General features: G+C 71.5%; 64 protein-coding genes and 1 tRNA gene (2 of these 65 only partly in view). 29 read left to right on the forward strand and 36 right to left on the reverse strand.

The features are described from left to right. Positions 1–479, reverse strand: partial view of a magnesium transporter MgtE N-terminal domain-containing protein gene (locus tag ACQPXD_RS03440; RefSeq protein WP_432834694.1) — the 5' portion only. 814 nt of this gene lie to the left of the window's left edge; 479 of the gene's 1,293 nt are visible here — the first part of the coding sequence; its start codon is at positions 477–479; its stop codon lies off the left edge, out of view. Between the two features lie 81 nt (positions 480–560). Between ACQPXD_RS03440 and ACQPXD_RS03445 the strand changes: the two genes are divergently transcribed. After that, positions 561–1,418, forward strand: coding sequence for a PhzF family phenazine biosynthesis protein (locus tag ACQPXD_RS03445; protein ID WP_432834696.1), 858 nt, complete (start codon positions 561–563; stop codon positions 1,416–1,418). Here ACQPXD_RS03445 and ACQPXD_RS03450 read toward each other — a convergent pair. After that, on the reverse strand, positions 1,364–2,302 hold the full coding sequence (locus ACQPXD_RS03450) for a DMT family transporter (RefSeq protein WP_432834698.1): 939 nt from the start codon (positions 2,300–2,302) through the stop codon (positions 1,364–1,366). The genes ACQPXD_RS03445 and ACQPXD_RS03450 overlap by 55 nt on opposite strands. 80 nt (positions 2,303–2,382) lie before the next feature. Here ACQPXD_RS03450 and ACQPXD_RS03455 point away from each other — a divergent pair, with 80 nt between their 5' ends. From ACQPXD_RS03455 to ACQPXD_RS03465, 3 genes are read left to right on the forward strand one after another with little or no spacing between them, the layout of a single operon-like run. Next, positions 2,383–3,093 carry an HAD family hydrolase gene (locus tag ACQPXD_RS03455; RefSeq protein WP_432834700.1) on the forward strand — a complete coding sequence of 237 codons (711 nt, stop codon included), beginning with the start codon at positions 2,383–2,385 and terminating at the stop codon, positions 3,091–3,093. Continuing rightward, the gene (amrA, locus tag ACQPXD_RS03460) at positions 3,090–3,686 is read left to right on the forward strand and encodes an AmmeMemoRadiSam system protein A (protein WP_432834702.1); all 597 of its coding nucleotides are present in this window, start codon (positions 3,090–3,092) and stop codon (positions 3,684–3,686) included. The genes ACQPXD_RS03455 and amrA overlap by 4 nt, the downstream gene beginning before the upstream one ends. A gap of 43 nt (positions 3,687–3,729) precedes the next feature. Then, positions 3,730–4,224 (forward strand): hypothetical protein, encoded by a 495-nt coding sequence (locus ACQPXD_RS03465; RefSeq protein WP_432834704.1) that lies wholly within the window; start codon positions 3,730–3,732, stop codon positions 4,222–4,224. On the opposite strand, the gene ACQPXD_RS03470 is transcribed toward ACQPXD_RS03465, so the two are convergent. Next, on the reverse strand, positions 4,202–5,023 hold the full coding sequence (locus ACQPXD_RS03470; protein WP_432843618.1) for an SDR family NAD(P)-dependent oxidoreductase: 822 nt from the start codon (positions 5,021–5,023) through the stop codon (positions 4,202–4,204). The genes ACQPXD_RS03465 and ACQPXD_RS03470 overlap by 23 nt on opposite strands. A gap of 74 nt (positions 5,024–5,097) precedes the next feature. Between ACQPXD_RS03470 and ACQPXD_RS03475 the strand changes: the two genes are divergently transcribed. From ACQPXD_RS03475 to ACQPXD_RS03500, 6 genes are all read left to right on the forward strand, one after another. Continuing rightward, a complete protein-coding gene (locus ACQPXD_RS03475; RefSeq protein WP_432834706.1) occupies positions 5,098–6,051 on the forward strand; it encodes an HpcH/HpaI aldolase/citrate lyase family protein in 954 nt (317 codons plus the stop codon). A gap of 52 nt (positions 6,052–6,103) precedes the next feature. Then, positions 6,104–7,015: an SDR family NAD(P)-dependent oxidoreductase gene (locus ACQPXD_RS03480; RefSeq protein ID WP_432834708.1), complete on the forward strand. Its 912-nt coding sequence runs from the start codon at positions 6,104–6,106 to the stop codon at positions 7,013–7,015. 57 nt (positions 7,016–7,072) lie between these two features. Beyond that, a complete protein-coding gene (locus ACQPXD_RS03485; protein ID WP_432834710.1) occupies positions 7,073–7,783 on the forward strand; it encodes a hypothetical protein in 711 nt (236 codons plus the stop codon). A gap of 9 nt (positions 7,784–7,792) precedes the next feature. Next, complete coding sequence (locus ACQPXD_RS03490; RefSeq protein WP_432834712.1) at positions 7,793–8,206, forward strand: CoA-binding protein; 414 nt, start codon at positions 7,793–7,795, stop codon at positions 8,204–8,206. An 810-nt stretch (positions 8,207–9,016) separates the two neighbouring features. Next, positions 9,017–9,448, forward strand: coding sequence for an SRPBCC family protein (locus ACQPXD_RS03495; protein ID WP_432834714.1), 432 nt, complete (start codon positions 9,017–9,019; stop codon positions 9,446–9,448). Beyond that, on the forward strand, positions 9,441–9,818 hold the full coding sequence (locus ACQPXD_RS03500; protein WP_432834716.1) for an ArsR/SmtB family transcription factor: 378 nt from the start codon (positions 9,441–9,443) through the stop codon (positions 9,816–9,818). The genes ACQPXD_RS03495 and ACQPXD_RS03500 overlap by 8 nt, the downstream gene beginning before the upstream one ends. Before the next feature lie 12 nt (positions 9,819–9,830). Here the strand turns inward: ACQPXD_RS03500 and ACQPXD_RS03505 are convergent, their stop codons facing one another. Both ACQPXD_RS03505 and ACQPXD_RS03510 read right to left on the reverse strand, forming a co-directional pair. After that, a complete protein-coding gene (locus ACQPXD_RS03505) occupies positions 9,831–10,694 on the reverse strand; it encodes a RecB family exonuclease (protein WP_432834718.1) in 864 nt (287 codons plus the stop codon). A 26-nt stretch (positions 10,695–10,720) separates the two neighbouring features. Continuing rightward, positions 10,721–11,338, reverse strand: coding sequence for a MarC family protein (locus ACQPXD_RS03510; protein ID WP_432834720.1), 618 nt, complete (start codon positions 11,336–11,338; stop codon positions 10,721–10,723). A 114-nt stretch (positions 11,339–11,452) separates the two neighbouring features. Between ACQPXD_RS03510 and ACQPXD_RS03515 the strand changes: the two genes are divergently transcribed. Further along, positions 11,453–12,697 carry a glycoside hydrolase family 18 protein gene (locus ACQPXD_RS03515; RefSeq protein ID WP_432834722.1) on the forward strand — a complete coding sequence of 415 codons (1,245 nt, stop codon included), beginning with the start codon at positions 11,453–11,455 and terminating at the stop codon, positions 12,695–12,697. Positions 12,698–12,741: 44 nt separating this feature from the next. Here ACQPXD_RS03515 and ACQPXD_RS03520 read toward each other — a convergent pair whose 3' ends face one another. From ACQPXD_RS03520 to ACQPXD_RS03560, 9 genes are all read right to left on the reverse strand, one after another. Further along, complete coding sequence (locus ACQPXD_RS03520; RefSeq protein ID WP_432834724.1) at positions 12,742–13,590, reverse strand: PHP domain-containing protein; 849 nt, start codon at positions 13,588–13,590, stop codon at positions 12,742–12,744. A 20-nt stretch (positions 13,591–13,610) separates the two neighbouring features. Beyond that, entirely contained in the window at positions 13,611–14,855 is a 1,245-nt protein-coding gene (locus ACQPXD_RS03525; RefSeq protein WP_432834726.1) for a hypothetical protein, read from the reverse strand. Positions 14,856–14,871: 16 nt separating this feature from the next. Beyond that, on the reverse strand, positions 14,872–15,522 hold the full coding sequence (locus ACQPXD_RS03530) for a SigE family RNA polymerase sigma factor (RefSeq protein ID WP_432834728.1): 651 nt from the start codon (positions 15,520–15,522) through the stop codon (positions 14,872–14,874). A gap of 87 nt (positions 15,523–15,609) precedes the next feature. Next, on the reverse strand, positions 15,610–16,479 hold the full coding sequence (locus ACQPXD_RS03535) for a PH domain-containing protein (RefSeq protein WP_432834730.1): 870 nt from the start codon (positions 16,477–16,479) through the stop codon (positions 15,610–15,612). A gap of 16 nt (positions 16,480–16,495) precedes the next feature. After that, positions 16,496–16,702 carry a hypothetical protein gene (locus ACQPXD_RS03540; protein WP_432844384.1) on the reverse strand — a complete coding sequence of 69 codons (207 nt, stop codon included), beginning with the start codon at positions 16,700–16,702 and terminating at the stop codon, positions 16,496–16,498. An 83-nt stretch (positions 16,703–16,785) separates the two neighbouring features. After that, positions 16,786–17,427 (reverse strand): DUF6758 family protein, encoded by a 642-nt coding sequence (locus ACQPXD_RS03545; protein WP_432834732.1) that lies wholly within the window; start codon positions 17,425–17,427, stop codon positions 16,786–16,788. A 58-nt stretch (positions 17,428–17,485) separates the two neighbouring features. Next, the gene (locus tag ACQPXD_RS03550) at positions 17,486–18,109 is read right to left on the reverse strand and encodes a TrmH family RNA methyltransferase (RefSeq protein WP_432834734.1); all 624 of its coding nucleotides are present in this window, start codon (positions 18,107–18,109) and stop codon (positions 17,486–17,488) included. A gap of 426 nt (positions 18,110–18,535) precedes the next feature. Then, the gene (locus tag ACQPXD_RS03555; RefSeq protein WP_432834736.1) at positions 18,536–19,033 is read right to left on the reverse strand and encodes a hypothetical protein; all 498 of its coding nucleotides are present in this window, start codon (positions 19,031–19,033) and stop codon (positions 18,536–18,538) included. A gap of 701 nt (positions 19,034–19,734) precedes the next feature. Next, positions 19,735–20,121, reverse strand: a complete 387-nt coding sequence (locus ACQPXD_RS03560; RefSeq protein ID WP_432834738.1) for a thiol-disulfide oxidoreductase DCC family protein — start codon at positions 20,119–20,121, stop codon at positions 19,735–19,737. Positions 20,122–20,253: 132 nt separating this feature from the next. Between ACQPXD_RS03560 and trxA the strand changes: the two genes are divergently transcribed. Further along, complete coding sequence (gene trxA, locus ACQPXD_RS03565; RefSeq protein WP_432834740.1) at positions 20,254–20,658, forward strand: thioredoxin; 405 nt, start codon at positions 20,254–20,256, stop codon at positions 20,656–20,658. 125 nt (positions 20,659–20,783) lie between these two features. Further along, positions 20,784–22,715 carry an intein-containing Rv2578c family radical SAM protein gene (locus ACQPXD_RS03570; protein ID WP_432843620.1) on the forward strand — a complete coding sequence of 644 codons (1,932 nt, stop codon included), beginning with the start codon at positions 20,784–20,786 and terminating at the stop codon, positions 22,713–22,715. Between the two features lie 720 nt (positions 22,716–23,435). On the opposite strand, the gene ACQPXD_RS03575 is transcribed toward ACQPXD_RS03570, so the two are convergent. From ACQPXD_RS03575 to ACQPXD_RS03585, 3 genes are all read right to left on the reverse strand, one after another. Further along, a complete protein-coding gene (locus ACQPXD_RS03575; protein WP_432834742.1) occupies positions 23,436–23,561 on the reverse strand; it encodes a hypothetical protein in 126 nt (41 codons plus the stop codon). 467 nt (positions 23,562–24,028) lie between these two features. After that, entirely contained in the window at positions 24,029–24,913 is an 885-nt protein-coding gene (locus ACQPXD_RS03580; RefSeq protein WP_432834744.1) for an MFS transporter permease, read from the reverse strand. Continuing rightward, entirely contained in the window at positions 24,910–25,344 is a 435-nt protein-coding gene (locus ACQPXD_RS03585; protein WP_432834746.1) for a hypothetical protein, read from the reverse strand. Before ACQPXD_RS03585 ends, ACQPXD_RS03580 begins: the two co-directional genes overlap by 4 nt. A gap of 289 nt (positions 25,345–25,633) precedes the next feature. On the opposite strand from ACQPXD_RS03585, the gene ACQPXD_RS03590 reads away from it, so the two are divergent. From ACQPXD_RS03590 to ACQPXD_RS03600, 3 genes are all read left to right on the forward strand, one after another. Further along, entirely contained in the window at positions 25,634–26,392 is a 759-nt protein-coding gene (locus tag ACQPXD_RS03590; RefSeq protein WP_432834747.1) for a DUF695 domain-containing protein, read from the forward strand. A 134-nt stretch (positions 26,393–26,526) separates the two neighbouring features. Then, positions 26,527–27,015 carry a cellulose binding domain-containing protein gene (locus ACQPXD_RS03595; RefSeq protein ID WP_432834749.1) on the forward strand — a complete coding sequence of 163 codons (489 nt, stop codon included), beginning with the start codon at positions 26,527–26,529 and terminating at the stop codon, positions 27,013–27,015. Continuing rightward, on the forward strand, positions 26,910–27,452 hold the full coding sequence (locus ACQPXD_RS03600; RefSeq protein WP_432834751.1) for a cellulose binding domain-containing protein: 543 nt from the start codon (positions 26,910–26,912) through the stop codon (positions 27,450–27,452). The genes ACQPXD_RS03595 and ACQPXD_RS03600 overlap by 106 nt, the downstream gene beginning before the upstream one ends. Here the strand turns inward: ACQPXD_RS03600 and ACQPXD_RS03605 are convergent. The 3 genes from ACQPXD_RS03605 to ACQPXD_RS03615 are packed head-to-tail and all read right to left on the reverse strand — an operon-like array spanning position 27,401 to position 30,831. Next, entirely contained in the window at positions 27,401–29,509 is a 2,109-nt protein-coding gene (locus ACQPXD_RS03605; RefSeq protein WP_432834753.1) for a hypothetical protein, read from the reverse strand. The two genes, ACQPXD_RS03600 and ACQPXD_RS03605, sit on opposite strands and share 52 nt — an antisense overlap. Before the next feature lie 27 nt (positions 29,510–29,536). After that, on the reverse strand, positions 29,537–30,364 hold the full coding sequence (locus ACQPXD_RS03610; protein ID WP_432834755.1) for an oxygenase MpaB family protein: 828 nt from the start codon (positions 30,362–30,364) through the stop codon (positions 29,537–29,539). Then, the gene (locus ACQPXD_RS03615) at positions 30,361–30,831 is read right to left on the reverse strand and encodes a Fur family transcriptional regulator (protein ID WP_432834757.1); all 471 of its coding nucleotides are present in this window, start codon (positions 30,829–30,831) and stop codon (positions 30,361–30,363) included. The genes ACQPXD_RS03610 and ACQPXD_RS03615 overlap by 4 nt, the downstream gene beginning before the upstream one ends. Positions 30,832–30,955: 124 nt before the next feature. Here ACQPXD_RS03615 and ACQPXD_RS03620 point away from each other — a divergent pair, with 124 nt between their 5' ends. Next, positions 30,956–31,438, forward strand: a complete 483-nt coding sequence (locus tag ACQPXD_RS03620; protein WP_432834759.1) for a DUF2231 domain-containing protein — start codon at positions 30,956–30,958, stop codon at positions 31,436–31,438. A 28-nt stretch (positions 31,439–31,466) separates the two neighbouring features. Here the strand turns inward: ACQPXD_RS03620 and ACQPXD_RS03625 are convergent, their stop codons facing one another. Further along, positions 31,467–31,766: a translation initiation factor 2 gene (locus ACQPXD_RS03625; RefSeq protein WP_432834761.1), complete on the reverse strand. Its 300-nt coding sequence runs from the start codon at positions 31,764–31,766 to the stop codon at positions 31,467–31,469. Positions 31,767–31,830: 64 nt separating this feature from the next. Continuing rightward, positions 31,831–31,980 carry a hypothetical protein gene (locus ACQPXD_RS03630; protein WP_432834762.1) on the reverse strand — a complete coding sequence of 50 codons (150 nt, stop codon included), beginning with the start codon at positions 31,978–31,980 and terminating at the stop codon, positions 31,831–31,833. Positions 31,981–32,065: 85 nt separating this feature from the next. Here ACQPXD_RS03630 and ACQPXD_RS03635 point away from each other — a divergent pair, with 85 nt between their 5' ends. After that, positions 32,066–32,248, forward strand: coding sequence for a hypothetical protein (locus ACQPXD_RS03635; protein WP_432834764.1), 183 nt, complete (start codon positions 32,066–32,068; stop codon positions 32,246–32,248). A gap of 68 nt (positions 32,249–32,316) precedes the next feature. On the opposite strand, the gene ACQPXD_RS03640 is transcribed toward ACQPXD_RS03635, so the two are convergent. Together ACQPXD_RS03640 and ACQPXD_RS03645 are read right to left on the reverse strand one after the other, a co-directional pair. Next, entirely contained in the window at positions 32,317–32,646 is a 330-nt protein-coding gene (locus ACQPXD_RS03640) for an FmdB family zinc ribbon protein (protein WP_432834766.1), read from the reverse strand. A gap of 3 nt (positions 32,647–32,649) precedes the next feature. Then, positions 32,650–33,243: a 5-formyltetrahydrofolate cyclo-ligase gene (locus ACQPXD_RS03645; RefSeq protein ID WP_432834768.1), complete on the reverse strand. Its 594-nt coding sequence runs from the start codon at positions 33,241–33,243 to the stop codon at positions 32,650–32,652. A 102-nt stretch (positions 33,244–33,345) separates the two neighbouring features. Between ACQPXD_RS03645 and ACQPXD_RS03650 the strand changes: the two genes are divergently transcribed. From ACQPXD_RS03650 to ACQPXD_RS03675, 6 genes are all read left to right on the forward strand, one after another. Further along, positions 33,346–35,403, forward strand: coding sequence for a diguanylate cyclase (locus tag ACQPXD_RS03650; protein WP_432834770.1), 2,058 nt, complete (start codon positions 33,346–33,348; stop codon positions 35,401–35,403). 9 nt (positions 35,404–35,412) lie between these two features. Next, entirely contained in the window at positions 35,413–36,345 is a 933-nt protein-coding gene (locus ACQPXD_RS03655) for a UTP--glucose-1-phosphate uridylyltransferase (protein ID WP_432834772.1), read from the forward strand. Beyond that, a complete protein-coding gene (locus ACQPXD_RS03660) occupies positions 36,342–37,628 on the forward strand; it encodes a molybdopterin molybdotransferase MoeA (RefSeq protein ID WP_432834774.1) in 1,287 nt (428 codons plus the stop codon). The genes ACQPXD_RS03655 and ACQPXD_RS03660 overlap by 4 nt, the downstream gene beginning before the upstream one ends. Next, a complete protein-coding gene (locus tag ACQPXD_RS03665; RefSeq protein WP_432834776.1) occupies positions 37,625–38,239 on the forward strand; it encodes a GNAT family N-acetyltransferase in 615 nt (204 codons plus the stop codon). Before ACQPXD_RS03660 ends, ACQPXD_RS03665 begins: the two co-directional genes overlap by 4 nt. A gap of 187 nt (positions 38,240–38,426) precedes the next feature. Then, positions 38,427–39,098: a divisome protein SepX/GlpR gene (sepX, locus tag ACQPXD_RS03670; protein ID WP_432834778.1), complete on the forward strand. Its 672-nt coding sequence runs from the start codon at positions 38,427–38,429 to the stop codon at positions 39,096–39,098. A gap of 62 nt (positions 39,099–39,160) precedes the next feature. After that, positions 39,161–39,234, forward strand: a tRNA-Ala gene (locus ACQPXD_RS03675). 333 nt (positions 39,235–39,567) lie between these two features. On the opposite strand, the gene ACQPXD_RS03680 is transcribed toward ACQPXD_RS03675, so the two are convergent. The 4 genes from ACQPXD_RS03680 to ACQPXD_RS03695 form a co-directional block, all read right to left on the reverse strand. Continuing rightward, the gene (locus tag ACQPXD_RS03680) at positions 39,568–40,452 is read right to left on the reverse strand and encodes a hypothetical protein (protein ID WP_432834780.1); all 885 of its coding nucleotides are present in this window, start codon (positions 40,450–40,452) and stop codon (positions 39,568–39,570) included. A 136-nt stretch (positions 40,453–40,588) separates the two neighbouring features. Continuing rightward, positions 40,589–41,143: a WD40 repeat domain-containing protein gene (locus ACQPXD_RS03685; RefSeq protein ID WP_432834782.1), complete on the reverse strand. Its 555-nt coding sequence runs from the start codon at positions 41,141–41,143 to the stop codon at positions 40,589–40,591. Continuing rightward, the gene (locus ACQPXD_RS03690; protein WP_432834791.1) at positions 41,050–41,310 is read right to left on the reverse strand and encodes a Txe/YoeB family addiction module toxin; all 261 of its coding nucleotides are present in this window, start codon (positions 41,308–41,310) and stop codon (positions 41,050–41,052) included. The genes ACQPXD_RS03685 and ACQPXD_RS03690 overlap by 94 nt, the downstream gene beginning before the upstream one ends. Continuing rightward, on the reverse strand, positions 41,307–41,567 hold the full coding sequence (locus ACQPXD_RS03695; RefSeq protein WP_432834799.1) for a type II toxin-antitoxin system Phd/YefM family antitoxin: 261 nt from the start codon (positions 41,565–41,567) through the stop codon (positions 41,307–41,309). The genes ACQPXD_RS03690 and ACQPXD_RS03695 overlap by 4 nt, the downstream gene beginning before the upstream one ends. 162 nt (positions 41,568–41,729) lie before the next feature. Here ACQPXD_RS03695 and ACQPXD_RS03700 point away from each other — a divergent pair, with 162 nt between their 5' ends. Further along, a complete protein-coding gene (locus ACQPXD_RS03700) occupies positions 41,730–41,876 on the forward strand; it encodes a hypothetical protein (protein WP_432834801.1) in 147 nt (48 codons plus the stop codon). A gap of 882 nt (positions 41,877–42,758) precedes the next feature. Here ACQPXD_RS03700 and ACQPXD_RS03705 read toward each other — a convergent pair. Then, a complete protein-coding gene (locus tag ACQPXD_RS03705) occupies positions 42,759–44,009 on the reverse strand; it encodes a M24 family metallopeptidase (RefSeq protein ID WP_432834803.1) in 1,251 nt (416 codons plus the stop codon). Between the two features lie 170 nt (positions 44,010–44,179). Between ACQPXD_RS03705 and ACQPXD_RS03710 the strand changes: the two genes are divergently transcribed. Further along, the gene (locus tag ACQPXD_RS03710) at positions 44,180–44,497 is read left to right on the forward strand and encodes a hypothetical protein (RefSeq protein WP_432834805.1); all 318 of its coding nucleotides are present in this window, start codon (positions 44,180–44,182) and stop codon (positions 44,495–44,497) included. 49 nt (positions 44,498–44,546) lie between these two features. On the opposite strand, the gene ACQPXD_RS03715 is transcribed toward ACQPXD_RS03710, so the two are convergent. Next, positions 44,547–45,734 (reverse strand): PKD domain-containing protein, encoded by a 1,188-nt coding sequence (locus ACQPXD_RS03715; RefSeq protein ID WP_432834807.1) that lies wholly within the window; start codon positions 45,732–45,734, stop codon positions 44,547–44,549. Between the two features lie 160 nt (positions 45,735–45,894). Here ACQPXD_RS03715 and ACQPXD_RS03720 point away from each other — a divergent pair, with 160 nt between their 5' ends. Beyond that, positions 45,895–46,218, forward strand: a complete 324-nt coding sequence (locus ACQPXD_RS03720; RefSeq protein ID WP_432834809.1) for a YciI family protein — start codon at positions 45,895–45,897, stop codon at positions 46,216–46,218. Further along, positions 46,215–47,477, forward strand: coding sequence for an RNA polymerase sigma factor (locus ACQPXD_RS03725; RefSeq protein WP_432834810.1), 1,263 nt, complete (start codon positions 46,215–46,217; stop codon positions 47,475–47,477). The genes ACQPXD_RS03720 and ACQPXD_RS03725 overlap by 4 nt, the downstream gene beginning before the upstream one ends. An 87-nt stretch (positions 47,478–47,564) precedes the next feature. Here the strand turns inward: ACQPXD_RS03725 and ACQPXD_RS03730 are convergent, their stop codons facing one another. The 3 genes from ACQPXD_RS03730 to ACQPXD_RS03740 form a co-directional block, all read right to left on the reverse strand. Then, complete coding sequence (locus ACQPXD_RS03730) at positions 47,565–48,092, reverse strand: hypothetical protein (RefSeq protein WP_432834812.1); 528 nt, start codon at positions 48,090–48,092, stop codon at positions 47,565–47,567. Then, positions 48,089–48,271, reverse strand: a complete 183-nt coding sequence (locus ACQPXD_RS03735; RefSeq protein ID WP_432834814.1) for a hypothetical protein — start codon at positions 48,269–48,271, stop codon at positions 48,089–48,091. The genes ACQPXD_RS03730 and ACQPXD_RS03735 overlap by 4 nt, the downstream gene beginning before the upstream one ends. 92 nt (positions 48,272–48,363) lie before the next feature. After that, positions 48,364–48,771: a nuclear transport factor 2 family protein gene (locus ACQPXD_RS03740; RefSeq protein ID WP_432834816.1), complete on the reverse strand. Its 408-nt coding sequence runs from the start codon at positions 48,769–48,771 to the stop codon at positions 48,364–48,366. Positions 48,772–48,840: 69 nt separating this feature from the next. Here ACQPXD_RS03740 and ACQPXD_RS03745 point away from each other — a divergent pair, with 69 nt between their 5' ends. Further along, entirely contained in the window at positions 48,841–49,482 is a 642-nt protein-coding gene (locus ACQPXD_RS03745; RefSeq protein WP_432834818.1) for a TetR/AcrR family transcriptional regulator, read from the forward strand. Between the two features lie 58 nt (positions 49,483–49,540). Here ACQPXD_RS03745 and ACQPXD_RS03750 read toward each other — a convergent pair whose 3' ends face one another. The 3 genes from ACQPXD_RS03750 to ACQPXD_RS03760 all read right to left on the reverse strand — a co-directional run. Further along, a complete protein-coding gene (locus ACQPXD_RS03750) occupies positions 49,541–51,568 on the reverse strand; it encodes a glycoside hydrolase family 6 protein (RefSeq protein WP_432834820.1) in 2,028 nt (675 codons plus the stop codon). Between the two features lie 396 nt (positions 51,569–51,964). Next, complete coding sequence (locus ACQPXD_RS03755) at positions 51,965–53,227, reverse strand: acyltransferase family protein (protein WP_432834822.1); 1,263 nt, start codon at positions 53,225–53,227, stop codon at positions 51,965–51,967. A gap of 81 nt (positions 53,228–53,308) precedes the next feature. Further along, positions 53,309–54,708 carry the 3' portion of a hypothetical protein gene (locus tag ACQPXD_RS03760; RefSeq protein WP_432834824.1) on the reverse strand. Its footprint extends 409 nt past the window's final position, so 1,400 of the gene's 1,809 nt are visible here — the last part of the coding sequence; its start codon lies off the right edge, out of view; it ends in the stop codon at positions 53,309–53,311.

Raw genomic sequence — 54,708 nt, forward strand, 5'->3', positions numbered from 1 at the left:
GCGCCGGTCAGCCCGGTGACCTCGCCCCACTCGAGCTGGTTGAGGTGGCCCCGCCGGGTGAGCCGGCCGGTGAACTCGCGCACCGCGACCCGCGACAGCGACCACTCGCCGGTGCGGTCGGCATCCATGGCCACGTCGACCACCGCCCCGGTGCGGCCGGTCGCGGCCACGGTGACGTGCCGGTCCATGAAGTCCTCCAGTACCAGCAGCTCGCCCGGGCGCTTCTCGAAGCGGCGCAGGTTGAGCGTGCCGGTGTTGAGCACCACGGCGTCGGGCTCGATCGCGGTGATCCGGCCGATCGGCAGGAAGATGCGCCGGCGCATGGGCATCTCGGCCACCAGCCCGACCACGCGGGGCGGCTGGTTGCCCGGGCGGGCGCGCGCGACGGCGTCACGCACCCGGCCGACCTGGTCGCCGTTCGGATCGAACACGTTCAGGCCCGCGAGACGCGCGATGTAGACCCGCGGCGCAGCACTCACGATCCTCAAGCCTACTGAAGATATCCACCGGCTCGCCGTTGGACCGGACCTGTGTGCCGCGCGCCGCCTACGCTGTGGCTCATGAGCATGGTGCGGTACTCCGTCGTCGACGTCTTCACCGACCGGCCCTTCACCGGAAATCCCCTGGCGATCGTCTTCGACGCGCAGGAGCTGGCCGGCGAGCAGATGCAGGCGATCGCGCGCGAGTTCAACCTCTCCGAGACGATCTTCGTGCTGCCGCCCACGACCGGCGAGGCGACGTACCGTGTGCGCATCTTCACCCCGGGCACCGAGCTCCCCTTCGCCGGGCACCCCAGCGTCGGCTGCGCCGTGACGCTGCTGCGCGCCGGGCTCGTGAAGGGCCCCGACGTGGTCCAGGAGTGCGGCGCGGGCCTGCTGCCGATCCGGATCGACGAGGTGCACGGCACGGCGACCGTCACCGGGGGCCGGCCGACCATCGGCCCGGAGCTCGACCCGGGCCCGCTGCTCGCCTCGATCGGCCTCACCGGGGCGGACTTCGCCGGGCCGGCGCCGCGCCAGGCCGGCTGCGGCCTGGAGTTCACGTTCCTGTCGGTGACCGACGAGGCGGTCGGCCGGGTGCGGCTGCAGCGGCCGGTGGACAACCTCAGCGTCTTGCACTGGGACGCGCAGCGGCGCGCCGCCCACGCGCGGGTGCTGGTGCCGGAGGTCGGCGTGGCCGAGGACCCGGCGACCGGGTCGGCCGCGATGGGGCTGGGCGTCTGGCTGGTGGGCAGCGGGCTGCTGCCCGGCGACGGGCTCTCGGAGTACCACATCGATCAAGGTTCGGAGATGCACCGCCCCTCGGCGCTGCACTGCACGATCACCGCAAGCGGCGGCTCCGCCGTGTCGGCGACCGTCGGCGGTCACGTGGTGCCGATCGCCTCCGGCGAGATGACCGTGCCCCCGTTCGTGGGCTGACGCCGCCGGCCGCCGAGCACGACCACCGCCACGCCGGCCAGGAGCACCGCGATGCCGGGCAGCGTGCGCGCGGCCGGCAGCTGGCCGAGCAGCAGCCAGGCGATCACCAGCGCGCCCGGCACCTCCAGCAGGAGCAGCACGGCCACCGTCGTGGCGCTGACCCGGCGCAATGCGTAATTCACCAGCGTGTGGCCGAGCAGCTGGGGCCCGAGTGTCAGTCCCGCGATCGCTATGACGGTTTGGCGGGGGTACCCCCAAAGCTCGGCCTTCGCCACGAGGCACCCGATGAGCAGGAGCACCGCGCACACGGAGTAGCAGATCGAGGCGTACGTGGTGGTCGCGATGCTGGCCCGGGCCCGCTCGCCGAGCAGCGTGTAGACGGCGGAGGCGATCCCGCCGGCCAGCGCGAGGGCGTCGCCGAGCAGCGCCCGGCCGGACAGGTCCGGGTCGGCGCCGGTGGCCAGCGCGACACCGGCCATCGCGATCGCGATCCCGGCCCAGGTGCTGCCCGCGACCCGGATCCCGCGGGCCGCCCCGATCAGCGCCGTCCAGACCGGCACGGTGCTGACCAGCGCCACCGACATCGCCACGCTGGTCAGCTTGGCGCTCGGTACCCAGGTGCCGAAGTGCACGGCCAGGAACGCCCCCGACAGCAGGGTCACGCCGAGCGTCCGGCGGCCCGCGCCCGCGCGCAGCAGCTCGCGCGCCTCCAACCGGCGCCGGGTCAGTGCCACCGGGGCGAGCGCGGCGGCGCCCAGCGCGTTGCGCCAGAACGCGATGGCCAGGGCCGGCGCCGCCGCGAACGCGATGAGCGGCGCCGAGGCGGACACGGCGACGATCGCGACGGTGAGGGCGATGAGGGTGGTGAGACCGACCTGGCGCATGGTGCGAATTGTCGTTGATCCGACACTGGGCGCTCACGCGACCAGGTAGACCGTTCGGAGGAGGCAAGGGGGGCCGAACGTTGTTACAAGCCGTCTGTTTTGACTACTTCAACACGTGTACGAGCGCCGTCCGGCGCGGCAACGCGCACCGGCGCACCGCCGAGGTGCTCGGGGTCGACCCGGCCGCCTGGGTCGAGCTGCTGGACCGCACCTACGACGAGCGGATCCGCGGCGCCTACGGGGGGCACTTCGCGGGCCTGCGCCGGCTCTGCACCGAGCTCGGCGTCGAGCCGACCACCGCCCAGCTGCGCGCCGCCGTCGAGCTGCGCCGCGCCGCGCTGCGCGACGACGCCCCGCTGCGCCCCGAGACGATCCCGGTGCTGCGCGCGCTGCGGGCGGCCGGGGTGCGCATCGCGATCGTCAGCGACTGCTGGTTCGAGCTGCCGCTGTATCTGCCCTGCTCGCCGCTGGCCGGCGTCTACGACGTGGCCGTCTACTCCGTGCAGGTCGGCCACGCCAAGCCGCACCCGGCGATGTATGCCACCGCCTGCGACCTGCTCGACGTCGACCCCGGTCGCTGCCTGTACGTCGGCGACGGCGGCGGCCGCGAGCTCACCGGCGCCGCCCGCTACGGGCTCACCGCCGTCCAGCTGCAGGCGCCCGACCTGGGCGAACACCTCACGTTCGACGCCGAGCCGGACTGGCGCGGCGCGGCGGTCGAGTCCCTCGCCGAGGTCCTCGAGCTCGTGCGGGCCATCCGCCGCGTGAGCGCGCCTATGCTGGTCGCGTGACCGTGACGGCGGCGCTCACGCCGGCGGATGGCCGGATCCTCGCCCGCCTGGCGGCGGACGCGGTCCATGCGCGGCTCAGCGGCATCCGCCTGATCGCCTCGTTACCGGCCGGCGGCCCGCTGCACGCCGAGGGCGCCTCGTTCGTGACCCTGGAGCGCGGCGGCGCGCTGCGCGGCTGCGTGGGCACCCTGGAGCGGGTCCGGCCGCTGCACCGCGACGTGGTGCACAACGCGGTGCGCGCGATGAGCGACCCGCGGCTGCCCCCGGTCACCGTCGCCGACTGGCCGGCGCTGGACGTCAAGGTCTCGGTGCTCGACCCGCCCGAGCCGATCCCGGCCGGCAGCCGCGCGGAGCTGATCGCCGCGCTGCGGCCGGGCGTCGACGGGCTGATCCTGCACGCCGACCGGCGCCGGGCCACGTTCCTGCCCTCGGTCTGGGCCAAGCTCGCCGAGCCGGAGCTGTTCGTCGCGGCGCTGCTGCGCAAGGGCGGCTGGCCGGACACCGAGTGGCCGACCGGCCTGACCGCCCTGCGCTACGGCTCGACCGAGTTCCAGGACCGATCACCGCGCGCGGCCCTGCCGGCGCCATCGTGATCGGCCGGCCGCGTGGACGCGCTGGTCGTGGTTGGATGGGGTTATGGACGCGCTGATCGAGGAGGCGGCGAAGAAGGCCGCGGTCGCCTGGATCGCCGTGGGCGGCCGCCCCTCGACCCTGGTGTGGTGCGCCTGGCTCGGCGGGTCGCTGCTGGTGGTGAGCGGCGAGGGCGAGCAGGCCGTGCCCGGGCTGGCCGACGCCGCCGAGGCCGAGGTGACGCTGCGCGGTGATCACGGCGGCCGGATCGTCACCTTCCCGGCCGGTGTGAGCCGGATCGCGTCCGACGACGAGGCGTGGGCCGAGCTCGTGGTGCCGCTGGCCGGCAAGCGGCTCAACGGCGCGGCCGGCGCCGAGGACCTGGCCCGGGCGTGGGCCGAGCGGTGCGTGGTCAGCCGGCTGACCCCGGACGGCGTGAGCGCCGCCCTGCCCGACGACGCGCAGGCCGCCCCGCCCCGCCCGACCCCGGCCACGCGCATCCCGCGCCGGCCGTTCCGCCTGCACAAGGTCCGCGGGGCTACCCGAGACCCACGGCGGTGAGGCTCTCCTCCCACAGACGGGCGGCGAGCGCCGGGTCGGCCGTCTCCCGCATCGGCCGTGACAGCTTGCGGTCCACGTAGTAGCCGCCCGAGGTCAGCTGCGACGTCGGCGTCGCGGCCAGCCAGACCAACGTGTCGGCACCCTGCTGCGGGGTCCGGGCGAACGGCACCGCCTTGCTCACCACGGGGATCCCCAACCACGAGCCGAACCGGCTGCGGACATAGCCGGGGTGATACGCCGCCGACATGATGTCCGGCCAGCGCCGGGCCGCCTCCGCCGCGAACAGGATGTTGGCCTGCTTGGCCGAGCAGTACTGCCGCCACGCCCCGCGCCCGCGGGTGCCGCGCAGGTCGCCCGGGTCCAGCGCGCCAGCCGCGTGCGCCACGGACGCCGTGTTGATGATCCGCCCGCCGCGCAGCTGCTCCCGCAGCAGGCTGCTGAGCAGGAACGCGGCCAGGTGGTTGGTCTGCAGGGTCTCCTCGAACCCGTCGGCGGTGATCCGGTGCCCGCGCACGAGGCCACCGGCGTTGTTCGCCAGCACGTCGATGCGGTTGTACCGCTGGCGCAGATGATCGACCAGCACGTGCACGTCGTCGAGCTTCGCGAAGTCGCTGCGGTACGCGGCCGGGGCCCGCCCACCGGCCTGCTGCACGGCCGCGGCGGCGGCCTCCAGGCGGGCCGGGTTGCGGCCCACGAGCACCGTGCCGGCGCCGCGGCCGGCCATCTCGACGGCCGCGGCCAGCCCGATGCCCGAGCTGGCACCGGTGATGACCACCGTGCGCCCGGTGAGATCGCCCACAGGTACATGCCGTGTACTCACGGCACGAGGTTAGCGTGTGGTGATCGGCTGAACTTTCCCTAAGGAGCCCCGCCATGGCCGCCCTCGGACGCCCGCGCCGCTCGTGCCTGGCCGTGCCCGGATCCAGCGTCAAGATGCTCGGCAAGGCCCAGGGGCTCCCCGCCGACCAGGTGTTTCTCGACCTGGAGGACGCGGTCGCGGCGCTGGCCAAGCCCGACGCGCGCAAGAACGTCGTGGCCGCCCTCAACGACGGCGACTGGGCCGGCAAGACCCGCGCCGTGCGGGTCAACGACCTGACCACGCCGTGGACCTACCGCGACGTGATCGAGGTGGTCGAGGGCGCCGGCGCCAACCTCGACTGCATCATCCTGCCCAAGGTGCAAAGCGCCGCCCACGTCGAGTGGCTCGACCTCACGCTGACCCAGATCGAGCGGGCGATCGGCCTGCCGGTCGGCGGGATCGGCATCGAGGCGCAGATCGAGAACGCGGCCGGCCTGGTCAACGTCGACGCCATCGCCGCGGCCAGCAGGCGGATGGAGACCATCATCTTCGGCCCCGCCGACTTCATGGCCTCGATCAACATGCGATCGCTCACCGTCGGCGCGCTCATCCCGGACTACCCCGGTGACCCGTACCACTACATCCTCATGCGCCTGCTCATGGCCGCCCGCATGCACGACCTGCAGGCCATCGACGGCCCGTTCCTGCAGATCCGCGACCTCGACGGGTTCCACGCGGCCGCCCGGCGCAGCGCCGCGCTCGGCTTCGACGGCAAGTGGGTGCTGCACCCCGGCCAGATCGAGACGGCCAACGAGATCTACTCGCCCGCGCAGGAGGACTACGACCGCGCCGAGCTCATCCTCGACGCGTACGAGCACGCCACCTCCGAGGCGGGCGGTCTGCGCGGCGCCGTGATGCTCGGCGACGAGATGATCGACGAGGCGTCCCGCAAGATGGCGCTGGTCGTCTCGGCCAAGGGCCGGGCGGCCGGGATGAAACGCACCACCGCGTTCACCCCGCCGAACTGAGAAACGCGCGTCGGATTGCCCGGCGGCGGATCCGGAAGGCAGGATTTGCCCTATGGCACCCGACCTACGTTCCAGCGGCCCCGCCGGGAAGAGCGGCCGGCGCGACGCGAGCCGGCCGTCCTCCGCGCGACGCACCTTGCGGGCGGTTCCGTCCAGCGATACCGAGCTCGTCGGCGACCCCGCCGGCGAGGAGGCACCGACCGCGGTCGACCGGCTCGACGGGCGGGTGGCCCTGGTCACCGGCGCGGGCAGCCCCGACGGCATCGGCTACGCGACGGCCCGCCGGCTCAAGCAGATGGGGGCGGCGGTCGCGATCGTCTCCACCACGCGGCGCATCCACGACCGGGCCAGCGAGCTCGGCGTGACCGGGTTCGTCGCCGACCTCACCGTCGAGGCCGAGGTCGGCGCCCTGGCCGACGCGATCACCGACCAGGTCGGCACGGTCGACATCCTGGTCAACAACGCCGGGCTGGCCAGCAAGGCGAGCCCCGAGGTGCTGCGCCCGGTCGCCCAGCTGACCTACGACGAGTGGCGCGGCGAGATCGACCGCAACCTGACCACGGCGTTCCTGGTCAGCCGGGCCTTCGTGGGCGGCATGGCCGAGCACGGCTGGGGCCGGATCGTCAACCTCGCCGCCACCGCCGGCCCGGTCAACGCGCTGCCCGCCGAGGCCGGCTACGCGGCGGCGAAGGCCGGCGTGGTCGGCTTGACCCGCGCGCTGGCGATGGAGCTGGTCGCCGACGGCATCACGGTCAACGCGGTCGCCCCCGGCATCATCCACACCGGCGCCTCCACGCTGGTCGAGCTCAAGCACGGCTTCGGCACGCCGATGGGGCGCCCCGGCACGCCGGAGGAGGTCGCCGCCACGATCGCGTTCCTGTGCTCGCCCGGCGCCTCGTACATCACCGGCCAGATGCTCGTCATCGACGGCGGCAACAGCGTCCGCGAGGCCCAGTACCGTTAGTTTGTCCACAGCCGAGCGGTCAGCCAATCACCAGGTTGGCTGGCTACGCTCTGCGGCATGGGGGCGCGTGCCGGTGACTACGCGGTGCTACTCGGGCCACCGGCCGTCGTCGGCTCGGCGGTCGGCGTCGTGCTGCTCGCCGACGAGCCCGACGCGTTCATCCCGCTCCTGCTGGTCCTGCAGCCGCTGACCACGCTCGGCATCGTCGTCGGCCTGGTGCAGCTGACCCGCAGCACCCGCGGCCCGTCGACGTTCCGCCTGACGGTGTACCAAGGCCTGCCGGCCTTCGCCGCCGCGCCCGCCTTCCGCCGCCAGTGCATCTTCAACGGCCTGCTCAGCGCCGCGCTGCTGCTCATGGCCCTCAACGGCGTCCGGGTCACCGGCCGGATCGTCCCCACCCTGGCCTGGGCCATCTTCGCACTCAACGCCGTCGCCATGGGCATGCTGATCTACCGCATGCTGCGCAGCGGCCCACTGGTGATCACCCCCGACGGCGTGGCCATCGACGGCGGCCGCACCTTCGTGCCCTGGACCGCGCTGGAGCCCGGCCCGGAGAGTCCGCAGTGGACGCTCGCCCACCCCGCGCTGGTGCGCGGCCGCTCGATCAAGCGGTTCCAGCCCGGCCAGGTCACGCCGCTCGACGTGTCGCTGTGGTTCCTGTTCCGCGCCATCCACTCCTACGTCGCCGACCCGGAGCGCCGCCCGGCGATCGGCACCCCCGATGAGCTGCAGCGCTTACGCGGCGCCGTCGCCCGCCAGGCGAGCTAACGTCGAGACATGCGCACCGCTGAGCAGATCCTGCGCCAGGCCAAGACCATCGCGGTCGTGGGCGCTTCCCGGAATCCGTCGAAGACCGCCCATTCGGTGCCGAGGCAGATCCAGCGACACGGATGGCGCATCATCCCCGTCAACCCCTTCGCCACCGAGATCTTCGGCGAGCGCGCCTACCGTTCCCTGGCCGACATCCCCTTCCCGGTCGACCTCGTCAACGTGTTCCGCCCGTCCGCCGACGCCACCCAGGTGGTCAAGGAGGCGCTCGCCATCGGTGCCCCGGCCGTCTGGCTGCAGCAGGACATCTACTCACCGGAGGGCCGCGCCCTGGCCGAGGCGGCCGGCGTCGACTACCTGGAGAACACCTGCATCGCCGTCGTCCGCGCCGTCCACGCCATCACCGGCCCCGACGCTGCTTAGTCCCCGGTCCGGCGGCCCGCCGTTTTGCCCCAGCGGCCCGGGGTGGTGGCTCGTGACCGTGGGGCCTGGGCGGTGGAATCGGTCGGGTCGCGACAGGCGCAGGGGCCAGTTGGCCGAGGGTGCCCGCTGGCGTGGTGTATGAGGGCACCGCGTGACCGTGGCGGTTCATGTCGGACGGCTCCCGCAGGCCGGTCGTCGATGGCAACGGCCATCGCCCCCAACCCGGGCGGCGAGGCGGGGTGCGGCGGGGTGCGGCGGGGTGCGGCGGGGCGCGGCGGGGCGCGGGCGGGGCGCGGCGGGGCGCGGCGGGGCGCGGCGGGCGGATGTCGCACCCGTCGGGCGCACCATCCGATCCGCGTGGGGCGGGGGCGGACGTATGTCTCCGTGATCATGTTGTGCGCGGTGGGCGCACCACGGGTTTGCCATGATCCCGGAGACTTTCGGTACACGGGGGTACATCAGCACTCCGTGATCATGAAAAACCGTTGGTGTCGGTGCCAGTTGCGCATGATCGCGGAGACTTCCGGTCGGTGTGCCATGCTCTGCGGCGTCCGGCGTCCGGCGTCCGGCGTCCGGCGTCCGGCGTCCGGCGTCCGGCGGATGGCGTCCGGCGGATGGCGGATGGCGGATGGGACGTGACCGTCGACCGCCATGCCCTCCATGCCCGCCCGGCACGTCGGGACGCGCGGGCCGGGCGCCGTCGGTCGCCGTGCCCGCCTCCTCCGCGGTCACGGCCAACTCCCTCGGTGTTGGGGATGCCTTACTGTGCGGTAATGTATTACTATGCGGTAAGACGTTGAGGAGGTTCACATGCCCGAGGTTGTCCGCTTCATCGAGATACCCGCGCCGCCGAGCAGCGTGTGGCGGTGGCTGTCCACACAGGACGGGCTGCGGCGCTGGCTCGCGCCGAACGTCGAGATCGACCTGCGCGTCGGTGGCGCCTACCGGATGCGCAGCGGTGACGAAGCGACCTGGGTCAGCGGCACGGTGCTGGAACTCGTGCCGGAGGGCCGGCTGGTGCTGTCGTGGCTGGAGGAGGGCTCCGGCTGGGTGCACCCGGGTCGCCTGGTCATCACGCTGGAGCCGATCGCGTCCGGCACCCGGGTCGGGCTGGTCCACGACGGATTCGCCGGCATCGGCACGCCGACCTGGGCCCGGACGCTGGAGGCCTACGAACGCGGCACCGACAAGCACCAGGTGCTCCAGCGACTGGCCGACGCGGTGGCGACCGGCGGTGTCTGATGACCGCGCGGGCCCCGGGCCGGCCGCCGGCACGAGCGACGACCTGTTCCGGGTGCTGGCCGATCCGACGCGCCGGCGCATCCTCGATCTGCTGGCCGACCGCGGCACGCTGACCGTGAGCGAGCTGGCCGGGCACTTCCCCGACCTCGTGGCCTCGGGCATCTCGAAGCACCTCATGGCGCTGCGGGCGACCGGCCTGGTCACGGCGACCCGCCAGGGCCGCAACCAGCTCTACGCCATCGACGCGGACGCGATGTCGCAGGCGCTGGCGCCGTGGCTGGCCCGATATGAGGCTTACTGGACCGGGGCGCTCGCCCGCCTGCGTGCGGTGGCCACGGAGCCGGCGGAGGGGGACGCAGCAGAGCCATGAGCGCCGCCGGCCTTACTCGGGGTCGTCGTTGGCCGGTGGGCGGTCAACGGCGGTCCAGGGGTCGCGAGGCGGGGACTGCTGGCCCACCGGGCACGTCTTGCGGTAGTCGCACCAGGAGCACTGCGGGCCGGGGGACGGCGGGAAGGCCTTGTCGGGCGCCGTGGTGCCGGCGGCGACCGCCTGCTCCGCGGCCATGATGTCGGCCGCGGTCTCCTCGGCGCGGCGCAGGTGGCGCTCCAGGGACTGCGGCGTGTGGTCGTGGGCGGCCACGGTGCCGGTCGGCAGGTGGTGGAGCTCGACCCGGTGGCACTCGCGGCGGAAGACCCGGCCCGCGGCGATCGCATAGAGGGCCAGCGCGCGCGAGCCGCGGGCGTCGTCGGGGGACAGGCCGGTGCGGCCGGTCTTGTAGTCGACGATCACCAGCTCCTCGCCGCGCTGGTCGATGCGGTCGACGCGGCCGGACAGGGCCAGGGTCTCGGTGCGGGCGGCCACCGTGCGCTCGACGCCGACCGGCTCGTCGGCCGGGTCGAGGCCATCCACATAGGACTCCAGCCAGTCGAGGGCGCGGCGATAGACCTCGCGCTCCTGGGCATCGTCGCGATAGCCCTCGCGGACCCAGGTGGACTTGAGCAGCGTGGGCAGGGCGGCCGTGGTGCGCCGCTCGGTGGGCAACGCATACCAGTTGCGCAGGGTGGTGTGCACCGACGCCCCCAGCGAGTTGTGCGCCCACGGCGGGCCCTTCGGCGGGGCCGGGCGGTCGACATACGAATACCGATAGCGGCGCGGACAGTCCTCGTAGCTGCCGAGCTTGCTCGGCGTGCAGGTGAACAGCCGCCGCGGTGTTGCGAATAGTCCCAACTGCTCCACGGGGAGCATCCTGCCATCCGGGTACGACAAAAAAATCAGTGCGGTGAATGCTGGTATTCCGTCACGAACGCCCCGACCGCGTCGGCGAGCAGTTGCACCGCGATCGCCGCGACCAGCAGACCGGCGATGCGGGTCAGCACCTCAATGCCGCTCGGCCGCAGGATGCGCACGAGCACGCCGGAGAAGCGCAGCGTGAGGTACACGACGACCATGACGGCGACAATGCCCACCGTGATGGCCAGATAGGCCGGGAAGTCGTGGGAGCGGCGGACGAAGAGCATCGTCGCCACGATCGCGCCGGGGCCGGCCAGCAGCGGCGTGCCGAGCGGCACCAGCGCGACGTTCGACGTCGCCTCGCGCCGCGGATCGTCGGTCTTGCCGGTCAGCAGCTCGAGCGCGACCAGGAGCAGCAGCAGGCCGCCGGCGCCCTGCAGCGCGGGCAGGTCGATGTGCAGGTAGGCCAGGATCTGCCGGCCCACCAGCGCGAACGCCACGATCACGCCGCAGGCCAGCCCGACCGCCTGCAGCGCCGCCCGGTGACGGTGGCGCGGCTCCATGTGCCCGGTCAGCGCGAGGAAGATCGGTACTGCCCCGGACGGGTCCAGGATGACGAGCAGCGTCACAAACACTTCCCCGAGCAGCTTCACATTCACGACCGGATTGTCGTAGCAGGCCCGTATCGAGCGGAAACCAGGGTCTTGACGTCATCGAACCGCGCCCCTACGTTGCCTGAAGAACAGCAAACTTTCCTTACAGATGGAGGGTTTATGGGCAAACGCAGTGTCCTGGCGGGGCTCGCGGCCGCACTGGCGGCGACGTCGCTGGCCCTCGTGCCCGCAACGGCGGCGGGCGCCCACGGCGTCTCGCACTCCGACCAGTACAAACGCGTCGGATACTTCATCCAGTGGGGCATCTACGGCCGCCAGTACTTCGTCAAGAACCTCGAGACGAGTGGCCAGGCCGCCCGCCTTACGCACATCAACTACGCCTTCGGCAACGTCGACGCCTCCGGCCAGTGCGCCTCCGCCGACCCGTGGGCCGACTACCAGCGCCCGGTGTCCGCCGAGGAGAGCGTGGACGGCGTCGCCGACGCGCCCGGCCAGGCGCTCAACGGCAACTTCAACCAGCTGCTCAAGCTCAAGAAGAAGCACCCGGGCCTCAAGGTCCTGCTGTCGCTGGGCGGCTGGACCCTCTCGGCGAACTTCTCCAACGCCGCGCTGACCGACGCGTCCCGCAAGGCGCTGGTCAAGTCGTGCATCGACACGTTCATGTCCACCGGCGTCTTCGACGGCTTCGACTTCGACTGGGAGTGGCCGGGCTCGGAGGGCAACCCGGGCAACGTGATCCGCCCGGAGGACAAGCAGAACTTCACGCTGTTGGTCGCCGAGTTCCGCAAGGAGCTGGGCAAGAAGGCGATCCTGTCGGCGTTCCTGCCGGCCGCGCCCGCGAAGATCGACGCCGGTTTCGAGGTCAAGAAGATTTTCAAGTACCTCGACTTCGGCTCCGTCCAGGGCTACGACTACCACGGCACCTGGGAGACCACCACCAACCAGCAGTCCGCGCTCTACGTGCCGCGCGGCGCGCCGACCACGCCGGACTTCAGCGGGGCCAGCTCGCTCAAGGCCTGGACCGACCGCGGGGCGCCGAAGCGGCAGCTCGTGCTCGGCGTGCCCTACTACGGCCAGGGCTGGACCGGCGTGACCAACGCCAACCACGGCCTGTTCCAGTCGGCGACCGGACCGGCGCCGGGCACCTGGGCGGCCGGCAACGAGGACTACAAGGTCCTCGCGACGCTGCCGCAGCAGGGCTACAAGGTCTACCACGACCTGCTTTCCGGCCACGCCTGGCTGTTCAACGGTACGACGTTCTGGACCTTCGACGACCCGGTGGTCGTCGCGCAGAAGGGCCTCTTCGTGCGCCTGTCCGGCTACGGCGGCGCGATGATCTGGTCGCTCGACGGCGACGACGCCAACGGCACGCTCACCAAGACCATCTACACGACCCTGCACTGACCCGCGTGGGGCCGTCGCCGCTCACCGGCGGCGGCCCACCGCACTCACCCCACGACGGAGCTGCCCCGGCCGGCGGCGGTGATGCGCTCCAGCACCTCCGGCGCGGTGGTCCGCGCGCCCAGCCGGACCGTCTTGTTGGTGCCGTGATAGTCGCTGCTGCCGGTGACGACCAGCCCCAGCCGGGCCGCCAGCGCCCGCACGTCCGCCTGCTCCGCGGGGCTGTGGTCGGTGTGGTCGGCCTCCAGCCCGAACAGCCCGGCGGCGGCCATCTCGACGATGAGCACATCGGGGACGATCGGGCCGCGGACGCTGGCCCGCGGGTGGGCGAAGACCGGCACCCCGCCCGCGCCCAGGACCAGGCGCAGCGCGGTGAAGACCTCCATGTCCTCCTTCGGCACCCGGTAGCGCCGGCCCAGCCACTGCGGCTCGAACGCCTCGGAGACGGTGCCGACCAGGCCGCGGCGGATCAGCGCCTGGGCCAGATGCGGGCGGCCGACGGTGCCGCCGGCGGCATCCTGCAGTACCTCTGCCCAGGTGACATCGATCCCGTCGGCGTGCATCAGCTCGACCATCCGCTCGGCGCGGGTCTCCCGGGCCAGCCGGACCCTGGCCAGCTCGGTGGCCAGCGCCGGCTCCGACGGATCGAACAGGTACGCCAGCATGTGCAGCGCGATCGGCCAGGGACCCCCGTGCCAGCGGCAGGACAGCTCGGCGCCCGGCACCAGGGTCAGCCCGGCCGGCCGGGCGGCGATCGCGGCCGGCCAGCCGCCCGTCGTGTCGTGGTCGGTCAGCGCGACGACGTCGAGGCCCGCGCCGGCCGCCTCGGCGACCAGCTCGGCCGGGGTCGAGGTGCCGTCGCTGGCGGTGGAGTGGGCGTGAAGATCGATCCGCACGCTCCCAGCCTATCGAGGTGCTACTGGGCGGCCAGCGGTTCGATCAGGACCACCCCGTCGCTGTCGGCGTCCAGCGTCTCCGAAGCGTTGTCCTTGCCGCCCGGATCGAGCTTGAGGAACTGCTTGCCGTCGTCGACCACGAACGTCGTCGGGTTGAGCCAGGCGGTCTTGCCGGTGACGGTGAGGTCCCACGTCTTCGCCTTGCCGCTCTTGAACACGCTGGTCAGGTCGAGGATCGCCACCTGCTTGTCGCCCAGGATCGGGTAGGCGAGCCAGTGCCCGTCGGGCGATATCCGCGCGCCCTCCTCCGCGGCGATCGGCAGCCCGCAGACGTGGTCCGCGACCTTGAACGGCTGGTCGAACCGCAGCAGCGCCAGGCACATGGGCGGCTCGGCGACGGGCGGGCTCGCGCCGGCGGACGGGGAGGCTCCCTTGGTCGCGTTCGGGCCCGCGGCCGGGTCGATCTCGGCGTAGACGCCGGCGCTGTCCGCGGTGCCGCCGAACACCCGCACGACCGTCTTGTCCCAGCGGGGCTTGTACTCGCGCTCGGTGTGCCACGCGTCGAAGCCCTGGTTGTCGCTGCTGATCACCAGCGTGGTGCCGACGAACACCACCGGGTCGGTGTCCTCGGGCACGGGGGCCGAGTAGTTCTGGGCGATCTTCTTCGAGTTGTCGTCGCTACGGGTACCGACGTTCATCCTGCCCTGCGAGGCCCAGGCGACGGTCCGGCCGTCCTTGGCGACCGCGATGTTCGACGCGTCGTCGACCAGCACCTGCTGCTGCTCGTCATCGTTCTGCAGGACCAGCTGCTTGTCCCCGTCGGGCTGGGTGTTGACCATCAGATAGCCGTCGTTGGCCTGGTACGCCGCGGTGACCGTGCTGCGGGCGGGCGCCTGCAGCCGGACCTTGGTGGCCGCCTGCGCGCTCGGGCCGATGGCGGGAACCTCGCGCATCTCCTCCTCCGGCGACGTGCGCGAGGAGGGGCCACTGGGGCCGGAGCTGAACTCGGGTGCGGTCTGCGGCCGGCCCTCGGCCAGCGGAGCGTTGACCGGGCCGCCCGGGGAGAGCGTGTGCAGGACGACGACCGCCGCCGCGGCGACCACGGCGAACCCGGACAGCCCGGTCACCGCGGCGCGCCGCCGCCGGCGGATCCGCGCGGCGCCCTGGATGGCGGTGTCGGCGAACCCGTTCAGCGACGCCAGCGACCCGGGCGGGGGGCTGCCCGCCTTGGCCGCGAGCGTCTCGCGGAGCTCGTCTTCCAGCATGTCGTCACGTCCCCAGTCAGACTTCGACCGGCTCCTCGAGCACGGTCTCCGCCGGTAGAAGCGCCTCAGCCTCGGTGAAAGGTTGTTCCGGCTCGGCCGCGCCGGGCGGCTCGGCCGGCTCGGGGACGGTGGGCGGCCGGGCGGGCTGGGTGCGGGTGGCGGGGCGGACACCCTCGGCGCTGAGCCGTTCGCGCAGCGTGGTGAGGGCGCGGGAGGTCTGGCTCTTGACGGTACCGACGGACACGCCGAGCAGGCGGGCGGTCTCGGCCTCCGACTGGTCTTCGTAATACCGCAGCACGAGCACGGCCCGCTGCCGGTTGGGCAGGGCCCGCACGTGCCGCCACATCGCGTCGCGCTCCAGGCTCTCCTCGACGTGGTCGGCGGCGGCGGTCTCCGGGAGCACCTCGGTGGGCCGCTCGCCGTGCCAGCGCCGCCGCCACCAGCTGGTCGCGGTGTTGACGAGCACACGGCGGGCATACGGCTCGACGGCCTCGATGTGCCCGAGCCGCTTCCAGGCCAGGAAGGTCTTGGTCAGCGTGATCTGGAGCAGGTCTTCGGCGGTCGCCCAGTCGCCGGCCAGCAGGTAGGCGGTACGCAGGAGCGCCTTGGAGCGCAGCGCGACGAACTCACGAAAGTCTTCCTCGCGGAACCCTGCGTCGTCCGGCACCGGCCGCCCCCTCCCCCTCCGCCCACGTACGTAGACGCCATGAGGGGTGGCCCGGGTTGCGTCCGACCGATGGTTTTCAGCGAACTCTCAGGTGCCGTCGTCGTCGCCGGCGGCCGCCCGACCCAGGCGGGCCTCGACTGCCTCGGGCTCGTACATCTCCTCGACGATCCGCAGATACAGCTCATTCGGATTCGGCAGGTTGCGAATGTTGCGCAATGCCTGGTCCTGGCCGGCGGACTCGAGCTCGAAATGGCCGTAGCCGAACATGCGGCCGGTCAATGACTGCACGTATTTCATGTCGGTGACCCGGCCCAGCGGCATCATGGCGACGTTTCGGGTGAAAATGCCCGAGACGACCATGACCCGTTTGTTGGTCAGAATGAAGCGGTCATACCACCAATCGGCGACCTGCCAGGCACACCACAGAATGACCACGGCCCAGATGACCAGCACGGCAGTGCGCAGCTGGGTCTGGTTGTGCTTGGTCAGCCAGCCGGCGATGTACCCCATCGCGATCGTCGCGAAGATCGCGATCAGGCCCTCCTTGGCCAGCTGAATCCAGTGCCGCTTCCACTCGCCGCGGAACTTCTCGGTCGGGAACAGATAGCGGGCCGCATGCCGGCTGGCCTCGTCCTCCAGCGGCGCCACGCGGCTGCCGGGCGGCACCGCCGGGCCCGCGTCGCCGCCGTGCAGGCCGGCGAACTCGTCCTGGGAGAAGGTCGGCGGGGCGTCGCTGTACTGCCGGCCGCCGCCGCCGCGCGCGTAAGCACCGTCGGTCATCGGGTCGGCGTAGGAGTCGGAGGTGAAGTCATCCGCGTCGGCGGTGTAGTCGGCGTGCGCAGAGTATTCGCTCGACTCCGCGGCGAACTCGGGGCGGGCGCGCGGAATCGGCTCCGTGTCCCGGTCTTGGTTGCGGCGGCTCGGGTCTTCCTCGGGAGACTCAGGTCCGGTCGACATCGGCGTCAGTCACCGTTCAGGCGACCAGGCTGGAGAAGAAGTCGCCGAATCCGGTGGCGATGTCCATGATGCCGCCGCCGATGGACTTGAACACCTCGGCGGCCGACTGTGGCCGATATGCCACGAAGAAGATGAGGAAGGCAATGCTTCCCCAGGTGAGGACCTTTTTGACCATCGCCGTCAATCCCCTCCCCGCGACGTTGCGCACCAGCGCCGCCGGCAAACTCAGCGTATCAGCTGCACGGCTCAGGGTGCAGTTGCGCCGCGCCGAGCCTTGACCCGGAGCTTGATCTTAGTCGCGGTGGTCTACGCCTTGCCGTGAAGATAGGGCGACGGCGCGCCGTAGACGAGATGGGTCGGCACATCTTCGGACAGATCGTGCAGCTCCAGCTCTTCCTCGAGGAGATATCCGGCCGCCGCGGGCCAGGTGACGACGTAGATCCACATGCCGGCCGCCTCGCCGACGTAGGCGCACCGGTCCTCCGGGGATTTCGCCATCCACAGCGGCGTGGGCCAGCCGGCGGCCCGGACCTTCGCGTGCGCGGTGGTCGTGGCGAGGTCGCCGTCGAAGAACGGCCCGGGATCGGTGCCCGGGAGGCCGGCGAACCGGGTGCCCAGCCCGATGCCGGGCTCCTCGGCGATGATCACGCAGTCGGCCGGCCCGTGCTCGACCGGGCCGGGCCCGCTGCAGGCCACGGCGGAGGCCCGGACGCCGGAGCGCTCGTCGCCGACCCAGCCGACCCCGGTCACGGTCCAGCCGCTCGGCAGCGGCCACGGACACCACAGCGGCGTCGGCCGTTTGTCCCCGGCCCGCTGCGCGGCGGCGACCAGCTTGGTCTTGACCGCGTCGACGATCTCCGGCCCGATGTGCTGCGCGACGTGCAGCGGCAGGACCGCGCCGTCGGTGTCGCAACGCCATTCGGAGTGCATGAGGTCCGGCGGTCGCACCGGACCATCACAGCGGGGACAGCTGACAGCGACGCCCATATACCCACGGTAAGGCCGCTCAGGGATTCACGCCTCCGTACTGGCGGATCCAGGCATGCATGGCGATGCCGCTGGCGACGCCCGCGTTGATCGAGCGGGTCGAACCGTACTGTGCGATCGAGTACACCGCGCTGCACGCCTCGCGGGCCGGTTCCGACAGGCCAGGCCCCTCCTGACCGAACAGCAGCACGCACCGGCGCGGCAGCTCCGCGCGCTCCAGCGGCCGGGCGCCGGGCAGGTTGTCGACGCCGATCAGCGGCAGATCGTGCTCGGCGGTCCAGGCCAGGAACTCCGCGACGCCCGGATGGTGCCGCACGTGCTGGTAGCGGTCGGTAACCATGGCGCCCCGCCGGTTCCACCGCCGCCGCCCGACGATGTGCACCTCGGCGGCGAGAAAGGCGTTGGCGTTGCGCACCACGGTGCCGATGTTCAGGTCGTGCTGCCAGTTCTCGATGGCCACGTGGAACGGGTGGCGGCGCCGGTCGAGGTCGGCCACGATGGCCTCGAGCCGCCAGTAGCGGTAGCGGTCGACGACGTTTCGGCGGTCACCGTCCGCGAGCAGCTGGGGGTCGTAGTGCGGTTCGGCCGGCCATGGACCGGCCCAGGGCCCGACCCCGACCGCAAGCTCCGTCTCTGGTTCCATTTGCCGCGACGGTACTCTGTGCTGTTTCCTAGCTTGGCGCTCGCTCCGCTCGGGCGCGCTGTTTCCTAGCTTGGCGCTCGCTCCGCTCGGGCGCGGCTGGGGGGTTCCCACCCCAGACCCCCCATGACCGCTGCGCGGTCACTTTTGTCGCGCTTCGCGCCCCTGCGTCTGTGCGGCCACGTTTTTTGCGCTCCGCGCCCGTGCGTCGGTGCGGCTATTTTCTCCGCGCTTCGCGTCCGTGCGTCTGTGCGGCCACGTCTTTTGCGCTTCGCGCCTGTGCGGCTGTGCGGGGCGCGGCTGGGGTCGCACCTCAGATCCCTCATGATCGCTGCGCGGTCACTACTTTCTTGCACTTTTGTCGGGTTTGGAGGCCGGCCGGGCGCGAAGGGTGTTCAGCGCGCCCGGCCGGCGCTTCGGGGCGTTTGCTCAGGGGTGTAGAGCGCGCGCCAGTTCTTGGGCTATGTCGTTGACGAAGCGGCGCTCCGCCAGGTGGATGTCCACTCCGGCCAGGCGAATGTGGGCGGGGTGCCAGGCGGTGCGGCCGATGCTGGCGGCGATGTCCATCAGCCACTCGCCGTAGGCCAGGGCGACGTCGGGGCCCAGGCGGTCGGCGAGCAGGCGCACGGCGCGCCCGCAGTCGGCGAGGACCGAGCCGGGACCGGCGTCACGGTCGATGTCGTTGTCGGTCAGTTGCTCGGCGAAGATGGCCGCGACCACGCCGCGTACCAGCAGGGCCCGGGACCGCTGCCCGGCGGCGATGGCCTCGACCCCGGCGACGGCGTCCACGCCCTCGTCGCCGGCGCACGCCACGACGAGCACGGCGCGGGGCAGCCGGACGAGCAGGTCCCACTCCGCCCGCTGCAGGGGCAGGTCGATCCCGACGCCCGGACGACCGGACGGGCGGGACGCGGGCTGGCTCGGCATGGCAACCTCCCATTGCGAGCGTATGCCGAAAAATCCGGCTATTGCGGGTTTTCGCCGCGCGCGGTCACCCGTTTCGTCGCCCCTCGGCTCCGCATCGCCGGACCCGGCCGCCCGGCGCGCGTCGGGGGCAGCCGTCACGTCGTTCGGCCGCCGCCTGCGTCGGGGGCAGCTGTCAGGTCGTTCGGCGGACGCGCGCGTCGGGGGCAGCTGTCACTTCGTTCAGCCGCCGGGTCCCGGGCCGTGGCCTCGGGCACCCGCGGCGAACGGGATCCGCGATCAGATCACGCGCGTGGGGCGCTGGACGCCGCGGAGCACAGCGCAGCGGCACAAATGCAGCACAAAGCCTCCGTGATCATGCTCCGCCCGCCGTCGGCATCAACGGTTTTTCATGATCACGGAGTGTTGGTGTACACCCGTGTACCAGGAGTCTCCGGGATCATGAAAAATCCGCGTCGCGGACCTGGTGGCATCATGATCGCGGAGACTTCTGTCCGGGGTGGGTGGTGTCCGTTGGGACTTTTCGCTCCCAGGCACGATATAGGCGAAATGTCGGATAAATCCGGCCACGGAGTGGCTGGATTTATCCGGGGTCTTGGCACGGCGGGCCTGGCAGCGCCGGGGCGCCCGTTCAGGGCAGGCCCGGTGCGGTGTCTCGCGGGAGGAACGGTCTGCAAGTGACGCGGCCCGAGTCCCGAAAAAATCTACGCGGCGCGGGCCGGGTGGTTCGGTGGGAGCGCGCACGCGGCCGTGCCCCCGGGCATGCGGTGGCGGTTTCGGGCGACCCAGCGGTAGATCGGCCAGGCCACCGCGGTGATCGGGGGCAGGGCCAGCGTGGCGCCGGCGGCGCGCCACGGGAGGGCGGCGCGGCGCAGGAGATCGGCGATGGCGGCGGGGCCGGCGGTGGTGCGGGGCCCGGCCACGTAGTAGACCGCGGCGCTGACCTGCTCCTCGGTCAGGCCCAGCGCGGTGAGGTCGGCGAACTGCCACGCCACGACCTGCGCGTCGGGCCTGATGCGCCTGGCGATGAAGCGGGCGCATGATGAACAGAAGGCGCAGTCACCGTCGTAGACGAAAGTCGGGCGTTCCACGGATCCCATCATCGCTCACCCGGGAGGATCTCAAGAGGTGAGCCGGGACACCGGTTGGGAATGCGGGTAAGGGGTACGTCGTTATGACGGTGCATACCCGATGCGAGGCCATGAAGGATCGGAGCTGAAAGCATGGCAACCGTAGAGCTGACCGCGGAGAACTTCGCCGAGGAGATCGGTGGCGACGGTATCACCCTCGTCGACTTCTGGGCGTCCTGGTGCGGGCCGTGCCGGATGTTCGCGCCGATCTACGAGCGAGTTTCGGAGGCGAACCCGGACATCACGTTCGGCAAGGTCGACACCGAGGCGGAGCAGATGCTCGCGGCCGAGTTCAACATCCGGTCGATCCCGACGCTGATGATCGTGCGCGACGGTGTCGCGCTGTACTCGGAGCCCGGTGCGCTGCCGCAGGAGGCGCTCGAGTCGCTCATCCAGCAGGCTCGGGACCTCGACATGGACGAGGTGCGGGCCAAGGTCGCCGAGGCGCAGTCCGCCGCGAAGGCGAGCGGCACTGACGACAGCGTAGTCAACGCGTAACGCCAGGTAGTTCACCCTCGCCCTTGCTTGAAATCCCTTCGTACGCGTGTTCGAATTACCCCGTGCGATGGGACAACCTCAAGGCGACTGGCAGTCCTGGCGCCGGCGACGCCGGGCAGCCGCGGGTGCTTCCGCTCGCGCTGCCCGGTGCCGTCGCCCGCACCTTCGACACGCCGGAGTTTCGTGGCGTCACCTTCTATGAGGTGCAGGCCAAGTCCCTGATCAACCGGGTGCCCGGGGCCTCCCGGGTGCCCTTCGAGTGGACGCTGAATCCTTACCGCGGGTGTTCGCACGCCTGCGTCTATTGCCTGACCGGCGACGCCGCGATCCTCATGGCCGACGGCACCACGCGGCCGCTGGCCGACCTGCGGGTCGGCGACGAGATCGTCGGGACCGTCCGCGACGGGCGGCTGCGCCGATACACCACCACCCGCGTGCTCGCGCACTGGTCGACGGTCAAGCCGGGGTGGCGGGTGACGCTCGCCGACGGCACGGAGCTGGTCGCCTCCGCCGAGCACCGATTCCTCACCGACCGCGGCTGGAAGCACGTGACGGGGGCGCGGCACGGGCGCAGCCGGCGGCCCCACCTGACCACCGCCAACCGGCTCGCCGGGTTCGGGCGGCTGCCGGTCGCGGCGCCGACCGGGTCGCCGGCGTATCGCCGCGGCTATCTGTGCGGATTCGTCAACGGCGACGGCCACGTCGGGCCGGTGCCGGCGGCGGCGCTGGAGCGGGCGCACGAGTATGCGGCGGCCTGCGGGGGGCTGCACGCGCTGGCCGGCGATGCCGGGCGGGAGTTCGCCGGGGCCAGCGTCCGCGATGCGAGCGCCGTGCTCGACTGGCCCGAGGAGCCGGAGCGGGACTGGCGGCTCGGTTTCGTCGCCGGGTTGTATGACGCCGACGGCGGACCGGTGGGCGGGCTGCCCCGGTTCAACGCCGTCGACAAGGTCGTCGTCGACTGGCTGGTCGAGTGCCTGACGGTCCTGGGGTTCGCCGCCGTCGTCGACGAGCCGTGCGACGGGCCGGGCGGGGTTCGGGTGCTGGGCGGGACCCGCGAGCGGGTGCGGTTCGGGCTGATGGTCGGCCCGGCCAGGCCGATGGCCACCGCCGCCGGCGACCTCGTGCGCGGCGACGACGCGCTGCGGGTCGTGAGCGTGGAGCCGCTCGGGGTCGACCTGCCGATGTATGACATCACAACCGGCACCGGCGACTTCATCGCCAACGGCGTGGTCAGCCACAACTGCTTCGCCCGGCGCACGCATACCTACCTTGACCTCGACGCCGGCCACGACTTCGACACGCAGATCGTGGTCAAGGTCAACGCCGGCGAGGTGCTGCGCCGCGAGCTGTCCGCCCGCGGCTGGTCCGGGGCGCACCTGGCCATGGGCACCAACGTCGACTGCTACCAGCGGGCCGAGGGGCGGTATCGGTTGATGCGCGACATCCTCGCCGCGCTGCGCGACCACGCCAACCCGTTCTCCATCCTGACCAAGGGCACGCTGATCACCCGCGACCTCGACCTGCTGCGCGAGGCCGCCGAGGTCACCACGGTGAGCCTGTCGATGTCCATCGGCTTCGTCGACGAGCACCTGTGGCGCTCGGTCGAGCCCGGCACGCCGAGCCCGCTGCGCCGCCTCGACGCCGTGCGCCGGCTCAGCGACGCCGGCTTTGCCGTCGGCGTCCTCATGGCCCCGATCCTGCCCGGCCTGACCGACACCCCGGAGTCGATCGACGCCACGGTCGCCGCCCTGACCGCGGCCGGCGCGGCGAGCATCGTCCCGCTCGTGCTGCACCTGCGCCCCGGCGCCCGCGAGTGGTATCGCGCCTGGCTGACCCGCGAGCACCCGACCCTGCTGCCGCGCTACCGCGAGCTGTATGGCGACGGCTCCTACGCCCCGCAGTCGTACCAGCGCGAGATCTCCGCCCGCGTCCGCCTAGCCGCCCGCCGCCACGGCCTGTCCACCGGCGGCACCGGCACCACCCGCATGCCCTCGGCCGGCCGAGCCGCGCCGCCCAAGACCCAGGAGGCGATCGGCGAGCAACTGACCTTGCTGTGAGCTTCCGCCCGCGCCTCTTTGGGCCCGGCCTGCTTGGGCCCGGCCGCTTTGGGGCCGCCGTGGCCGGGTTGCGGACGGCTGGCGGCGCCGCAGTCACGTCGGCTCGCGCCGCGCTGGGCCGGCGCTGCGCCGCGCTGGGCCGCGCCGGGCCGCGCCGCGCCGGGCCGCGCCGCGCCGGGCCGCGCCGCGCTGGGCCGCGCCGCGCTGGGCCGCGCCGGGCTGGGCGACGGCGCGGGTGCGTGATGCGTGGGTCGCGGCGGTGGGCCGTGGTGAGTGTCGGTGCTGCTGCGCGGCCGACCGTGCTGTTGGCGGGCGGTGGGGCCGGCCGCAGTGCGCTGCGCGGTTCGTGCGGGGCGAGTCGGGCCGAGATGGCGGTGGCCCGCGAGGTGCTCGAGGAGGTCGGCGTCAAGGTCGGCGCGATCACGATGGGCGGGTCGCGGTCTGGCTGGCCAGCGGATTCTGGTGGCGGCCGTGGGCGCGGGGGTCGCCGGGAGCGGCTGCGGGTGAGAACGACGGAGTGGTGGGGCGCTGCTGAGGCGGCCGTTGGTTTGGCTCAATTGAGGCGTTGGGTGATGGGTTGGTTTTGCGCGGAAGGTGTCGAGGGGTCGGGCCGAACAGCGGCGCGTCGTGGCATTTCGGGCCGGCGTCGACCACCGCGAGCGGGACATCGCCGACGGCGGTGGCCACGGAGCGTTGTCGGCCGCCCTTGCCAATGCCGCGCTACATCGTGTCGCCCTCGGGCGAGGCCTCGATCCCCTTGACTTCAGCGGCACCGGGCATCGGCGACCAGAACTCTCCGTGATCATGCAGCTCTCGCCGGCCGAACCACGTGTTTTCCATGATCACGGAAGAAGTATGTACACATGGGTACCATATGTCTCCGTGATCATGGAAAACCGCGCGCACGCCGGCGAGAGGCGCATGATCACGGAGAGATTCGGTCGCTCTCCGGTAAGGGCATCGGCGCTGACGGCCTGGTGGTGCGGTCGTCCACCACCGCCTTCGGGCAGTTGCGGGCCGATCATCCGGTCGTGGGCGGCCGGCCCGGCGACGGCCCAGGTTCGGATGCGGATCCGGTGGCGGATGGTGGTGTCGGAGCGGCCCGGATCGGCCAGCGGATGGTGGTGTCCGGGCGGCCCGGATCGGCCACCTGTTCGCTGCCGCGACCGTGCGCCGGGGTGGCGATGTCCCGGGCGATGCTGCCGGGGCCGGAGCCAGGGCCGGGGGCGGGGCCGGGGCCGGGGGCGGGGCCGGGGCCAGGGGCGGGCCAGGGGCGGGCCAGGGGCCAGGGGCGGGGCCAGGGGGCGGGGGCGTCAGGTGGCGGGCTGGCCGGTGGGGTTGGCGGGGGTTGAGGCGGTCGGGGCGTCGGGCGAGAGGCGGGAGCGTAGGCGGCGGAGCCAGACGATCGGGGTGACCTTTTCCAGGGGCAGGAACGCGGCCATCGCCACCTGGTGCGGGATGAACGAGATCGTGATGAGGCAGAACGTCAGCAGGTGGAAGAGGTAGAAGCCGGCCACGATGAGGTAGCGCAGGCGGGGCCTCACGAAGAAGACCACGGGGCTGAAGAGTTCGAAGCCCATGATGCCGAACTGCGACACCGTCGTGAAGCCGGGGATCTGCAGCAGCCACCGGGCCAGCTTCGTGCCGCGGCGGATGAAGGATCTCGTCAAGGTTGCGCCGGTGAGCCACGATAGGCCGCCGTAGCGGAGTTTGGCGATCGAGGCCAGGAAGTACGTGCAGATGACGGCGATCTGGGTGGCGCGCAGGGCGAAGCCGCCGGCCTCCGTTTCGGTCTGGTCGCCGTGGCGGGCGCGGCCGGCGGTGGGGAGGGCGGCCAGGGCGACCAGCAGGGCGTAGCGGTCGTGGTCGATCTTGCCGTAGCTCATCGCGATGATCATCCACTCGAAGTAGAGGGCGAACACCGTCCAGCCGAGCAGGCGATGGGCGCGGCCGGTCGCGGCCAGCAGCGAGAGCGGGATGAGGGCGTAGTAGATGGCGTTGACGAGCAGGTGGGTCGGGGTGGGCAGGTGCAGCAGGCGGCCGGCCACGAGCGGCTGGTAGAGGTTGCCGGGCAGGTTGCCGTGGCTGCGGATCCAGGCGCTGAAGAAGACCAGGTCGAGCGGGATGAACAGATACACCAGCGTCCGGAACGCGGCGATGCGCGCCCTCGGCACGGGGGAGAACAGCCAGCGGGTCACGGGTGGTACCTCGCCAGCACGACCTCCGTGATCTCGCCGGTCGGCTGGGCGTGGTGCAGGTGGTGCCGCACCTCGACGACGTCCACCTCGACCAGCGGCGGGCGGCCGGGATTGCGCTGCGCGTAAGCCTCCTGGACCGAGTGCAGCAGCGACGGGTCGGCCTTGAAGCGCTCGATCTGCGCCTCGATCTCGGCCCGGCGCACGCCCGCGTTGCGCTCGTCGAGTTCGAGGCGCCGGCCCGTGGTGTCGATGCCGTCGGTCCGCAGCACCAGCACCGGCTCGTTGGGTTTGTCGGCGGTGGAGAACATCCGGAACGGCGCGAACGGAAATACCGTGTCGTCGCCCCAGGCCGTGCCGGCCAGCGTCAGCGCGCCGACGACCAGCGTCGCACCGATCCGCAGCACGCGCCCCCGCGTGGTCAATCGATCCATCGGCGCCGTACTTTACCGCATCACTCTGCGTAGTGAGATGGTTGTCACAGACAGTAGGGGACTGGCGCGATTTCGCCAGAATGTGACGCGCGTCTCTATACGGAGCGTTGCGATCGGGCGGGTGGCGGTACCAAGATACTCAGCACAGAGCGTGGGCGGCGGGTGCCAGGGAGGGCCCCGCCGCTTGCTGCGTTCAGGCCCCGGGCCGCTTACCCCTACCGATTTCCGGGCGATGGCGACACCATCTACGGCGAAATCGAAAAGCGGACCCGGTCTCAAGGAGGACGGCGTGGGGTTGCTCCGCAGGCTGCTGGGGCGGGAACAGGCGTGGACCGAGCGCTGGGCGGTGTACCCGGGCGAGGTCGGCGGCAAGCTCGCGATGTACAACATCGACCTCGGCGCCGTCGAGGCGGCCCCGGTCGACCGGTTCCCGCAGCGCTACGACGTCGAGTTCACCTACACCGGCGACGGCGCGAGCGGTATGCCGGCAGCCGAGGAGCTGACCGCCATTCACGCCTTGGACGCGGCGGTACGTCAGGTGCTCCGCTCCGCCGGCGGCGCCCTCGTCGGCCGGGTGCTGTCCGACAACGCCGGCCGGATCACCGGCTACCTGCCGGCCGAGACGACCCCCGCCCCGCTCACCCCGGTCGACACGCTCACTCCGGTCGTCTCCGTGCACGCCGACCCGGGCTGGACCCGCGTGCGCGACGAGCTCACCCCCGACGCGTGGCAGCGCAACATCATGGACGACAACCAGGTGGTCCAGGAGCTCGAGGCCCACGGCGACCGGCTGAGCGCGCCCCGCGCGGTGGAGTTCCTCGCCTACTTCCCCGACCCCGACCGCGCCGAGCTCTCCGCGCAGGAGCTGCGCGAGAACGGCTTCGCGGTCACGGTGGAGCGCGGCGACGAGGGCGACTTCGTGCTGCAGGCCATCCGCCGCGACCCGGTCGAGCCGCCCACCCTGCACGAGACGACCTGGAAGGTCCGCGGCATCGTCGAGGCCCACGACGGGCTCTACGACGGCTGGGGCTGCATGGTCCAGACCTGAGCGGGCATGCAAGTTTCAGGCTCCGACCTGCGCGGATAGGGCTCGGGTCCGGCTTTCCTCGATAACCAGTGGCGGCGGCGGGTTCAATCCCACCAGCCGCCACAGGGAGGAAAGTCGATGCGCAACTCGATAGGATGCCGGTCGTCGCCGTCCTGGTCGCGGCGCTCGGGGCAGCGGTCCGGCAACCCGTCGCCCACGCGGCGGCCGCGTTCACGATGAACAAGGTCGCCACCGACTACAACGCCGGCCTCACCAGCGCCCTGGTCCGCATGTACAGCGAGTTCGGCGGCACCGCCCTGGCCAACTTCCCGGCCGCCGAGACCCCGGACGGGCCGGAGCTCTTCATCGAGTCCTCGATCAACGCCTCCGGCAGCAACTTCACCGAGGTCAAGGCGCTGGTCTACAACAAGTCGGCCTGGCCTGCCCGGGCGCTGACCCAGGGCTCTTTCCGCTATTACTTCACGCTTGACGGTACGACCACGCCGAGCCAGATCACCCTCTCCAGCGCCTACAACCAGTGCTCCGCCACGCGAGCGGCATCGCCGGCTACGACGTGCTCCGCCTCGGCGGCACCGGCGGCCCGGTCGTCGTGGCCACCCCGACCGGTGCGACCGCCACGCTGACCGGCCTGACCCCGAGCACGGCCTACCAGTTCGCGGTGCGCGCCCGGGACACGGCCGGGAACGTCTCCGCGACGTCCGCGGCGGTCTCGGTGACCACCTCGGCGAACCCGGGCAACCCGGGCGGCGGCGGCCCGTCGTGCTCGGCCGCCTACAAGGTCACCAACCAGTGGGGCAACGGCTTCAACGGCGAGGTCGCGGTGACCAACACCGGGACCGCGGCGCTGGCCGGTTGGACCGTCACGTTCACGTTCCCGGGCAACCAGCAGATCACCAACGGCTGGAACGGGGTGTTCGGCCAGACCGGCACGGCGGTGACCGTCCGCAACGCCGACTACAACGGCGCGGTCGCGCCCACCGCGTCGGTCGCGGCCGGCTTCGGCGCGAGCTACTCGGGCACCAACACCGCACCGGCCACGCTCACTTGCACGGCCCGCTGATCGGGCGGGCGCAGGCGGTAGACCACCACGTCGCCGGCGGACCAGGCGGTCGGCGCCAGGTCCGCCAGGCGCGGGGACTCGCGGCCCTGCGCCCGGTCGACGAGGATCCAGCGCACCCGCTGGTCCCACAGCCGGGCCAGGCGTTGCCGCGTCGGGTCGTAGATGGCCAGGTCGTTGGCGGCGAGCCGGTCCGGGTCCCAGTAGTCCAGGGCGGGGCCGGCGCGCCGCCGCCCGGCCTGGATGCGGGTCGACTCTGGGGAGTAGCCCCAGCTGCCGAGCAGCACCCGCCGCTCGGCGTAGGCGGAGATCCAGTAGGCCAGGCTCTGACCGGCCTGCTCGCCCGAGCCGACCCGGTGCACGTTGGTGGCCACGTAGTCCTCGGGGGAGCTGTGCGCGCGCAGCCAGCGCGCGGCGGCCGCCTGGTCGGGGGTGACCCGCACGTGGTAGGCGGTGCCGAGGTTGGCGTGGTGCACGGCGTCGTAGGGCAGCCCGGCGCCGCCCGCGAACAGCACCACCGTCAGCGCCGCGGCCCGCCCCGCGCGGCGCCGGGCCAGCAGCCACACGAGCCCGGCGGCCGCGAGGACGAGCCCGCCGAACAGGTATGTCGGGTACACCGCGTCCCAGGGCCGGCGCACGTGCGGTACCGAAGCGAAGAAAGCGACGGCCGGCAGGACGGCGACCGCGGCCAGGGCGACCGCGCGCGGCCGGAGCCGGCCATGGGCCCGGATCAGGCCGTCCGCGGACAGGATCGCGCCGAAGGGCCAACCGGCGATGGCGAAGAAATGCTGGCCCCAGGAGACGTGCCAGACCAGCACCGTGCCGGCCAGCCCGGCCAGCGCGGCGCCGGCCAGGAGGCGCTCGACCGGGCCCCAGCGGCGCGGCGGGACGAGCGCGCCGGCCAGCCGGGCACCCATCGCGATCGCGTAGGCGCCCAGGCCCGCCGCGATCGCCGCCGGCCGGCCGTGCGCGAAGTCAGCCATGATCCCGAAGGGCGCCCAGGTCAGGCCCTGGCTTTCGAAGTGGTACAGCAACCAGACCGCCAGCGCCTCGACCCCGAGCAGCACCAGGGCCGCCCGCCACGCCCGCCGTCCCGCGCAGGCCAGCCCCACCAGCGCGAGCGGCAGGACGGTCGACTTCGCGCCCGCCACGCCCGCGGCGAGGACCGTGAGCAGCAGCCAGGTGCGGGTGGTGTGCTCGCGGCGCAGCACCTGCGCGAGGACCGCGATCAGCGGCATGGTGAGCGCCGACGCGTAGAGCACCGAGCGGCTCGACCAGCTGTAGTACGCCGTGATCGTGCCGAAGAACGCCGGCGCCCGGGCCGGCAGGACCGTTTCGCCGGCGGTGTACATCAGCGCCGCCGCGACCGGGCCCGCCCACGCCCGGCCGGTGACCCGCCAGGCGGCGACCGCGAGCAGCACGACCGCCAGCACCGCCAGGGCCGGCAGGTCGAGGCGGAACCACAGGACCGGCAGGTCGACGCCGGAGAGCCGATTGGCCGCGGCGAGGTGGGCGTAGGCGAACCAGTGGTAGTTCAGCGCCCGGTCGCCGAGTTCCGGCACGGCGGGCGGGAAGTGGTGCGCGAGGTCGGCCGCGACCGCCAGCAGGTTCAGTTGATCGATCATGTACTCCTGCGGCGCACCCACCGGCACCGGCTGGTTCACTCGCAGGAAGGCCCAGGCGAGGTAGGCGACCAGGCCCAGCGCCACCGCCGCCACCGCCCACGACCAGGCCGGCGTCGGCCGGTGCGGGTAGTCGGGCGGGCGCAGGCGGCGGCGCAGCACGATGACCACGAGGATCGGCCAGGCCCACAGCGCCGGCCGGCACAGCGCCAGGACGGCGGTCTCGGCGATCAGCCCGATCGCGGTGCCGAACGCCAGGTCCTCGACCAGGCTGTGCGGCCGCTGGCGCAGCGCCCGGTAGATGAGGGTGCCGGGCATCACCACCGCGACGGCCGCATAAGCGACGTACGCCAAAATATCGGAAATTCCGGTGTTTATCGCGAGCAGCGTCGCGACCACGGCCGTTGCGACGGTGAGCGCGGGCAGCCAGCGGGTCACGTCCGGTTGAACGCGCCCGCGCCGGGGTCAGTGACGCAGCCCCAGCCGCTCCATCGCGCGCTTGCGGGCCGGCGACTCGATCCACTCGATCGGCACCGAGCGCATCAGCCGGCCCAGGATCAGCGCGTTCACCGAGGCCACCCGGTCGGTCACGCCCAGGCCGGGCAGGCCGTAGAGCCGCCGCGCCCAGCCCGGCAGCAGCCCGATGGCCAGCGCCGACACGCCGAACGACACGCCGCGCACCGGGGTCAGGCCCAGGCCCCACGGCAGCGGCGGCACGGTCAGGAACAGCCCGGTCGCCGCCGAGTCGACGGTCAGCTCGAGCGACGGCCGCATCCGCGCGTAGTAGTCGGTGACCGCCGCGACCGAGTCCGGCACCGTGGCCGGGTCGAGCCCGGCCAGCGCGGCCGTGCGGGTCTGCTCGCGGTAGTACTCGTCGGCCTCGGCCGGGGTGAGCCGCAGGCCCCCGCGCTGCGCCGCGGTCAGGAACGACTCCACCTCGGTCACGTGCACCCAGCGCAGCAACTCGGGCTCGTCGATCCGGAACAGCTCGCCGGTGCGCCGGTCGACGGCGGTCATCCGGCCGTGGATGGCGCGGACCCGCTTGCCGGCTCGCTCCGCCTCCTCGGTGGTGCCGTAGACCACCGTGGTCACGTAGGTGCTGGTGCGCGCGAGCCGGCCCCAGGGATCTTCGCGATACCGGCTGTTCTGCTCCACCCCGGCCACCGCCCGCGGGTGCAGGGCCTGCAGGTAGAGGCTGCGCAGCCCGCCGACGGTGATGATCGGCTCGCGGTGCACCCGCCAGGTGACCGAGTCGGGGCCGAACAGGCCCGGGTCCGCCGCCGGGTCGCTCACAGCGGTAGGGCTTGGTCGTCGCCGCGCTGGTGCGGCACCGCGGTCTCCTCGTCGCGCTTGCGCTGGCAGGCCGGGCACAGGCCCCAGAATGTGACTTCCGCCTCATCCAGCACGAAGCCGTGCGCCTGCGACGGGGTCAGGCAGGGCGCGTCGCCGACCGCGCAGTCGACGTCGGCGATCTCCCCGCAGCCCCGGCAGACCACGTGGTGGTGGTTGTCGCCGACCCGGGCCTCGTATCGCGCCGGGCTGCCGGCGGGCTCGATCCGCCGGGCCAGGCCGGCCCGGGAAAGCGCGCTGAGCACGTCATACACCGCCTGGGTGGAGACGGCGTCGAGGCGCTGGCGCACCCGCGCCGCGATCTCCTCGACGTCAAGGTGGCCGCGGGAGCTCTCGAGGACCTCCAGCACGGCCAGCCGGGGCCGCGTCACACGCAGACCCCGGGAGCGCAGCAGATCCTCACCCGACACAGCTCCAATAAGACCACGCAGCCTGGAACCGTTCAAATGTTTCTAAGCTCTTGAACCTCGGACCTCTCGCGGCGGTAACCACCCCCGGGGGAGGATCCACGTCGTCTTCGTCGAGGAGGCCCAGTTGTTCGATCGTGTCCTAGGTATTCCGGCGCACCCGCTCTACATCCATGCGGCGGTCGTCCTGGTGCCGCTGCTGGTGCTGGTCGCGGTCCTCTACGCGATCTGGCCGGCCAGCCGCCGCCACATCCGCTGGCCGCTGGTGGCCTTCGCGCTGGCCGCTCCGGGGGCGGTCTTCTTCGCGAAGGAGTCCGGTGAGACCTTCAGCGGCAACCGCAGCTTCCAGTCGGCGGAGCTGAAAGCGGCCATCGCCCAGCACGAGGACTACGCGAACATGCTGACGCTGTTCGTGGTCGTCCTCGCCGTGGTCGCCCTGGTCATGGCCTTCATGCTGCCGGTGACCGCGGGTGCCAGGGCCCGGATCAAGGCGCCGGCCCCGGCCCACTGGCTCCTCTCGGTCGTGGCGGTGGTGCTGGCGGCGCTGTCGGCGTATTACGTCTACCGCACCGGCGACAGCGGCGCCCACATGGTCTGGTCGGGCTTCTAGCGGCCGGCCGGACTTCGGGGGCGGCGGCCTAGAACAGCACCCGGCCGCACAGGATCAGCAGCACGACGAGCAGGATCGCGCCGGTGACCAGGCCCATGCCCTTGGTCAGGATGGTGGCGGCCTGCTCCTCGCGCTCGATCCGCTCCACGTCCTGGGCGGGCAGCTCGCGCGGCGGCGGCGGCGACTCGATGACCGGCGGGCGCCAGCCGTGCGGGGGCGGGGCGCTGCGCGGGGCGCCGGTGTAGGGAACGCTGCGCGGTGCGGCGGGCGTTGGAGGGGGCGCCTCGGCGCCCTCGGCCGGGCGTCGCCAGTACGCGTCGTCGCTCACGCCTCGACCATACCCACCCCGGGCCCGCTGGTGGCCCGGGGTGAGTGTGGGGCGCTGTGCCGGCTCAGTCGAGGTTGAGCTCGCGCAGTTCCGCGAGGGACATGGGTCGGGTGGCGTCAGGGTCGGGCTTGTCCAGCCGCTGGGTGTCCTGGTTGTCCGCGGGCGACTCGCCGAGCGGCCCGTCGAACGAGGGTTCGGGGGTGGGTTCTGTCATGTCGCCGAGTGTGAAGGTGTACCGCGAAGGCGACTGTCGTCATTCGGCCACTTTCCCGCAAACTGCCAGGGGTAGTCTCGCAGCCGTGGCAGGTACGAACGGGTGGGCTCCCACCGATGAACAGCGAGAAGTGAGCTTCGAGGACTTCGCCGACGAGCTGGTCGTGCTCCCCGACCACACGACCGATGACACGGATTCGGGCTGGGGCGAGCGCGCGTCGAACAACGACGACCGCCTTCTCGCCGACCGGCCGCCGCACTGGGACTGAGATCACATCGGCAAACCGAAGCGCCCGGCCCCCACCCGCAGCGGGGACCGGGCGCTTCGCCGTGTTGGTCAGGCCGCCGAGCTCGACGGTGAGGAGCCGGTGGACGATGTGCTCGCGGCCGGCTTCGACTCGGTCTTCGTCTCGCTCTTCGACTCGGACTTGGTCTCGGTCTTGGTGCCCTCGGTCTTGGTGCCGGAGCCCGACGACGGCGACTTCGACGACGAGCGCGAGTCGGTGCGGTAGAAGCCCGAACCCTTGAACACCACGCCCACGGCCGAGAACTGCTTGCGCAGCCGGCCCGCGCACTCCGGGCACTCGGTCAGCGGCTCGTCGGTGAACGACTGCACAGCCTCGAGCTGGTGGCCGCACACCGTGCAGGCGTACTGATAGGTAGGCACTGCTCAGCCTCCATCGTTGGCACTCCGATACTTCGAGTGCCAATGTTGCGTCATTGAACACCCATTCGTCCAGTGGACGTGCGCGGTGTCATAACCTTCCACCGCCCCGCAGACGCGCTGGTCGTGCGGCTCCGCCGGCAGGTCGGCCAGGTACTCGCCCGGGTAGAGCAGCACGATGGTGGTTGCCTGGGTCCGGGGCAGGATCCGGTCGTAGGAGCCGCCGCCCTGGCCCAGCCGCGTCCCGGCCGGCGAGACGGCGAGCCCGGGCAGCAGGACGAGGCCGGCGCCGGCGACCGCGTCGCGGCCCAGCCGCGGGCCGGCCGGCTCCCGCAGGCCGAAGCGGCCGGTGGTGAAGGTGCCGTCGTATTCGGCCCAGTCCAGGTCGTTGTCGGCCAGCAGGACCGGCAGCAGCAGCCGCTCGGCCACCGTGGCCAGGGCCGGGACCAGGAACTCCCCGCCCGGCTCCGGCCCGTGCGGGACGTAGGCGGCGACCGTGGCGGCGCCGGCTCGGCGTACCAGATCGGCGGCGGCATCGGCCAGGGCACGGTCCGCGGCCGTCCGCGCGTGCGCCGGCATGGCCCGCCGGACGGACCGCATGTGCGCCCTGAGTTCGGATTTGGGGGACACCCCGGGCAGCGGCACTCGATTCCTCCTTATCTGTGACAGCATCGCATCAACCGAAATACGGGAGGGCGGGACGTGACGCTGCGTGCGCGGCTCACCGCGGCCTTCCTCGCCGTCGTGCTGGGGCCGGTGCTGCTCGGCGCGGTGTTCGTCGGCATCGCCGTCGGCGAGGTGAGTGAGCAGCGCGCCTCCGAGCGGCTCGACGCCGGCGCCGACAACCTGCGCGCCGCCCTCGCCGTCACCTGCCAGCGGCTGCGGCTGGCCGCCGAGACGACCGCGCTGCTCGCCGACCGGCCCGACGCGGCGCAGACCGCGATCGGCCGCGGGCTGGCCCGCGCGGTCGAGGTGACCCGGGCCGACAGCACCGTGCTGACCAGCGCCGGCGACCTCCCGGCCCGGCCGTGGGCCGACTGCGCCGCGCCGACCGCGTCCGCCTACGCCGCCGTGTCCGCCTCCGTCGACGTGCTCGACGCGCGCGGGCAGCGGGTCGGCCGGGCGTATGCCGTCGAACCGGTCGACTCGACCCTGCTGGGCTGGCTGGCCTCGGCCACCGGCGTGCGGATCAACTCCCTGGCCGCGGGCGCGCAGCCGACCGCCGAGGACGCCGGCATCGTCGAGGTCGCCCGCGGGCTGGTGCCGGGCGCGACCGGGACGACGATGGCCGGGCGGCTGGTACGCCGGCTCGACCCGCAGCCGGGGCAGCCGCTCACGCTGGCCATCAGCGTGCCCGCGCCCGACCCGCAGGGGCTCTACGCGGTGCTGGTGGCGGTCGTCGTCTGCGCCGGGCTGGTCGCGATCAGCGTCGCCTGGTGGCTGGCCCGCTCCACCACGCACCCGCTCACCGAGCTGGCGGCGGCGGTCGAGCGGGTCGCCGACGGGGACCTGAGCGCCCGGGTGCCGGTGCGCAGCCCCGACGAGGTGGGCCGGCTCGGCCAGACGTTCAACCGGATGACCCGGGAGATGCAGGGGTACGTCCAAGCGCTGACGGCCAGCCGGGACCAGCTGCGCGGCCAGCTCGGCGTGCTCGGCGACACCCTGGCGGGCACCCATGATCTCGACCGCATCCTGCAGGTCATCCTGCAGACGGCGACCGCCGCGACCGGCGCGCAGGCCGGGGTGGTGCTGATGGCCGACCCGGCCGGCGGCGAGCTGCGCGGCCAGGTCGGCGAGGGCCTCGGCGGGCTTGACGTCGGCGAGCTGCGGCTCCAGCCGGGCGAGGGGCTGCTGGGCGCGGTGGCCGCCTCCGGCGAGCCGCGACGCGGGCGGGTCGAGCGCGACGGCCCGGTGCTCTCGCCGGTCGAGCCGCGCTGCGTCACCTATGTCGCCGTGCCCATCGCCGCGCCGGCCGCCGGGCCGACGACGGGGCTGGAGGTGCAGCCGGACCGCCCGCCGGCCGCCCGCGGGGTGCTGGCGCTCTACGACCGCCACGGCTTCGACGAGTTCGACGACGCCGACCTGATCACGTTGCGCACGTTCGCCGGGCAGGCCGCCGTCGCCGTCGACAACGTGCGGGTCCACGAGGAGGCCCAGCGGCTCTCGCTCACCGACCCGCTGACCGGGCTGTCCAACTACCGGTACCTGCGCGAGTCGCTGCGCCGCGAGGTCGAGCGGGCCAGCCGGTTCGGCCGCACGCTGGCCGTGCTCGCCCTCGACCTCGACCACTTCAAGGAGGTCAACGACTCCTACGGCCACGCCGCCGGTGACGCGGTGCTGGCCGAGTTCGCCCGGCGGCTGCGCGCCGAGATCCGCGAGGTCGACTTCGCGTTCCGCCAGGGCGGTGAGGAGTTCGTGGTGCTGCTGCCGGAGACCGACGCGACCGGCGCCGCGGTGCTCGCCGAGCGGCTCGGCGTGGCCGTGCGGCGCAGCCCGGTGATCGTCGTGTCCTCGACGGCCGGCCAGCCGCCCCGCCGGATCCCGGTGACCGTATCGATCGGCATCGCTGTGTTTCCGCAGCACGGGGCGACCGGCGCGGCGGTTCTGGAGGCGGCCGACGACGCTCTGTATGCGGCCAAGGCCGGCGGTCGCGACGCATATCGCCTGGCGACGGACGTAAGCGGCGCGAAGGCGAGCGCCGAGGTGACGCCCGGCGCGCCAAAGGCGGCGCAACCACCGCGACAGAGCCGGGGCGGCTAGCCTTTCTACATGCCTGACACGACTCCTCACCAGTCCGCTCCGCGCCAGCGGGCTGTCAAAGCCGTGATCCCGGCGGCGGGTCTGGCCACCCGCTTCCTCCCGGCGACCAAAGCCGTACCGAAGGAGCTGCTGCCGGTGGTCGACCGGCCGGTTCTGCAGTACATCGTCGAGGAGGCGGCCGCCTCCGGGATCCGAGACATCCTGCTGGTGACCGGGCGCGGCAAGACCTCCATGGTCGACCACTTCGACCGCCGCCCCGACCTCGAGGCGCGGCTGCTGGAGAAGGGCGACACCAAGCGGCTCGAGGCGATCAAGCGGCCGTCCGAGCTCGCCGAAATTTACACCTGCCGGCAGGGCGAGCCGCTCGGGCTGGGCCACGCCGTCTCCTACGGCGAGTCCCACGTGGGCAACGAGCCCTTCGCGGTGCTGCTCGGCGACGAGTTCTGCGACGAGACCGAGCCGCTGCTGCCGGACATGCTCGACCTGCAGGCGCGGACGGGCGGCATCGTGCTGGCGTTCATCGAGGTCGACCCGGAGGAGACCAACCGCTACGGCATCGCCGCCGTGGAGCCCTCCGACCACCTGGTCGAGTCCGGCGAGACGGTGAAGGTCACCGCGCTGGTCGAGAAGCCCAAGCCGGAGGAGGCGCCGAGCAACCTCGCCATCGTCGGCCGATACGTCCTGCCGCCGGAGATCTTCGACGCGATCCGCCGGATCGGCCCCGGCGCCGGCGGTGAGATCCAGCTCACCGACGCCATGGCGCTGCTGCTGGCGGAGGGCACGCCGGTGCACGGCATCGTCTACCGCGGCACGCGCTACGACACCGGCATGCCGCTGGGGTACCTGCAGACGGTGGTCCAGCTCGCGGTCAAGCGTGACGATCTGGGCCCGGCGTTCAGCCAGTGGCTGACCCAGTTCGTGGAGAAGGAATTGCGCGGGTGACAGCGGTTCCAGCGACGGGCTCCCACCACGACGCGGCGCGCGACGCCGGTGTCGGGTCGAACGCGCGCGTCCCCCTCGCCGACTACCTCGCCGGCGTGCTTCGTGGGCTGCGCCCGTTGCCCCCGCTGGACCTGGAGATCACCGCCGCGCACGGCAACGTGCTCGCCGAGGACGTGGTCGGGCCGGGCCCCGTGCCCGCGTTCGACCACGCCGCGATCGACGGCTACGCGGCGCGCTTCGACGACATCAGCGACGCTCAGCCGGGCCGGCCGGTCCGGCTGAGCGTCGTCGGCGACCTGGTGGCCTCGAGCTGGCGCCCGGTCCGCCTCACCCCCGGCACCTGTTTCTCGGTCGCCGCGGGCGCGCTCATGCCGGTCTCCGCCGACGTCGTCGTGCCGCCGGGTATGACCGACCAGGGGATGGCCGCGGTCGAGGTGTACCACCCGACCAAACGCGGCCACGGTGTGCGGCGGGCCGGCGACGAGCTGCCCGCGGGCGCGGTCCTGGCCCGGGCCGGCGCCTACGTCACCCCGCCGCTGGTCTCGGTCCTGGCCGCCAGCGGCATCGGCCACGTTGTGGTCCGTCCCAGCCCGCGGGTGGTGGTCATCGCCACCGGCGACGAGCTCGTCGACGTGGGCCGGGCCAGCCAGCCGGGCCAGGTGGTCGACGCCAACTCACACGCCCTCACCGCCGCCGCGGCCGAGGCGGGCGCGCACGCGTACCGCGTCGGCATCTGCGACGACGACCCGGAGGGCCTGCGCGGCCTGCTCGACGACCAGTTGCTGCGGGCCGACCTGATCATCACCACCGGTGGCACCGGCACCGGCCCGGGCGACATGGTCCGCCGGATACTTTCGCGCACCGTGGTCTTCTCGGATCTTTCCGTGTACCCGTGCTCCTCGCTGGGCTACGGAACCGTCGGCGGCCCCAACGGCGTGCCGATCGTCTGCCTGCCGGGCGACCCCGGCGCCGCGCTCATCGGCTTCGAGGTCCTCGCCCGCCCGGTCATCCAGCTGCTCGCCGGCGCCGACCCGGTCTTCCGCCCGAGCGTGCGCGCCCATCTGCTGGAAACCGTGAACTCTCCGTCCGGCATGCGCGAGTTCCGACCGGCATACATCACCGAACGCCGCGGAGGCGGGTACACTGTCGCTCCGCTGGCCGGTGGCCCGTACACCCTCTCCGGCCTGGCCGACGCCAACGGCCTGATGGTGCTGGGGGAGAAGGTGATCAGCGCGGCCGCCGGCTCGACCGTGGACGTCATACTTTTGGATAGGCGGCGATGAGTCAGCCAGGATGGCCTGCGATCCTCACCGACGGGCCGGTCATGTTGCGGCCGTACCGCCGCTCCGACGCGCGCGTCTGGTCCGAGGTGCGCCGGTCCAACGAGCAGTGGCTGGGCAAGTGGGAGCCGACGCCGTACGGCACCTGGTACGACCTCAACTCCGTGGCCGCGTTCCGCGCCGTGCACGCCGACCTGCGCCGCGCGGCCCGCCAGGGCACCGCGATGCCGTTCGCGGTCTGCTATCAGGATCGGCTGGTCGGCCAGCTCACCCTCGGCAACATTGTGCGCCGCGCCTTCTGTTCCGGATATGCCGGATATTGGGTTGATTCGCGGTTCGCCGGAAAAGGCATCATTCCCACCGCGCTGGCCCTGGTCGTCGACCACGCGTTCACCGCCGGCGGCCTCCACCGCATCGAGGTCAACATCCGCCCCGACAACCTGGCCAGCCGCCGGGTCGTGGAAAAACTCGGTTTCCGCCAGGAGGCTTACCACCACCGGTACCTCCACATCGACGGCGACTGGCGAGACCACCTCGGATACGCCATGACCACCGAGGACTTGGAGCACGAGGGCCTGCTCGCCCGCTGGCACAAGTCATCCGCCAACGCCTAGCTTTCCGGCCTTCCGGATATTTCCGATTTGCTCGTTCGGGCGTTTCTTCCTGCGTGTTGACGTGGTATTAGTCCCCGCGGCACGTATGGTCATGAGTCGGGAGTTACCGCGTTGTAACTTCCACAGACTTGGATGACTCGCGCGCCTGGGGGAATTCGGCGCGGAGGTTGGATTAGGAGGGGTGAGGGTGCCGACCTCGGTGCTCCTCGCCGTCCTCGCCGCTGCTGGGCTCCTCGCCCTGGCGCCCGCCCTGGTGCGCCGATACGACGCTACAGAGCGGCTGGTGGCGGAGCGGGCGTTGTCGACGGCGCGGGTGCTGTCCCGCGCGGATCGGCGCCGCCGCACCGTGCCCGGCCGCCGCCCGGTCAACCCGCCCCGCCTGCTGGTGCAGCGGGTGTCGTCGTCCTCGGCCCCGCTGCCCCCGCCGCGGCGCAAGCTGACCCCGGTCGCGCCGGCCACCCGCCGCCGGGTGCACCGGGCCCCCCGCGCCATGTACCGCCGCCGCCGGGTCCTGCTCGCCCTGGTGCTGCTCAACCTGGTCGAGGTGTGCGGCATCACGCTGGTGAGCCCCGGCTTCTGGGTGGGCTTCGCGGTCACCGGCGTGCTGCTGGTCGCGTACCTGGCCCACCTGCGCACCCGCGCCCTGGCCGACCGCCGGCGCCGCCGCGAGGAGGCCCGCTACGCGGCCTGGATCGCCCGCCGCCAGGCCCAGGTCCGCCGCGAGCAGCTGCGCCGCGCCGCCGCCCGCCGCGAGGCCCTGGCCCGCCAACTGGCCGAACGCGACCGCGCCCGCCGCGAGGCCGCCCGCTTGTCCGCCCTCCGCGGCCGCCCCTACGACACGCGCGCCTCGGGCCAGTGAACCGATTCGCGCCCGCGACAACGGACCTGTTACTCTTAGCGCCGGTCCGCTAAGCGGACCTTGGGGCTGTAGCGCAGTCTGGTAGCGCACCTCGTTCGCATCGAGGGGGTCAGGGGTTCGAGTCCCCTCAGCTCCACCCTTGGCGTATGGCCGCCGACCTGCTTATACACAGGTCGACGGCCTTTCGCGTCTGATCCAGCACCCCCATTTGGGAGCACCGCCTTCGCGGCGATCGCGAGGGTCCCACGAGGTGACACGTAGGCAACTACGCCCAGTGATGGTGGTGTTGATCTCAGCGGGGCGCCGCCCGCTGAGGGGGGAACAGCCGATGCCGCAGATTGAGACCGCCAAACCCTTCACCTGGACCGCCACCGCGAGGAGATCCTCGCCAAGGTTCGCTGGGTCCAGACCAGCGTCAAAGCAACGCGTCGACAACAACGCGAAGTAACGAAACCAGGATCACGAGGCACTAGCGGCGACGGCTAGACCGATGATCGGATCTCTGATGCCGATGGCTACCTTCTCCGCCGCTGCTGGGCCCGTGCCTCCGAGTGTCCGAACTGCTCTGCAGAGCTGCCGCTGCTGAAACGATAGGCCTCGGCGGCCGGACAACCTGATAGCGATTCTCGTAGCTAAAGGTGTGCCCGGATTCCACCTGGAAGTTGTAATACTGCTGGAAGGCCGCCTGATACCGGCGGCTGCCGCGCGCAGCGCTCGTATCGAGCAGCGGGACGGTGCCGTCCAACAGATCCATGTGGGTTCCCGTTCTGTCCATATCGGCGACTAGTCGCCGATGTGTGATGGCGTTGTCGAACTCGATGTTCTCCACCTCTCTGCCGTAGTACTGCGCGGGGGAGACCCCAGCTCTCGCGGCGGCACGCGCCACGTCTCCGCGGCGGGCTGACGCATCCAGCTCCGCCAACCGCGGCGCTGAAGCGGCGTTTAGGATCTCGAACATGGCGGTGCCCAGCAGCCGCGAGCTCCCCTCGCCTCTCACCGAGCTATGGTTTGGGTTCAGCACGATCTCGCCAGGCCGCCCAGCGCCGCCCTCACGGAAGACTCCAGCCCCTCCATCTTCGGCAAGGCCGAACGTGACAATGACATCACCGGCCATTCGACGTATCGCTTGGAAGTCCGCAGGCAAGGCAGCAAGGTCGCGTTGCAGTCGTTCCATCGTCCGGCCATCGAAAGCCGTCTGGAAGCGCATCTGCCCGGTTACCCCGTGCCAGGCGGTCTCGTCGAGTGAACTGTCCGACGACGACCCGCCGTACGCCAAATCCGAATTGTACGGGCTGGTGCCCGAGGAACTGTTGTGGCTCCAGCTCCCGTCGACGCGACTGTCGGAGTCACTCACGCCTTACCGCCCTTTACTGCCCCAATCGTCAGGGCGGAGTGACCGAACGGGAGACGGTTCATCTGCCGACGTGGCATGGATCCCTCCAATTTCCAGAAATCTACGTTCTGTAGACGTTGCAACAACGTCGCTGTCCCTAAGTCGGTTCACCGACTGCTCGCGGGCGTTGAAAATGGCCTGACCGTTGACAGGGGCATCTGCCTTCCCGCAGCCCAACAACGGGCCATTCACAGCCTCGGTTCACGACCGAGGCTGGAAGATCCTGATGATCATGATGGTCGGGGTTGAATCGCAAGGTCCGTCGCCGCACGGTCTTGTCGGATCCGGCGCTCGCGAGGGTCTTGCCGTCAGGGCTGAAGGTGACCGTGTTGGCCCGGTCGGTGCCCGTGTCGAACGTCGCCACCTTCCGCCCGCTGACCACCTCCCACAGCCGCACGGAGCCGTCCCAGCTGGCGGTGGCGAGGGTTGAACCGTCAGGGCTGAAGGCGAGATCGTTGACGATGGCGTCGACCTCCTTCAGGCCGCGGCGGGTGCTCGGGTCCGCCAGCGGCCAGAGCTCGGCGGCGCCGTTCCAGGCCCGGGATACGGTCCGGATGCTCAGGAATAGTGGTACCGGCAGGCGATGATATGCACGCCATCGGCGGTGGCCACGTACACCAGCCGATGCTCCTCGTCGATCCGCCGCGACCAATAACCGTCGAACTGGTGCCGCAGCCGCTCCGGCTTGCCGATGCCGTCCGCGTTGCCGTTGCGTAGGACGTCTTCGATCAACTGGTTGATCCGGCGAAGCAGCCGGCGATCATTGCCCTGCCACCACAGGTAGTCGTCCCAGGCGTCCCGATCCCAGGTGATTTTCACTCGGCATTCCCGGCCAGCTCATGTTCCTCGACCTGACCGCTACGGTGCCGCTCGATGGCGGCCTCCAGTCGTCGTGCGTTCGCCGGGCTGGCCTGCAAGTATGCCGTCTCGCGCAGTGATTCGTACTCACGTAGGGAAATGACGACCATCGGGTCGTGGCCGACGCGGGTGATCACAGCCGGTTCGGCGTCTTCCTCGACGCGGTTAAGGGTAGCTGCGAAGTTCTGGCGCGCTTCGCTGAACGTAACGTGACGCATGGCATGTCCTTCCCGCATGTACATTCCACTGTACATTGGACGCGTTACGCTCGACAGGTCGACGACCGTTGGCCGGCGACGAGCACGGCCGTCGTTGGCAGGAGAGCGCCTACAGGGACGGCCCGGCCGTCGCGGCTGTAGTGGTTCGCTGGCGATCATCGCTTGAGCCTCATCAAGGCGCGCGGCCGGTTGGGCAGGGAGATCGCGGTCGAGGCCGTCGAAGTGAACACGTCGGGGGTACCAACATCAGCTGTGGGCATTTCCGGGCGCATCGGCGCGGCGGTCATGACGCGCACCCTTGGCCCGTGACCTGCTCAAACGTACCGGGAGCGGGTCACCAGCGATCAGAAGGCGCGGTTCGCGCAGCGACGCGTCCGGCCCACTCATCAAGGCGCACCCTGCTCAAAGCGCGGGGTGCGCTTTTCGCTGCGTGATTCGTGGGTGTTTCGCGCTCGCTTCGCTCGCTCCAGGCGGGGGGCTGCGCCACCCCGCGCCCCCCGATGCCGCACTTCGCTTCGCTCGCGTGGCACCTTCGCCGCGGCCTACTCGCTATCCGTTTCGGTCGCGTCCGCAGACGTGTTGTATGAGCTTGGCGTGTCCGCCACGGACCGGCGCCGGCACGGCCGTGCCACGGCGCGTGCGGTCCGGGCGGCTGGCCCGCAGCCGCCGCGCTCCGCCCGCTACCCGGCACCGGCCGCGCTGCCGCCCGGGAACCGGCACCGCCGGCCGCCATGCCTGTCGACGACCACGCGGTGCCCGGCCTGCACGTCGCAACACGCTGGGCGGGCGCGGTCGGCGATCACGTCCCGACCGGAAGTCTCCGTGATCATGCGCAACAGGGCGTCGACACCATCGGTTTTTCATGATCGTGGAGTGGTGATGTACCCCTGTGTACCGAAAGGTTCCGGGATCATGGCAAACCCGTGGTGCGGTCACCGCGGGCAGCATGATCACGGAGACATACGTCCGGCCCGGCCGCGCAGACCGGCGGTTGCGCCCGGGGGGAGAGACATCCGCACCGTCGCCGGGGTCGGCGCCGATGACCCGCTTGTGCCCCACCGGCGGCCACCGACATCCAGCCTGTGGCAGCCGCTGGCGGTCGCCTGACATCAACCAGCACGATCAGGGCCCTGGCCTCATGCACCATGCCAGCGGACGTCACGAGCGTTGTTTGGCGACCGTCGGCGAAGGTTACTTCGGCGTGGGCCTGGTCGTTCCCGCGGCCGGCAAAATCTGGGCCGTATACGGGTTGAGCTCGATCGGCTGGTCCTCGCCGACGATCACCGTGCCGCCGATGTGGACCAGGTGGCCACCGACGGCGAACTGGGGCTCGAGGACGAAGGTCATGCCAGGGGCGAGCTCCAGGTCGGCCATGAATGTGGGGTGACCGTCCGGGACGGGCGGGTAGGTCTCGGCGCCAGGGAGCCTGCCGATGTCTCCGCGGCCCTTGCCGACCGCGAGGCCCGGGTTGAGCGAGTGGACCGCGATGAGGAACATCGACCCGTCGGCCGCGTCGAGCGGCTTGTGTATCGCGTCGACGAGTTCGCCGAACGTCCGGCCTGGGCGCAATGCTTCCAGGCCCGCGTCGTAGGACTCACGGACAACCCGGCCGGCGCGGTGGAAGTCCTCGTGCACGTCGCCGATCGTGATCGTGACTTGGTGCTGTGTGTGGCGTCCGCCGAAGTTGCAGAACACCTCGGAGTAGATGACGTCGCCGTCCCGCAGGATGCGGGGGGCCTGCGGCCGGTAGCCCCACCGCGGCCAGCCCGAGGAAATGGGATTCGGACCTGAGGAGAACATCATGGCCGCGGGAATCGTTCCGCGCGCGTACCCGGCGGCCATGCCCGCCGCGTACACCTCGCTCTCCGAGACTCCGGCAGCGGCGGTCTCGACCATGGCCCGCACCATGGCCTCGCCGATACCCGCGGAGTGACGCACGGCAGCGACCTCCTCATCGCTCAGCCGCATCGTGATCGCCGCCAGGGCCGAGTCGACCGACCTGAACTCGGCCTCTGGGAGCCGTGTCAGAACGTTGTTCCAGAGCTGGAACGGCACGATGCCTTCGGGGTGCCACGGCAGGTGCGGCCCCAGGCCGACGACGCCGATGGTGCCCTTCGCCAGACCGAGCTCGGTGAGCGTCTCGACGAGCGCGCCGGAGGCGCGGAAGCTGCGGAGATTCTTCGGCGGAATCCACATGATGTCGCCTTGGCGGGTCGATTCCAGGTGGTCCAGGATGAACATCGGCGCGGGCAGCAACGAGATCGGTTCGCCGGGCCGCGGGAAGACGACCGTCGTCCCTGGCCTGCCGTTGGTGAACCAGGTGTCGTAGGCGACCGCTGCCGGGCCGGCGTCTTCGTGCTCGCCGAAGACGAGTAGTGCGTCCAGGCCCTCGCGCTCCATGAACGCGCGCGCCAGGCTCCATCGGCGATCACGCTCGGCCATCGAGAATGTCGGTATCACTGGTGAGGTCCCCATCTACGTCAGCGAACCCTGGGCCTGGCGGTCATCTCCAGGCGTGTTGGTCGTCATGCCACGACGATGGCGCTGCAACGGCCCGGACCCCCAGGGATGGCAGCTTGTTGCCGACCGGGGTGCCAGGCAAAATCGAGGTCATGCGGGCCACCGAGGCGGTCACCATCGTGCATGGCGAGCAGGAACTGCTCCGACGGACGGCGCACCTGTTCGCGACCGCGACCGACGTCGCCTGCGCGGCCAACGACCTCGCCCCGCATCCGCGGTTCCAGGCCGGCGCACGAGCACGAGAGCTCGGCCTCGTCCAGAACGCTTCTTCGGCTCGGCCTTCGGCCTTTGCTCTTGCTGTTGGCTCGGGTCCGTTTCAGCTGCGGACCGTTGCTCCCGCCAGACAGCGGTCGCTGCGCTCCCTGCCAGGTCCGGGGGTGGTTGGGCAGCGCTACCGCCGCGTCGCCTAAACGCGAGGACGCCCGGGCCGAGTGGGCCGGGCGTCCTCGCGGTGCGCGGTTAGTTGAACTTCTCCCAGTTGCCGATGGCGGTGCGGTTGGCGATCAGGGGAGAGTTGCCGTTGTTGTCCGCGGTGACGTACTTGCCGTTGGCGTTGGCCTGCAGGGTGAGGCTGCCGTCGGTGTTCTTGATGACCTTGAACTTCTCCCATGGGCCTACGGCTGTGCGGTTGGCGATCAGGGGGGAGTTGCCGTTGTTGTCCGCGGTCACGTAGGTGGCGTTGGCGTGTGAGTACAGGGCCACGTAGCCGTTGCCGGCGTCGACGAGGTCGAAGGTCTCCCACTGGCCGGGGGTCGCGCGATTGGCGATCAGCGGCGAGTTCCCGCCGTTCTCGGCGGTGACGTGCTTACCGTTGGCGTGGGCCTTCAGCGTCACCCCGGCGTCGGCCTGCTTGACGACGCCGAACCGCTCCCACGGCCCGATCGCCGTGCGGTCCGCGGTGAGCACCTGGTCCGTGCCGCTGTTGCTGCTGACGTACGCCTGCTTGCCCACCGACCAGAGGCTGATGGTGCCGTCGGCGTTGGTGGTCAGGGCGAACTGGGCCATGTCGTCCGTGACGGGGTCGCCCGCCGAGAGCAGGGGCACCGTCCCCCAGTTGACGGCGATATACGTGCCGTTGAGCCGCGAGCGCAGCGCCACGTGCCCGTTGCCGGGCTCGACCACGTCGAACAGCTCGGGGGCGCCGATCGACCAGGAGTAGGGGTTGCTGTTGAGCCAGTTGTACCCCTCGGCGCCGCCGGTGATGTAGCGGTTGTTCTCGTGGGCCATCAGGGCGATCGTGCGGACCGTCGGCCAGAGCGACGCCGACTGGTTGGCGAGCCACCTGTAGCCGTTGGCGTCGGTGACCGTCACGACCACGGTGTACGTGCCGGGCCGGGCGTAGTGGTGCGTGCCGACCGCCGTCGACTGGGTCGTCGTGGTGCTGTCGCCCCAGTCGAACGCGTAGGTGACGATGGGCGAGGACCCGGGCGTCGAGCCGCTCGCGTCCGCGACGATCGAGTTCGCGGCGTAGTCGGGTCGCAGCTGGAGCGCCGCGAGCGGACCCTGGACCGACTCCGCGCCGTGGGCGCCCTGGCCAGAGGCGGTACGGGGCGGGGTGGTCCCGGCTGCCGCAGGACCGGCCCCCGCGACCAGTGCTGCGCCGACCGCCACCAGAACGGTGAGGCCGGGGAGGAGATGTCTGCGCACGCGGGCAGATTATTACGCGGTTCAATGCGCGGCGCGGCCGGAGTACCAGAAAGTTCTTGAAGAAACTTTGGGCGGCGGTGTCGGATCGGGGCGAGGCTGTTCGTAGCAGGGGTGAGCGGCGCCCACGAGGGGCATCCCGAACCTCAGGAGATGATCCGAGATGCAGTACCTGGTTTCCGTGATCCACGACTCGGCCGACCTCGCCACGCCGGAGGAGATGGCGGCCATCGACGTGTTCAACGACCGGCTCCAGGCGGAGGGTCACTGGGTCTTCGCCGGTGGCCTCGCCGGGCCCGGCTCGGCCACCGTCATCGACAACCGGGGCGGGGAGGCGCTGTTCACCGACGGGCCCTACCTGGAGTCGAAGGAGCACATCATCGGCTTCTGGATCATGGAGGCCGATGACCTCGACGTGGCGCTCAAGCTCGCCGCCGAGGGGTCGAAGGCCTGCAATCGGAAGGTCGAGGTGCGGCCGTTCCTGTGAGCGGGGTCGACGTCCGGCAGGCGATCACCCGGGCGCATCACGAGGAGTGGGCGCGGGTGGTCGCCGCTCTGACCAGGCGTTTCGGCGACCTCGACGTCGCCGAGGAGGCGGCGGCCGAGGCGTTCGCGACCGCCGCCGAGCGGTGGCCGGCCGACGGTGTACCCCCGAATCCCGGCGCCTGGTTGACCGTCACCGCCAGCCGCGAGGCCATCGACCGGATCCGGCGCGAGAACAAACGCTTCGACAAGCAGCGGGAGGCTCGGCTGTTGTACGACGACAACCCGCCCGAGCCTCTCGGCGCCATCGACGACGAGCGGCTCCGGCTGATCTTCACCTGCTGTCACCCGGCGCTGGCGATGCAGACTCGCGTCGCGCTCACGCTGCGCATGGTCGCCGGTCTCACCGTGCCCGAGATCGCCCGCGCCTTCCTGGTGCAGGAGACCGCCATGGGGCAGCGGATCACCCGGGCCAAGGCCAAGATCAAGGCGGCGCGCATCCCGTATCGGGTGCCGTCCGCGGAGGATCTTCCGGCCCGCGTCTCCGGCGTGCTCGCCGTCCTCTTCCTGGTCTTCAACGAGGGCTACCTGGCGACCGGCCCCGACACCGATCCCGTACGTCAGGACCTGACCGCCGAGGCGATCCGGCTCACTCGCCTGATCCGTGTCCTCATGCCCGACGACGGCGAGGTGGCCGGGCTGCTGGCGCTGATGCTGCTCACCGAGGCCCGCCGGGCCGCCCGCGTCTCGGCGACCGGCGAACTGGTCACCCTCGACGAGCAGGACCGCGGGGTCTGGGACGCGGCGCTGATCGCCGAGGGGCACCGGCTGGTGCGCGAGCGGCTGGCCGCCGGGGTGGCCCCGGGTCGCTACCAGATCCTCGCCGCCATCAACGCCGTGCACACCTCCGCCCGTGACGTCCGCGCCACCGACTGGTCACAGGTCGTCGCCCTGTACGACCAGCTCGTCCGCCTCGACCCCGCGCCGATCGTCGCCCTCAACCGGGCCATCGCGGTCGCCGAGCTCGACGGCCCGGAGGTGGCACTGGCGGCCGTCGACCGTCTCGAGGACACGTTGGCCGGCTATCACGCCTACCACGCGACCCGTGCCGACCTGCTGCGCCGGCTGGGCCGCACTCGGGAGTCGCGCGCGGCCTACGACAAAGCTATCGAGCTCGCGGGCAACACCGCCGAGACCGCCTACCTGACCCGCCGCCGCGACCAGCTACGGTTCAGCGGACCAGGCCATCCATCAGCTCGCTGACGCGGCCGTGGACGGCGGTCGCCTCGCACCGGGCGGCCGTCCACCGCCAGGGGCCGAGCGTCGTGATCCGCACGCCACCATCATTGCTCACCCGCCCCTGTGGGCACCGGGCATCGCCGGCCGGTAGCGGCGTCGCCGAGCAGGGTCACCCCCGGCCACCCTGTCCCATCGGTGATCGATCGGCAGCACGTAGTGGGGGCGGTGGACCGGGGCGGTGTCGGTGTCGGTGATCAGCGCGGTCAGTTCGGGGGCCCAGCCGTTGACCTCCTGCGCGATCCGGGCGGTCGTCGCGGCGGGATCGGTGAAGTCGATGCCGGCGAACCAGTCCAGCGACTTGGACAGCCACGGGTAGGCGTGCGGGTTCCCGTCGCTCTCCCGGTGGGCCAGGAAAATCTTGCCGCTCTCACTCGTGTCGAACACGAACAGCGACCCGCCACCGACCGCTTTCGCGGTGGTGGGATGGCGGTTGTCGCCGTCGAACAGGAAGGTCTCGACAGACGAGCTGCCGCCGTACTCGGGTGTGACGCCGGTGAGCAGTGGCCGGACCCGCGACCACGCACCGTCCGCGCCGACGAGCAGGTTCGTGACGGCGGTGGTGCCATCGGCGAAGGTCACCTCATGACGGCCCCCGCCGAGGGCGCGCACACCGCCGACCCGGTGGCCCCACCGGACGACGCCGGCACGTACACCGTGACCGGGATGCCGTGGACGTGTAGGACGCGGGCCAGGACGAGACCGCCGAGCCCGGCGCCAACGATCGTGACGAGGCCCTCGGCCATCGGTTCACCTGTCATGCCTCAGAGCATGCGTCGTGACACCGACACGGCAACGACATGGCACCGACACGCCAGCCTACGCGCCGCTCCGGTTCGCCTGGTGGGTCGCCTTAGGCGGAGGTCTTCTCGGAGCGGGCGTAGAAGGCGGCAAGGGCCGCCGGATCCTTGATGTACACGTCGATCTTGCGGCTGGTCTCGCCGACGATGTCGTGGACCTCGATCATCGTCAGCGGGAAGACCTCTCCGGTCGTGTGGGCCGTGAGCGTGCCGACGAGCTTGCCGATCGCGCCGGTCTCGTTCTCGAAGACCTCGTACTCCGTGAGCTCGATGGCGGCGTGGCCCATCATCGTGCCGAGGATCGACTGGAGGAACACGTCGCGGCCGTGATGGACGCCGCCGTACGGCAGCGCCGGCGGCTCGTCGACGATCACGTCAGGGTCGATGCAGGCGATGAGCCCGGGCACGTCGCCCGTGCTCAACGCCGCGTAGAGCTTCCGAAGAACGTCGGCGGCACTCATGTGGTCTCTCCTCGTGGAGGTTACTTGCTAAGTACTTAGCAAGTGACACTATCGGGGTAGGGTTGCCGGGTGTCAACAGATGCGACGCCGCCGGCCGAGCGGTCGCGGACCCAGGCCGAGCGCCGGGCGACCACCGAGGCGCGGCTGCTGGCGGCGGCGTACCGGATCGTCGCCGATCAGGGCGTCCGCGCCGTCACGACCGCGGCGGTCGGGGAGCTGGCCGGCTACTCGCGCGGCATCGTCAACCATCACTTCGGCAGCCGCGCCGAGCTGATGGTGCGCCTGGCCGAGGCGACGCAGAGAAACTTCGTTCCCGACCCGGGCCCGCGCCGGGGCCGCGAGCACGTGCTCAGCGTCGTGGACGACTACCTCGCCCTGCTCCACTCGAGCCCGGCGGACCTGCGCGTCTTCCTGCGCTTGTGGGCGGCGGTCGTGGGCAACGACGAGCCGAGCCTCGACGAGCCCTTCACCCGCCGCGACAAGTTCTTCCGGGACTACTTCGAGGACGCGATCAACGAGGGCGTGGCCGACGGCAGCATCCGCGCCGACATCGACCCGCCGGCGACGGCCGTGGCCATTGTCGGGCTGATCCGGGGGATCGCCATGCAGTGCCAGTACGACCCCGCCCTCACCCGGGACGATCGGGTCCACGCCGCCGCCCTGGCCTTCGTCGACGGCGCCCTGTCCAGCCGCCCGCCCAAGCCCGTGTAGCAACACGAGGGAGGGCCCCCGAGGCGGTCGGGGGCCCTCCCGGTGCGGTGGGTGGTGGTTACAGGGCCGGGTAGGCGTTCTGCATGAGCTGCTGGAACTGGGCGGAGAACCAGGCGCCGGAGATCGGGGCGTTGGGCAGGGCGCCGGTCAGGCTGTTGCCGTTGCGGCCGTTGCCCGTGTAGGTCGGGTCGCACATCCGGTCGAAGCCCTTGCCGCCCGGGTTGTTCGGGCCGGTCGGGACCAGCGAGCTGGAGCCGTCCGACTCGCCCGGGGGCTTGATCCACACGTAGGCGTCGATGCCGGTGGCCGGGGTGGCGCGGGGACGCTCGCCCAGGCCGGCGCCGCTCTGGTTGCACCAGTTGCCGGCGTGGATACGGCGGTCGATGCGGGACTGGTCGACGTAGGTGTTGATGTCCGTCGAGGTGCTCGCCGCGGTGGGCCGGGCCGAGCCGCCCCAGCCGTTGCGGGACGTGTCGATCAGCATGCCGATGTTGGCGTTGAAGCCGGCCGAGACGAGCTGCTGGCGGAACGCCTGGGCGAAGGTCAGCTCGTCGGTGTACTGGTTCCAGTCCACCCACTTCGACTGCCGGATGGTCTGGCCGTTGATGGTGACGCTCGGCTGGATCCACGGCTCGGACAGCGCCGAGTAGTTCGCCGTGTCGGTGATGAAGCCGTCGACCGTGGCGACGCCGCCGACGGCGCCCTTGGCGGTGCTGGCGAACAGCTGGGCGGACGGGCCGAAGTTGGTGTCCCAACCGATCCAGCCGTGGTGGGCGGCGTCGATGTACTCGTAGTTGTTGGTCCCGGCCGCGTGCAGCTTGCTCAGGGCGTACTGGATGCCCGTCACATAGTTGCCGTTCTGCTTCATCGTCGCGCAGGCCGAGGTCGCGCCGGCCTGGCCGTCCGCGTTGGTGACCAGGTTCGGCAGGGAGTCGATCTCGATGATGTTGACGATCCGGATCGACGAGTACCTCGAGTCGGCCTCGATCGCGGCGATCGGGTCGATGTACTCGGTCTTGTAGCGGTCGATCTCGGTCGGGCCGAGCTCACCGTTGGAGGCCAGCGCCGCGCAGTCGCGGCCGGGCAGGTCGTAGATCACGAACTGGGCGAGGGTCGCGCCCTGCGCCAGCGCGTTGTCGAGGTGGGCCCGCAGGCTCGTGGCGTAGCCCGAGCCGGCCGGGGCGGTGATGGCGGCGATCGAGTCGAGCCAGACACCGGTCGGCTGGTTGGAGACGCGGCTGCCGCCCGCCTCGGCGGCGGCCTTCGCCGACCAGTCCGGGTTCACGTAGACCTTCGCGCCGACGTACGGGTTGTCGACGTGGCTCCCGCCGCCGCCGGTGGTCGTCACGCTGATCGACACCGGCGCGCTCGTGGCCGTCACGTTGGCGGCGTTGTACACCTTGGCCGTCAGCGAGTAGCTGCCGGCCGCGACGTTGGCCCAGCTGAACGTGTACGGCGAGGAGGTGTCCGTGCCCAGCAGCGTCGCGCCGTTGTAGAACTCGACCTTGCTGACCGTGCTGCCGGGAGCGGTCGCGGACGCGGCCAGGCCCACCGTGGCCGGGGCGGTGAACGTCGAGCCGCTCGTCGGGCTGGTCAGCGCGACCGTCGGGGCGGTCGGGTTGGTCGACGTCGAGGGCGACGGCGACGCCGAGGTCCGCGACGGCGACGGGCTGCCGCCGGTCGAGCCGGTGCAGGCGACCCCGTTGAGCGTGAAATTGGTGCCGTTGGGGTTGCTGCCGCTCCAGTTGCCGGTGAACCCGAACGAGATCGCCCCGTTGGTGGCGACGTTGCCGTTCCAGCTCAGGTTGGTGGCGTTGACGTGCACACCCGACTGGGTCTTGTCGGCGTTCCAGATCTGGGTGATCGTCTGCGACGTGTTGCCGAAGTCCCAGCCGACGGTCCAGCTGGTGAGCGCGTCGCCGAGGTTCGTGACGTCGACCTGGCCCTGGAAGCCGCCGGGCCACTGGTTCACGACCGTGTACTTCGCGGAACATCCGGACGCCGCGAACGCCTGGGTGGCGACGGCGACGGCACCGGTGGTCGCCACGACTGCGGCGGCCGATATGAGGGCGAGCTTGCGCCTCATCGACTCTCCTTACATTGACGAACCGGGGTTTGGGCGAAATCACCGTCCGTACCGGCCCTTCGGCGCGTCAAGGAGACCGACCAGGCGCAAGCCGCCTACCTCGTAAGTGACGGGTAACGAGCCTGAAACTTACGTTCAACCGACAGAAGCGAATGCCTTCCTGGACGTCCTTGAACTGGTCGTCCGCGGGCAGGCTCTTGAGGTGATGAAGCCGTCCTGCTCCCAGGCGTCGATGCCGTGCGAGCGGAACCAGGTCACCCAGTCCCGCAGCGCACCTGGTCGCCGACGCGATCCGGCACACCCCGCCCGGCGGGACGGTCACCATGCGGGTCGAGGGGCGCGGTGACCGGCTGACGATCGAGGTGGCCGACACACCGGCCTGCCCGCCGCGGTCCTTTAGCCGCTGTTCGCGACGAGGCGGGACTCCTCCCGCGGGTCCGGGCCGGGATCGGGGTCCGCCGGCAGCGGCTCGACGGACTGCCGGTCGGCCGAGGCCACGAGCGGCTCGGGCTTCGGCGTGACCACCTCCCGCCGGCGGGGGCCGTCGGCCCGGTCGATCGCGTCGAAGCCCCGGCGCAGGGCCCGCTTGAACATCGGCGCGAAGGGGCGCTCGACCAGGCGGTGGCCCAGGTAGGCGATCACCAGCATGCCGAGGACGGTGATGGCCAGCAGCGGCCAGGGGGCGATGATGCCCTTCATGGAGTAGATGAAGATGATGCCGATGTCCTGGTGCATCAGGTACAGCGGGTAGGTCAGTGCCCCGGCCACGGTCAGCCAGCGCCACCTCGCCCAGCTCAGCCAGCCGAGCGCGACGGCCGCCACGAGGGCGAAGAAGCCGCCGACGAGCGCCACCGCGTAGAGCCAGTGCAGCGAGTGGCCGTTGTAGATACTGTTCACCCGCACGTCGATGAGCAACTGGTGCTGGGCGACCAGCAGGCACAGCCCGATGAGGCCCCACAGCAGCGGCGTCGAGCCGAAGCGGTGCACCAGGTAGAGCAGGATGCCGGTCACGAAGTAGGGCGCGTATGCCGGCTGCACGATGAGGTCCACGATCGGGTAGTGGAACGCGCCGGTCAGGATCGCGGCGGCCATCCACAGCCCGCAGAAGGCGAGGACCCGGCGGTACGTCACGCCCAGCGCAACCACGGCGGCGAACAGCAGGTAGAAGCGCAGCTCGACCCAGAGCGTCCAGTAGACCTGGTCGACGTTGGGGGCGCCGAGCGCGTCCTGCGCCATCGTGAAGTTGGTCAGCAGGTCCGACAGCGTGTCGACGTGGAAGATGACCTGCACCTGGTCGGCCGTGTCGCGGTTGAGGCGCACCACCATGAACGACACGACGATCGCGACCCAGTACATCGGGAAAAGTCGCACGATGCGCGAGATCAGGAAATCGCTCAGCTTCCGGCCCCACGAGCTCATGCAGATGACGAACCCGCTGACGAGGAAGAACAGCTGCACGCCGAGGTTGCCGTAAGTGGCCAGACCGTAGAGGTGGGAGAACACCTGGTGATTCGGGCTTTCCCACAGGTGCGAGCGCTCGGTTCCCACGTAGTGGTAGGACACCACGAGCAGGGCCGCGACGAGCCGCAGGCCGTCAAGTGCCGCCAGTCGGCCTTCGCGCTTGGGGGAGACACGGGCGGACGGTTGGAGGTTGAGCACCGGGAACCCTAACCCGTGGGCGCCGGTCTGTCGACCCTGACCCGGCCGCCGCCGGTCGTTCGGGTGATCCGCCGGGGCCGATCAATTGGGCAGGTAGATCACGTAGCCGTCGATGGTGACCGTCTGGAATGTCCGGTTCGCCTTGCGCAGCTTCTCCTCGACCACCGGCACCGTGGGGCGCCCGTCGCGCCGCACGACGAGCGAACCGTCCTTGCAGTCGTACGTCACCAGCGAGCGGCACGGCAGGGTGTCGAAGACGTATGCGGCCCGCGGGTCCGCCCACGCCTGCACCCAGTACTCCGAGTAGCGGTTCCATCCGCCCTCCAGGCCGGCGTTCACCGTCCCGCACGTGACCCGCTCGCGGCTGAGGAAGCTGATCTTGCCGCAGACCCAGTAGTCGCTGTAAATGTGCGCCACCCCGAGGCGACCCAGGGTGTCGATGAGCGCCGCGTCGCGCTGGTTGCCCGCCTTGACCTGTGGTACCTCCCGGAATGCGGCAACGGTGCCGACCGCGAGGAAGGCGCAGTAGGCGGCCAGCACCGCGGCGCAGGCGACGCGCACCGTCCGGCGCAGCGCGTCCGGTCGCCGCCCGGCCGCGGTGACGCCCTGCCAGAGGGGCCAGAAGACGGCGGGGGCCGCGATCACGAAGCCGATGAGGTACCGGGCGTGGATGCCGGGCCACTCCACCGCCGCGTCGCTGAACGCGTAGAGGTAGAAGGTGATCGCCGCGCTCGCCAGCAGCGCCGCGTGGATGGCCTGGCGCCGCAGCCGGCGGGTCGGCTCCGCCTCGGGCGCGGGCCGGTCGGCGCCGGCGGGCCGCCGGTTGCGCCAGGCCCGCCACAGCCCCCAGGCCGCCAGCAGGATCGCGACCCCGAGCAGCAGCATGTAACCGGTGCCCCAGGCGTCGCGGACCAGGACGCAGGACCGGGCGTTGGACGTCGTCGGCCCCAGCGCGGGAAACTCGTTGACGCCGCAGAACGGCTCGCCGGTCATCATCGGCACGCTGGTGCGCACGGCGTTCCACAGCGCGTGCAGCTTCGCGTCCAGGGTCGCCGGCGGCTCGCCGCGGACGACCTGCAGCGCGGTGAGCGTGTCGGCGCCGGGCGCGGCGTGCAGGTTGTAGTGGATCGCCGGGTACATGCCGAGCACCAGGCCCGCGGCCGCGACCAGCGGCGCCAGCACCCGCACGAACTCGCGCCAGCAGACCGCGGCGAGCACGACGCCCGACATCAGCACGAAGGGAGCGGCGAGCAGGTCGGCCCACAGGCTGGTGCCGGCGACGGCGCCCCAGGCCGCATACACGGCCAGCCGCCACCGGCACTCGCGCAGCAGCCGGTACGGCCGGTGGGTGAGCACCAGCCAGCTCGTCAGCAGGAACAGCAGCGCACCGAACAGGAGGGTCTCGCCGTACCCGCCGATGGCGGTCAGCTCGCGGGCCATCACATACGGTGAGCCGAGCGCCAGGATGGTCAGGCAGACCA

The sequence above is a fragment of the Dactylosporangium sp. CA-092794 genome (assembly GCF_050948465.1).
In the GTDB taxonomy this organism is placed as follows: domain Bacteria; phylum Actinomycetota; class Actinomycetes; order Mycobacteriales; family Micromonosporaceae; genus Dactylosporangium.

What these genes read in the sequence shown, in the direction of transcription:
- ACQPXD_RS03445 (WP_432834696.1), top strand. Translation starts at nt 561, where the DNA reads ATGAGCATGGTGCGGTACTCCGTCGTCGACGTCTTCACCGACCGGCCC.
- ACQPXD_RS03450 (WP_432834698.1), bottom strand. Translation starts at nt 2,302, where the DNA reads ATGCGCCAGGTCGGTCTCACCACCCTCATCGCCCTCACCGTCGCGATC.
- ACQPXD_RS03465 (WP_432834704.1), top strand. Translation starts at nt 3,730, where the DNA reads ATGGACGCGCTGATCGAGGAGGCGGCGAAGAAGGCCGCGGTCGCCTGG.
- ACQPXD_RS03475 (WP_432834706.1), top strand. Translation starts at nt 5,098, where the DNA reads ATGGCCGCCCTCGGACGCCCGCGCCGCTCGTGCCTGGCCGTGCCCGGA.
- ACQPXD_RS03480 (WP_432834708.1), top strand. Translation starts at nt 6,104, where the DNA reads ATGGCACCCGACCTACGTTCCAGCGGCCCCGCCGGGAAGAGCGGCCGG.
- ACQPXD_RS03485 (WP_432834710.1), top strand. Translation starts at nt 7,073, where the DNA reads ATGGGGGCGCGTGCCGGTGACTACGCGGTGCTACTCGGGCCACCGGCC.
- ACQPXD_RS03490 (WP_432834712.1), top strand. Translation starts at nt 7,793, where the DNA reads ATGCGCACCGCTGAGCAGATCCTGCGCCAGGCCAAGACCATCGCGGTC.
- ACQPXD_RS03495 (WP_432834714.1), top strand. Translation starts at nt 9,017, where the DNA reads ATGCCCGAGGTTGTCCGCTTCATCGAGATACCCGCGCCGCCGAGCAGC.
- ACQPXD_RS03505 (WP_432834718.1), bottom strand. Translation starts at nt 10,694, where the DNA reads ATGCTCCCCGTGGAGCAGTTGGGACTATTCGCAACACCGCGGCGGCTG.
- ACQPXD_RS03515 (WP_432834722.1), top strand. Translation starts at nt 11,453, where the DNA reads ATGGGCAAACGCAGTGTCCTGGCGGGGCTCGCGGCCGCACTGGCGGCG.
- ACQPXD_RS03525 (WP_432834726.1), bottom strand. Translation starts at nt 14,855, where the DNA reads ATGCTGGAAGACGAGCTCCGCGAGACGCTCGCGGCCAAGGCGGGCAGC.
- ACQPXD_RS03535 (WP_432834730.1), bottom strand. Translation starts at nt 16,479, where the DNA reads ATGTCGACCGGACCTGAGTCTCCCGAGGAAGACCCGAGCCGCCGCAAC.
- ACQPXD_RS03550 (WP_432834734.1), bottom strand. Translation starts at nt 18,109, where the DNA reads ATGGAACCAGAGACGGAGCTTGCGGTCGGGGTCGGGCCCTGGGCCGGT.
- ACQPXD_RS03555 (WP_432834736.1), bottom strand. Translation starts at nt 19,033, where the DNA reads ATGCCGAGCCAGCCCGCGTCCCGCCCGTCCGGTCGTCCGGGCGTCGGG.
- trxA (WP_432834740.1), top strand. Translation starts at nt 20,254, where the DNA reads ATGGCAACCGTAGAGCTGACCGCGGAGAACTTCGCCGAGGAGATCGGT.
- ACQPXD_RS03585 (WP_432834746.1), bottom strand. Translation starts at nt 25,344, where the DNA reads ATGGATCGATTGACCACGCGGGGGCGCGTGCTGCGGATCGGTGCGACG.
- ACQPXD_RS03595 (WP_432834749.1), top strand. Translation starts at nt 26,527, where the DNA reads ATGCCGGTCGTCGCCGTCCTGGTCGCGGCGCTCGGGGCAGCGGTCCGG.
- ACQPXD_RS03630 (WP_432834762.1), bottom strand. Translation starts at nt 31,980, where the DNA reads ATGACAGAACCCACCCCCGAACCCTCGTTCGACGGGCCGCTCGGCGAG.
- ACQPXD_RS03645 (WP_432834768.1), bottom strand. Translation starts at nt 33,243, where the DNA reads ATGCGGTCCGTCCGGCGGGCCATGCCGGCGCACGCGCGGACGGCCGCG.
- ACQPXD_RS03655 (WP_432834772.1), top strand. Translation starts at nt 35,413, where the DNA reads ATGCCTGACACGACTCCTCACCAGTCCGCTCCGCGCCAGCGGGCTGTC.
- ACQPXD_RS03665 (WP_432834776.1), top strand. Translation starts at nt 37,625, where the DNA reads ATGAGTCAGCCAGGATGGCCTGCGATCCTCACCGACGGGCCGGTCATG.
- ACQPXD_RS03695 (WP_432834799.1), bottom strand. Translation starts at nt 41,567, where the DNA reads ATGCGTCACGTTACGTTCAGCGAAGCGCGCCAGAACTTCGCAGCTACC.
- ACQPXD_RS03705 (WP_432834803.1), bottom strand. Translation starts at nt 44,009, where the DNA reads ATGGCCGAGCGTGATCGCCGATGGAGCCTGGCGCGCGCGTTCATGGAG.
- ACQPXD_RS03710 (WP_432834805.1), top strand. Translation starts at nt 44,180, where the DNA reads ATGCGGGCCACCGAGGCGGTCACCATCGTGCATGGCGAGCAGGAACTG.
- ACQPXD_RS03720 (WP_432834809.1), top strand. Translation starts at nt 45,895, where the DNA reads ATGCAGTACCTGGTTTCCGTGATCCACGACTCGGCCGACCTCGCCACG.
- ACQPXD_RS03735 (WP_432834814.1), bottom strand. Translation starts at nt 48,271, where the DNA reads ATGACAGGTGAACCGATGGCCGAGGGCCTCGTCACGATCGTTGGCGCC.
- ACQPXD_RS03740 (WP_432834816.1), bottom strand. Translation starts at nt 48,771, where the DNA reads ATGAGTGCCGCCGACGTTCTTCGGAAGCTCTACGCGGCGTTGAGCACG.
- ACQPXD_RS03750 (WP_432834820.1), bottom strand. Translation starts at nt 51,568, where the DNA reads ATGAGGCGCAAGCTCGCCCTCATATCGGCCGCCGCAGTCGTGGCGACC.